This window comes from Lascolabacillus massiliensis (genome assembly GCF_001282625.1).
GTDB lineage: Bacteria > Bacteroidota > Bacteroidia > Bacteroidales > Dysgonomonadaceae > Proteiniphilum > Proteiniphilum massiliensis.
Genome location: NZ_CTEJ01000002.1, coordinates 117,844 through 175,514, shown reverse-complemented (window position 1 = coordinate 175,514; position 57,671 = coordinate 117,844). Strand labels below are relative to the sequence as shown.

Below are 57,671 nucleotides of genomic sequence, written 5' to 3'. Positions count from 1 at the left end.
CAACTGTCGGAGCCGTTATCATTAAGTCTGACAATGCCATAATTATTCTTGTTGCTAAGAGTATCACTATTTAGTTTTATCCATAGATCAGCACTGTTATGTAGAGGTACCGGATTGTTATGCAGTGAATGAATGTCAGAATAGTAGCTGCTGTTTTTCTCTTTTTCGTAATTGAAACATAAATCAGAATAGAGGTTACCTGATGGGATATAAATGCTGGATCCCATTTCCAGATAGGAGTTATCTGTATTCCACAACATCCTGTTTTTACATTCAGTTGTTTTTTGAATAGGTTGTTGCATTCCGTTAACCTTAAATCTGTAACTCAGTGTGTTACCATAATGATCTTCAAGTTCGTAATGAAAGTCATACTCCCTTTCTTCATCTATTTCAACATACCCATTATTTATAGAGTTGTAGAAGGGTAGGGAGTTACCAGGTTCAATAAACGACTTCATAAAGTAGGATCTGTTCTTCTTGAAGTCAACAAAGTCGATAAAAGAGTTCAACATTCTTGTATCAGAGAAAGAAAATCGGTTGATTGTGCTGCTGAAGACAGGGTTACCATCAACAAACAATCTGATATACTTTACCCCATAAATGTTATTCTGACCATTCATTCTATCATATGCCTTAACTCCTATACCAATAAGACCCCATGCATTAATTGTTCTGCCAAGTCGCACCGGATTACCATTGGCATCCTTACTGATATTAATTCTGATTGGGTCTATTGAACCATTAATAATCCCCCTGTCTTTAACAGGATAAAAAGCAATTCCTCTCAAGTCGGGCTTTTGAGTATCAGCTATTGCAGGTAAAAATTCAAGAGCATCTAAAGGATCTTCAGACTTGGAATCACGTATCTCGAAATGGAGATGCGGACCACCTGAACTGCCCGTATTGCCACTCAAAGCAATCTGCTGTCCACGTTTTACAGGAAATAATTCTGCTTCAGGATAAAGATTAATACTGTAGCTTTCAAGCTCATATTGTTTTGATTTCACATAATCGGCAATCTCTTTCGAAAAACTGTTCAGGTGAGCATAAACACTCGTGTGTCCGGTTGACGGGTGATCAAGATACAGAGCAAGTCCATATCCTCCCGGAGATACACTTATTCTTGAAACATAACCATCTTCAATAGCCAAAATGGGCTTGTTAACAGCCTGTTGAGTTTTGAAATCGATTCCGGAATGAAAATGGTTACTTCTAAGCTCCCCAAAACCTCCACTTAATGCAGGAGGTATGTTTACAGGATATCTGTAAATCTGAGAATATGCTGATAATGTAGACAGTAGTACTAGTAAAACAGATATATATCGAGAAGTTCTAAAAATCATTATTAGTGGTTTTTACACATTAAAATGTTATGCCTTATTATGAGAGGCAATAGATGTACTGTAGTTTGCTTATAAATAAAAAGAATTGAACTAAAGTACAAAAAATAAAAGACTTATTTATGAAAATTTGAGAATAAAACAGTGTTAATAATATCAACTGCAACCTCTTTCTTAGATTTTAATCCGAATGCCACCTTTTCACCTTTTCGGGAAATTATTGTCACCTTATTTGTATCCTTTCCAAAACCAGCTCCCTCATCCTGCAAAGAGTTGAGTACTATATAGTCGAAATTCTTCTTCTCCAGCTTTTTTATAGCATTAGCCTCTTCATCATTGGTTTCCAATGCAAAACCGATAAGAAGTTGGTCAGACCTTTTAATTTTCCCAAGTGAGGCGGCAATATCCGGATTAGGAGTAAGATCAATTGTAATTTTCTCACTCTCTTTTCTCTTAATCTTTTTGTCTTTTGAATGAGATGGCTTGTAGTCGGCAACAGCAGCAGATAAAATAGCTATATCCATCTGAGGAAATATATTCATAGATTCTTGGAACATCTCCTCAGCCGATTCTACATTAATAGTTTTGATATTTTTATTTGTTGCTGTGAGATTAACAGGTCCGGTAATAAGAGTTACCTCGGCACCTCGTGAGGCACACTCTTCCGCTATGGCATAACCCATTTTGCCTGAAGAGAAATTGCCTATAAATCTGACAGGGTCAATACGCTCATAAGTGGGTCCCGCTGTTATCAGAATTTTTTTTTTATTTAAATCGTCTGCTTTAGAAGTTACACTATCTGAACTGAAAAATTTATCCAGTATTGCAACAATATTCTCAGGTTCCTCCATTCTGCCTTTACCTTCGAGATGACTGGCAAGCTCTCCTATACCAGGCTCAATTATATGCACACCATCATCAATAAGTCTCTGAATATTTCGTTGAGTAGATACATGCTTAAACATATCCAGGTCCATTGCCGGAGCAGCAAATACAGGTGCTTTCATTGAGAGGTAAGTAGTTATCAGCATATTATCAGCAATTCCATTAGCCATTTTACCCAGTGTAGAAGCTGTGGCAGGTGCAATAATCATCAAATCAGCCCATAAGCCCAGGTCAACATGACTGTGCCACGTACCATCACCGGTAGCAAAGAACTCGCTAATCACAGCTCTTCCTGATAAAGCTGATAAAGTAACAGGAGTGATAAATTCTTTTCCTGCTGGCGTGATTACAATCTGCACTTCAGCACCTTGCTTTACAAGTAATCTGGTAAGTACTGCTGATTTATAGGCTGCAATACTGCCTGTTATACCTAAAACTATATGTTTTCCTTTTAGCGACATAACTTCTAAATTAGTATTACAAATATAGATTAAATATTTTGCTGCAACAAATAAAGTGTTAGAATAGCTAAATAATAATTGTTTTTAATATCTTTGTTGCTAAATAACGTTAAATTAGTAAAATCATTTGGTACTTTGTATTGCATAATACCTTGCTTAAAGTATATTTGTATAAAAAAAAATCGGGCACAGGTATATTTTAAGATAAATAAATAAGATCATGAATATAGAGAATACACAAAGTCAAATGCGAAAGGGAGTTTTGGAGTATTGTATTCTTTCAATAATAAAAAGAGGAGAAGCTTACCCGGGAGATATCATTGAGGAGATGAAAAATGCCGGTCTACAACTTCTGGAGGGAACGCTTTATCCATTACTCAACAGGCTTAAGAATGCCGAAGTATTAAGCTATCAATGGGTAGAAAGTACATCTGGCCCCCCAAGAAAATATTTTAGTCTGACCGAAAAAGGGTGTGCTTTTTACTCGCTCCTTGAGACTACATGGAATGAGCTTGCTACAGGAGTAGAGACATTGACTCGTCAGAAATCTGATGACATATGTGCTGATTTAGAGGCTTCATCAGAAGCAGATGAAGAGGAAAAGAGTGAAGATAGGGTAGAGAGTGTAACTGATAATAATGGCGACGAATAAATCCGAATACTTGCAAAAAATATATTTAATCGTATGAAAAAGGTAATCAATATTAATTTCCAGGGACAAGTTATTGCAATTGAAGAAACTGCTTACGAAATATTGAAGCAATATATCGAAAGCCTGAAAAAGTATTTTTCCCAAGAGGATGGTGGTGATGAAATTGTTAACGACATTGAGAACCGTATTGCTGAGTTATTCGGAAATAGGTTGAAATTAGGAATCAATTGTATTACTGATGATGACGTTGAATCAATAATTAACAGTATTGGTAGACCTGAAGATTTTGATACTGAGTATAAAGTAGATTCAGAATCTGAATCTAAGAAAATAGATGAAGAGGTTTCAGAAGAATCTGAACTTAAGTCTGAAGAAGAACCACGAACTCTTAACAGAAACTCAAAAGATCAAATCATTGGTGGTGTATGTAGTGGAGTTGCACATTATTTTAAAATTGATCCAACATGGATTAGACTGTTGTTTGTGATTTTCTTCGGGATTTTATTCTGGGTATATATAATTCTTTGGATTGTACTTAAAGCTAAACCGCTTGAATCTAATGTGACTAAGAGACTTTACAGAAATCCAAATGATAAGTATATAGCAGGTATTTGTGGTGGTATAGCAGCTTATTTTAAGATTGAGTCATGGATACCCCGTCTGATTTTTATATTGCCTCTTTTTATAAATATATTTGGAATCATATCATTTTTTCCACTGAGTCACCTTTTTAAGGATGTTGATTTTAACTGGAATATAAATGGCAGTGTATTATTGTTATATTTAGTGCTTTGGGCTATTGTGCCTGAGGCTAAGACAGTGAAACAGAAGCTCGAGATGATGGGCGAAGATGACTATATAAAAAATATCAGAAACAGGGTTAATGATAATGTTGCAAGCACTAAATCCAAAAATGCAGCTGATAATACTGGTTCTGAGAACAGTTTCAAGAACAATAATACACAAATGCCTCCTGAACCTCCGAAAAGTGAGAGGAAATATTCAGATTCGGCTAGTTCAGAAAGATCTGGATGTATGAATGTCTTTATGGTTCTCTTAAAAATAGTGTTTTTTACATTTGCCGGAATATTTGCACTGACACTACTTGCAGTTTTTGGAGGTCTGTTTTTTGCAGGCACACAGCTAATATCGCTTAAGTCGCTTTTTATTGATCCGGGATATGAAAATAACCTTCTGATAGCTTCTTTAATAGCTCTTACAGTTGTACCTATTATTTCAATTATAATATGGATTATACGCCGTGTTATGAAAGCTAAATCACGCCCGTTTATTGGTGTTGTTGTCTCAATATTGTGGTTCTCGGGTCTTGTTATGTCAGGTATACTTGCATCTGAAGTGGCTGATAAATTCAAAGCACAAGCTTCTGATGAAGAGACTTTGGTCTTGAATCCTACCACTTCTGGAAAATTATATATAGAGATGGAGCCATATCGTAATGATTATGCAGAATATAGATTCGGTTTTGGATATAATCCTGGAATAGATGAACTTCCATATAAAAATGTAAACGAAGATTCATTACTCTTTAACTCCATAAATCTGCAGATAAGACAAAGCACTGATTCACTTTTTCATGTGAGGAAGATTGCAGCATCATACGGAAATGATCTACGTCAGGCAAAGAGCGATGCTGAGCAATTCAGCTATAATATTGTTCAAAAAGATTCAGTCATATTATTGCCGGAGTTTTTCTCTGTACCAGCTGAACAAGGGTATCGCAAACAGAGTATTACAGTAGAAATTGCAGTACCTGCAGGTAAGTCGGTTGAGGTGAGCGATGTGTTGGAAGAGTACAGGGAAAATGAACCTCCTGCTGTTGCAAGAAAAAGGATAAGAAGCTATAGAAGTTCTTATACACCAGTTACTTTATAAGATTCATTATTTTTATTATACATTCATTATAACATTCATTGTGGACGAAGAGAGCTGTCTGTGAAAGATAGCTCTCTTTTTTTTAAATAAAATCCTGAAAATGTTGGTAACAGTTTGAAAAATCCTCTATCTTTGCATCCGCAAAATAGAATATTAATTAAAACGTTCTTTTAATTGTAAATTTGACGCCCGGATGGCGGAATTGGCAGACGCGCTAGTTTCAGGGACTAGTGTTGGCAACAACGTGCAGGTTCGACCCCTGTTCCGGGCACCTTATCAAGCGCAGGTGGTGAAATTGGTATACACGCTACTTTGAGGGGGTAGTGCCGGTTACGGCGTGTGAGTTCGAGTCTCATCCTGCGCACTCTTCATGGTAAGATCTATCTATGAAAATACTCACTTCACAACAGATTCGGTATGTAGATGCCGAGACCATCAAAAGAGAAGCTATTTCTTCGCTTGAGTTAATGAAGCGGGCTTCTACTGCATTCTACAACTGGTTCATCGAGAAATATTCTAATAAAAGCACTTCTGTACTTATTTTTTCCGGAGTAGGGAATAATGGTGGAGATGGGTTGTTTATTGCCCGTTTACTACATAAATCGGGTTACAGTGTAAAGGTGTGTATTGTTGAGTATAAGAATCAATATAGCGAAGATTGTGCTCATAATTTCCGCCGTGCTAAAGCAGAGAATATTTCAATAATTAAAATTTATAATGAAGATCAAATACCAGATATATGTAAATATGATGTGGTTATTGATGGGATTTTCGGGACCGGACTTTCGAGAGATGTCACCGGAATTGCTGAATCTGTAATTGGGAAAATAAATGAGAGTGGCGCAAAAGTTATCAGTATAGATGTGCCTAGCGGTCTCTTTCTTGAAAGAAAAACAACTTTTGCTGTTAAAGCCACAGAAACAGTAACATTTCAAATACCAAAGCTGGCTCTGTTTTTACCGGAAAATAACTTGTTTACTGGTAATGTTACTATAATTGATATTGGATTGAATGAACAAGCAATTTCCGAATCTGATAGTAATATTTACTTTACTGAGAAAAGTGAGATATCGAAACTTATTAAGCCCCTGAATTTATTTGCACATAAAGGTACTGTAGGTCATGCTCTCATAGTGGGTGGAAGTCTTGGAAAGTGTGGTTCAGTTTGTTTAGCTTCGAGGGCTGCTTTGAAAACAGGGTGTGGATTAGTTACCGCGTATATGCCAAAGTGTGGTGTACAGGTTATTCAGATCAATTTTCCCGAAGCGATGGCAATAGAGGATAGAGGTGAAAGATATATCTCCAATATTGATTTCGAAATTAAGCCTGATGCAATTGGTATTGGAGTGGGAATGGGACAAAATGAAGAGACAAAAAAAGCACTCCACGATTTTTTAATTAATAATAAAGTACCATTGGTTATAGATGCAGATGGAATAAATATTCTTTCCTCGAACCACAATTGGATAGAACTACTGAAACCTGATACTATATTAACTCCACATCCGGGTGAACTTTCAAGATTGGTTGGTGGATGGAGCGACGACTATGATAAAATTCAGAAAACAAGGTTATTCGCACAAAAGTATAACTTGATAATTGTTGTGAAAGGTGCATATACTTTAATCATAGATTCTGAAAATATTTATATGAACAGTACAGGTACTCCTGCACTTGCAACAGCCGGAAGCGGTGATGTTTTAACCGGAATTATAACAAGTCTGCTTGCTCAGGGATATAATCCTATTGATTCCGCAAAAGTAGGGGTTTACATTCATGGTATGACTGCAGATTTTACAACCAAATCAATTAATCCCAGATCATTTGTTGCTTCCGATATAATTGAAAATATTGGAAATGCATATAATAATCTCGAAAAAATCAGATGATTAGTTTGTGATTTACAATTAAATTATCTAATTTTGCACCTCATTTTGCCAATAGGCTCTATAAGAAGTCGCACTAAGTGGCTCGCCTCAGGCATATAACGTCAAGTTATTTTATATATGTACGTAATAGTAGATATTCAGGGTCAACAATTTAAAGTTGAACAAAATCAAAGATTATTCGTCCACAGAATAAATGCTGAGCAAGGTAGCGAAGTGGAGTTTGAAAAGGTGATGCTCATTGATAAAGATGGTGAAGTCACAGTTGGAACTCCAGTAGTGGATGGAGCAAAAGTAGTTTTAGAAGTTCTTTCTCACGTAAAAGGTGACAAAGTACTCGTTTTCAAAAAGAAAAGAAGAAAAGGTTACAGGAAACTAAACGGACATCGTCAACAGTTTTCAGAAGTGAGAGTTAAAGAAATTATTGCTTAATCAGTTAAAATCAGAAGAAAATGGCACATAAAAAAGGAGTTGGTAGCTCGAAGAACGGCCGCGAATCGGAAAGTAAACGATTGGGCGTTAAATTGTATGGTGGAGAAATAGCTAAAGCAGGAAATATTCTTGTTCGTCAACGTGGTACTTCTCATCACCCGGGTGAAAATGTAGGTATTGGAAAAGATCACACACTGTTTGCTTTAGTAGACGGAGTTGTGGTATTTCGCAAGAGAAAAAATAATCGCTCGTACGTATCAGTACAGCCTATGGTAGAAGCAGAAGCTTAATATGTTTCTGACCTTGTCCAGTTAAACGAAACTAGGACCATAATATAATATTTTTTAGTTGATAATTAAAAGGGTGATTTCACTATGTGATATCACCCTTTTTTTACATTATCTTCCTGGCGTACAGATTTATCAAACTAGCTTTTATCCAAAAGCTAAAGTTTGACTATTTGTGCCTATCGGATAAAACCTCTTCGATATCTTCCAGACGCAGATTCTTTGTTTTAAGTAATATCAGGAAGTGGTACATTAAATCAGCTGCTTCATTTTTAAACAATTCAAGATTATCATCCTTTGATTCAATAACTAACTCTACAGCTTCTTCACCAACCTTCTGTGCTACTTTATTAATTCCTTTACTGAATAGTTGTGCCGTATATGACCCTTCTGTATTATCTGTGATTCTTTGCTCTATAACTTTCTCTAGTTCGTATAAAAAACCTCTTGAAGTAGTTTTATCACCATCAAAACATGAGGTTTTACCTGTGTGACAAGTAGGTCCGATTGGTTTTGCCTTTATAAGAATTGTATCATTATCACAATCTGTCCTAATATCTTCAACCATAAGGTAATTACCAGAAGTTTCACCTTTTGTCCATAGTCTACCTTTGCTTCTGCTGAAAAAGGTCACCTTACCTTCTGTCTCTGTTTTTTCTAACGCTTCTTTATTCATATAGCCCAGCATTAGGACCTGTAATGTATTGGTATGTTGTACAATAACTGGTACCAGACCATCACTCTTTTCAAAGTCTATTTTCATCGTATTTCTATATTTTGTTCTTTTAAATATTTCTTTAATTCAGGTATGGGGATTTCTCCAAAATGGAATACAGATGCACCTAATGCTGCACTGGCCTTGGTTTTCTTAAAGACTTCTGCAAAATGCTCTTTAGTGCCTGCTCCACCTGAAGCAATTACAGGAATGTTTACAGCTTCACAAACTTTACCGGTTATCTCTATGTCGAATCCGGCTTTAGTTCCATCGTAATTCATTGAAGTCAATAGTATTTCACCTGCACCCATTCTTTCTCCCTCTTTTGCCCATGTGGTTGTTAATAAAGGGGTAGGGGTTCTGCCTCCATGAACATAAACCTTCCACTCACCATTATCTTCTTTTTTAGTATCTATGGCTAGAACCACGCATTGACTACCAAACTGATCGGCAATTTCTGTTATAAGTTGTGGTCTTTCTACTGCGGAGGAGTTGATACTTACTTTATCGGCACCTGCTTTTATTATTAGCCTGGCATCTTCTACTGATCTTATTCCACCACCCACAGTAAATGGTATATTAATCTCACGTGCAACCTTTTCAACAAGTTCTGTAAGTGTTTTCCTATTTTCTACTGTTGCTGTTATATCCAGGAAAACAAGTTCATCAGCTCCTTCAGATACATAACGTTTAGAAAGTTCAACTGCATCACCTGCATCGCGAAGTCCAACAAAATTAACTCCTTTTACTGTGCGACCATTTTTGATGTCTAAGCAGGGTATTATTCTCTTTTTTAGCATTATATTTTTATTAATTTGACTACTTTATAATCCTTTTGCCAACAATAAAAATGTTGGTGGTTTTCTTAATCTGGATTAAAATCTCTGAGTTCATTCATACTGATGTTGCCTTCATATATAGCTTTACCTATTATTGCCCCTTCACAGCCTATCTGTTGAAGTAAATGTATGTCGGCAATAGATGTTACACCTCCGCTCGCAATTAATGAAATATGGCTCTTTGAAAGTATTTCTCTGTACAACTCCACAGAAGGGCCTTGTAACATACCATCCTTTGATATATCTGTGCAAATCACCATTTCAATACCTTTTTTCTGGTAATCGGTAATAAAGTCTACTACATCGACTTGTGATTCTTTCTGCCATCCGTGGGTTGCTATTTTCCTGTTGTAGCTGTCGGCTCCCAGAATAATTTTATCGGCTCCATATTTTGACAGCCATTCAGTGAACAGTTCAGGATTAATTATGGCTATACTGCCTCCTGTAATTTGTTTTGCGCCATTTTCAAATGCTATCCTTACATCATTATCGGATTTGATGCCTCCTCCAAAATCAATACTCAACGATGTTTTAGAGGCAATTTCATTTAATATATGATGATTTACAATATGATTTGATTTGGCTCCATCAAGATCTACAAGGTGAAGAAATTTAATGCCGTTAGCTTCGAACTCTTTAGCAACCTCCAGCGGATTCTCGTTGTATGTTTTTTGTGTGCTGTAGTCTCCTTTTGTTAATCTGACACACTTTCCGTCAATAATATCAATAGCAGGTATAATTCTCATCTTAACATTATAATTCAAGAAAATTCTTTAAAATAAGTTCACCCACATCTCCCGATTTTTCAGGATGAAACTGGGTGGCATAGAAATTATCTTTTCTCATTGCTGCACTAAAAGGTAAAATATAATTACAGGTTGCAATAGTTTGTTCACAAATTCCTGCATAGTAACTGTGAAGAAAATAAACAGCATCATCTTTATTTAATCCTTTAAATAGCGGTTCTGTGTTTATTGAGATGTTGTTCCAACCCATGTGAGGAACGATATCATCTGCAGGGAATTTTTTTACTGAAGTTTCGAAAATCTTAAGACATTCTGTATCTCCCTCTTCTGAGTACTGACACAGTAGCTGAAGTCCTAAACATATACCGAGTGTTGGTTGAAGTAAAGATTTAATACAGCCACTTAATCCGTTATTAGTTAGATGGTTCATCGCAGATTTAGCTTCTCCAACACCTGGGAATATCACTTTGTTTGCATTCTGAATTTTATTTATATCATCAGTGATTACACAATCAAAACCAAGTCTCTCAACAGCATTTTTTACTGAAGCAATATTACCTGCATTGTATTTAATAATTGCAACCATTACGTTTGTATGTTATTAACTGTATTAAAACAATTATAATGTTCCTTTAGTGCTGGGTATGCCTGTACCTTCACCTTTTTTGACAGCCATCTTAATAGCTCGTGCAAAGGCTTTAAATATAGCTTCTATTTTATGGTGCTCATTTACGCCCTCCGCCTTGATGTTAAGATTGCATTTAGCATTGTCGCTGAAAGATTTAAAAAAGTGCATGAACATTTCAGTAGGCATGTCACCAATATATTCTCGCTTGAAATCAACTTCCCACATCAACCAGGGTCGGCCTCCAAAATCTATCGCAACCTGTGCCAGGCAATCGTCCATTGGCAACATAAAACCATACCTCTCAACTCCTTTCTTTTTTCCAAGTGCTTGAAGGAAAGCGTCACCTAATGCAATTCCCACATCTTCTATTGTATGATGTTCATCTATATGCAGATCTCCTTTTACGATTATTGACAGATCTGCATTTGCATGACGGGCAATCTGTTCGAGCATATGATCAAAAAAGCCTAAGCCTGTTGAGATTTCACTTTTACCTTTACCATCAATATTTATTTTAATTGAGATATCGGTCTCGGATGTCTTTCGTGTAACACTTCCTATTCTAGGCTGAGATTTTAAAAAACGGTAGATTTCTTCCCATTCTGTTGTTGTAAGTGTAGCTTTTTCACTTAAAGTGCTACTTATTAAAATGGATTTACAGCCCATATTATCAGCTAGTTGAACATCTGTTAGTCTGTCTCCAATGACATATGAATTTTCTAAATCATAATCTCCTTTAAGATAGTGGGTAAGCATAGCCGTACCTGGTTTCCTTGTAGGTAGATTATCTTCCGGGAAAGATCTGTCTAACAGAATATCACTAAATCTAACACCCTCATTTTCGAATGTTTTCAAAATCATATTCTGTACTGGCCAAAATGTCTCTTCAGGAAAAGATGATGTGCCCAGACCATCCTGATTGCTTACCATTACTAGCTCATAATCTAGTTCACCTGCAATGCGTGACAGATATTGAAATACACCTGGATAAAACTCTAATTTCTCAAAGCTATCAATTTGTTCATCTTCTGGTTCAATAATAAGAGTGCCGTCACGATCAATAAATAGTACTTTCTTCATATTTAATTTAATGATTTTTCAACCTTCGGTATAATTTTTGAGAGCTTCAATAAGAGCCTCATTCTCTTTTGGTGTGCCAACTGTTATACGAATACAACCTGAAATAACAGAATTTCTATTTCTTACAATTAGTTTATTTGATACAAGGTAATTGTATAACTTATCCGCATCGCTAACTTTTATGAGTATGAAGTTTGCATCTGTAGGAAAAACTTTCTTGATTACAGATATTTTAGTAAACTCTTTAAGAAGATTATCCCGTTGCTCTAATATAACTTTCAGACGCCTCTCGAACTTCTTTGGTTTTGACAAGGCTTTTAGTGCCACTTCCTGATTAAATCTACTTACGTTATATGGGGGTTTAGTTTTATCCATTAACTTAATAATATTTGAATCAGCATATGCAATACCAACACGTGCACTGGCTAATGCCCAGGCTTTGCTAAATGTCTGCATAATGATCAAATTGGGAAACTCAGAGAGACGACCAATAAAACTTGGCTTATCGCTGAAATCAATGTATGCTTCATCTACAATAATAATTCCATTAAACTCATTCATCAGTACTTCGATATTCTTTAAACTGTTTCCTGTGGGATTATTGGGGGAGCATAAAAAAAGACATTTTGCGTTTTGTGAGAGAATCTCATCAACATTTAATTCGAAATTACTGTCGAGTGGTATTTTAATAATATTTACGTTGTTTATATTAGCAGATACTTCGTACATACCATATGTTGGGGGACAAATGATTACACTATCTTTTTGCGGTTCACAGAAAATTCTGAAAACCAAATCAATGATCTCATCACTCCCATTTCCGATACAGATATTATCAACTGATATACCTTTTATTTTAGAAAGAGATTTCTTAAGAGTACGTTGGTGCGGATCTGGATATCTGTTTTTATTTCCAAACGGATTTTCATTGGCATCAAGGAATATACCTTCATCACCCCAGAATTCATCACGTGCACTTGAATAAGGTTTCAGTTCCCAGATATTTGAGCGCACCAATGAGCGTAAATCAAACTTCCTCATCACTATTTTCAATATTTGTTATAAGTTTTTCTGCTAATAATCCTTGACGAAGAGTCATTGCATTTTTGTGTGCATAAAGCTTCTCAGCTTCTGCCATAGTTTCTACAGCATTACCAATGCTTCTTATACCCTCTTCACTAATTTGCTGAAATGTTATTTTTTTAATAAAACTGTCAAGTGATACACCGCTAAATGATTTTGCAAAACCACTTGTTGGCAAAGTATGATTTGTTCCACTTGCATAATCACCAGCACTTTCACAACTCCAGTTTCCAAGAAATACAGAGCCGGCATTAATGACTTCACGACTGACCAAAGATGGGTTTTCTACAGCCAGAATAAGATGCTCGGGTGCATACAGGTTGCTGAATGCAATACAATCTTCAATATCTTTAAACAGGATTGCTTTGCTGTTTTTTAATGCTTGGATAGCAATATCCTGACGTGGCAATGCTACAAGGTGATTGTCAATCTCCTTGTTTACTTCTTTGATCACTTTCTTATTACAAGAAAGCAGGATAACTTGACTGTCTGGTCCGTGTTCTGCCTGCGAAAGAAGGTCTGCAGCCACAAATGAGGGGTTGCAAGTTTGATCAGCTATAATTAGTACTTCACTTGGACCTGCAGGCATATCTATTGCTACTCCGTAGTATTGTGAAGAGCGTTTAGCTGCCATGACATATTGATTACCGGGGCCAAATATCTTATAGACTTTAGGTACAGTTTCAGTACCGAATGTCATTGCTCCAATTGCCTGGATACCACCTAAAGCAAAGACTTTTGTTACACCTGCGAGTTTTGCAGTATAGAGAATTGCAGGATCAATCTTCCCCTCTTTATCAGGTGGAGTACACAGTACTATCTCACTACAGCCGGCAATCATGGCAGGTACTGCAAGCATTAAGACGGTAGAAAAGAGTGGGGCAGTACCACCAGGTACATATATTCCAACCCTCTCTATTGGTCGGGATTCCCGCCAGCAAACCACTCCAGGAGCGGTTTCTACCTTAACAGCCTCTTCAATTTGAGATCTGTGGAACACCTCTATATTTTTTCTTGCAAGTTCAATAGACTGTTTCAAACGCTCTGATACTAATTTAGCAGCTTCGTCAATTGTTTCACTACTGACTATAAAGGACTCCTGATCAGGAAAGTCGTATCTCCTGCTATATGAAAGTACAGCTTTATCTCCTTTCCTATGGATATCATAGAATACTTTATCAACCGTTTTCATAAGCTTTTGTTGCTTAATCATAGGTCTTTCGGAAAGTTTCTCCCATTTTGAGGGAGAGGGATTTGAAATAATCTTCATTTTAATAAATCTGAATTGTGGTCTATAATATCATTTTCTCAATAGGAATAACGAGTATACCTTCAGCTCCATGCCGTTTAAGTTCATCAATTATCTCCCAGAAATCATCGTCATTTATCACCGAGTGAACGCTGCTCCATCCTTCATCTGCTAATGGTAAAATACTTGGAGATCTCATACCGGGCAATATCCTTACAATATCTGGAATAACTTCATTAGGAGCATTCAATAAAACATATTTTTTCCCTTTACCGTTTTTATATGCTTTAATTCGAAATAACATCTCATCCAGGAGTTGTTTCTTTATCGGTGACAGGTTTTTATTGCTAATTAAGACTGCCTGACTTCTAACAACTGTTTCAACTTCTTTTAATCCATTCATGATTAAAGTACTGCCTGTACTCACAATATCAAAAATACCATCAGCCAGCCCAATACTGGTAGCGATTTCAACACTGCCTCCTAATGCTTCAATATCTACTTTAATTCCTTTGGCATCGAAGAATTTACTAAGAATTTTGGGATAACTTGTTGCTATACGTTTATTGTTAAAATAGTCAACTCCATTATAATCATCGTCTTTAGGTATGGCTAGAGATAGACGACATCCTCCAAATCCAAGTTGTTCAACAATCTGTACATTTTTATCCTGTTCCCATACTTCATTTTCACCTAATATTCCAATGTCAGCCACACCTTGTTCAACATACTGTGGAATATCATCATCCCTGAGAAAAAGAACTTCCATTGGAAAATTTGATGCTACTGTCTTCAATTTTCGATCTCCGTTTGTGACTTTTATTCCACACTCTTTAAGCAATTCAATTGAATTTTCACTGAGTCTGCCACTTTTCTGTATTGCTATTTTAATCTTTTCCACTTCTTTTAAATTAATGGTTCTGCTTATTAGCTAATTAACAAAAAACCCGCCTGAATTGATTCAGACGGGTGTATAAATATTTTCAATAGGGTTTGTACATATCTATTTCATCTCGCCTGAATGCAAGTTAGAAAATGATGATGATGCAGCCCTTTTACTTTCATTTTGATGTTTTATTTCCGCAAAGTTAATGTAATTATTTTATTAAGCGCATAAAAAGTGAGAATTTTTACAGAATTACTCTATTTCCTATTTTTAAATATAATACTTTATGACACCATAGACATACTAAATTTTATCAAAAACTTTAGAAAAACGAATCTGACTAACTAAGCTTCACGTTTTTTTATGTAAGTTTGCATCCGATGAAACAAAAGCTGTTAATATCTGTTTTTATTTGGTCTTTAAGTATAGTATTTCTATACTCTCAAGCCCGTATAATTATACCTGAATCTGCTGAAAGTCAGGTGATGGCTGATTCACTACAACCTCCACAGGAAACCCAGCTCCCTATTGGTCAAACTTCACAATTAAATCATCTCTTACACGACCATGGAGCTGAGGCAGACTCTTTGCAAAAACTTTCGAGAATGACAATCTGGACGATTGATGCTAGGACCGGTAGTCGTCTACCAGCAGAATCAGATACAATACTTCATAATTATCAGCATACAACTCTACCGGATGGTGAATCAGTAGCCATGGGTTTTTTAGGTCCATTAGGATCTCCCTCTTTTTCTAAAATATTCAATGATAGACAAGAAACAGAACATTTTGTTTTTAATAATGCATATTATCCATATATAAAAAGAGCAGAAGAACTTTTGTTTGTTAATACACGTGTCCCTTATTCAAAGCTCGATTATCATCGAAGCGGAAATAAGCAGACAAGAGAGGAGCGATTCGGTGCAAGACTAACATCTAATTTTGGAAAAAGTCTTAATCTGGGGCTAGATGTTGATTTAATAAATTCAAAAGGATTTTATAATTCGCAATCTGTTAAAAATAATAATTTCTCGTTATTTGGAAGTTATTTATCTGATAGATTCGAAGGACATGCATTTATGAATCTTGGAAAGATTAGTAATTTTGAAAACGGAGGTATTACAGATGAAACTTTTATCACTGATCCTGAATCAATACAACAAAGCTTTACTCCAAGAGACATACCCATTAAATTTACAAATACATGGAATACAGTTGGGAACAATCGTTATTTCATTTCCGGGAGATATAACCTGGGTTATAAAGATGCCCCTAAGGACAGTTTAACTCGCGTTTCAGGAGAGTTTATTCCTGTAGCCAGTTTGGGGTTCTCATCTCAATACACACAGCAATTTCGTCGTTTCTTATCTCATGATACAACATTTGTAAATGTAGATGGAATACAGATGCATAACATTGATCGTTTTTATGCAAACCGTTATTATAGTGAAGCTGTAGATGACAGCATTCATTACACATCTTTTAAAAATACAGTTTCTTTAAGTTTACGTGAGGGATTTAAAGAGTGGGTGAAATTTGGACTAACTGCCTTTTTGGAATATGACCTGAGGAATTATTCAATGAGAGATACTGTCGGGACTAATAGAACTCGGCATAGAGAAAACTCTGTTACTATCGGTGGAGTACTAAATAAACAACAGGGAGAGAATTTACTCTTCAATATCAGAGCTGATCTAGGTGTTCTTGGTGTTAACATTGGAGAATTCAGAGTACTGGGGGATATCGAGACAGGGTTTGATATAGCAGGTAAACGTGTAGGTTTGTCAGCTGAGGCATATATGAAAAATATTAGACCAAGATATCTGCAGAATAATTATTTCTCAAAATATTTCATGTGGAACAATGATTTTGGAGACACTCGAAGAGTCTATTTAGGAGGAAAACTATTTATTCCTTTTACTAATACCACATTTAGCGCGGGAGTGGAAAATCTTCAGAATTGGATATATTTTGACCAAAATAAAAACATAGCACAAGAAAGTGAAAATATTCAGATTCTTACAGCACGTATAGATCAGAATATAAAACTGGGAATATTCAACTGGGATAACCAAGTTGTTTATCAAACATCGAGTAATCAAAATGTTATACCATTGCCTACTTTCAGTATATATTCTAATATGTACTTAAGAACAAAAATAGTTAATGAACTGACGCTACAGTTTGGTGTAGACGCCCATTATCATACCAAATATTTTGTACAAGGTTATGAACCAGCTTTGCTTCAATTTTATAATCAGCAGGAAAAAGAGATAGGAAATTATCCGATTTCAACTGTATATATGAATATGCATTTGAAACAGACTCGATTCTTCGTGATGTTTTATAATGTTGCATCTAAAGTTATAAAACCTCAAGAGTACTTCTCTTTACCAGGCTATCCGGTAAACCCTTTTATCTTTAAAATGGGACTTTCAGTAAACTTACACAACTAATTTTTTCTGCAGTTGCATAAGTCAATTTACATACACATAAGAAAGCACATCCTAATCTATTTATTATTACTGTTATTACTTATTATTATAATTATAGTAACAGTGATAAGTAATAATACAGATAAGGAGAATAAAATCCGTGATTATAGTGAAATAATTGATTCGGGTGTATTGAATGTAGTCACAGACTATAATACTATTGGTTATTATATATCTGCTGATTCAGTTGCCGGTTTTCAGTATGAAATGCTGAAAGCAATTGAAAATGATTGGGATATAAAAGTTAATATTGTCCTTGAAAATAGTCTGGAAGACAACCTAAATGGGCTTAAACAGCAGAAATATGATCTTATTGCCCGCAATATTGCTGTTAACTCAGAACTTAGAGAATTGTTCTATTTTACAGAGCCCATCACATTAAATAAGCTTGTATTAATTCAACGCAAAGCAGAATATAATGATAGTATTGAACCTATCAGACAACATCTAGATCTTGCAAAAAAGAGCATATATGTTCCTGAAGATTCTCCCTCAATATTGAGACTCAACAATCTGGCACATGAAATTGGAGATACAATTTTCATAATTAAAGATTCAACATATGAGACAGAGCAACTTATCATGATGGTTGCCTCCGGTAATATTGATTTCACAGTGAGTGATGAAAGAACAGCCTTAAGACTCTCTGACGCATTCCCTGAGATAGATATTGAGACTGATATAAGTTTCACTCAATTAGAATCATGGGTAATTAGAAGAGAATCACCAGTTTTATTAGATAGCCTGAACAACTGGTTAATCAGATTTAAAGAGAGTAATAGCTTCAAGGATATTTACAAAAAGTACTATTTGAAATAAAAAAGCTGCTCTCAATTGTGCAGCTTTTTTTACTTTTTTTAATAAGTAATCATTTTCAACGTCTTCTTCCTGATTCACGTCTGAAAGTTCGATTCTCATCTCTATACTTTTTCCATTGATCTACTTTTTCTTTACCTATAATTTTCTCCAGTTCTGCTTCATTAGCTTTAATTGCCTGCTCTCTAAGTTCTTGCATTTCAGCTCTTCTTGCATCACGTTCTTTTTTCAAATTCTCTCTTTTAGCTCTTTGCTCTATTACTTGAGCCAATCTTTCCTTTTCATTTTTTTCAAGTAATGCTTTTACCTGAGCTTTTTCTGTTTCAGACAGTTTTAATTGTTCTGCCATAATCTCAGCTCGCTTTTCAGGAGTCCATCTGTTTTCAACTCTTTGACGCCTCTCAACTCTCTTAGTAGAATCATTATTGTTCTGAGCAAAAATATTACTGCTCAATATGAATATTCCCACAAATAGTATTAATGCAACTTTTTTCATATTACTTATATTTTAAAAATGATTAATTAAATAAATTCGAAACTATGACACCCATAAGTGATCAAATGTTTAATCAGGATAAATCCATTTAACTTGTTTTTAATGCCTTAAATAGCATATTTACAAATATATAAAGATAGAAACCTTTATTTGGTAGACAAAATCTCCTATTTCGTCTATAAAAAATCTGGGTTTGTCTATTATGACATTATTCAATTAATTTAACAGCTTTTCAGGAAATAATTATATCTTTGTTCTACTTGTCTCACTTATGTAATGAAAAATACTGAATAAAAGTGGATAAAAAATTTAAAGCACATAATGGAATAGAAAACCTATTTTGGACAGCACTTGCTATAGTATTATTGATAGCCATTGTTTTAAAACTTAATGATAGCTCAAATATTTGGGCAAATATTCTATATTTTACTTTCACTATCCTATTTATTTTATCAACTACGATAAAAGAGTATGTTATTACAGACCTCAATTTCATTGAGATTCGTTTTGTTTTGAGATTATTCTCAAAAAATAAAAGAATTCCAATTGGAGATATTTTAGGAATAAAGAAACAGAAAAAGAACCAGATCAGAATTGACCTGGTAAGAGGATTTGAAATCTTAAGAGTTAGTCCATCAGATATAGACGCAATGATTACTGAGCTTACTGATCGTAATCCCAGAATTAAAGTAATAAAAGAGGTTGAATAAACTACTTAAAAGATTTCCTCTCTTGGATACTTCTCCTCAACTTTACTAAACTGATATGAAAGCAGTGTTCCTAAAATGAAAAGTATCAGGCAAAAGAGTAAAGAACTACCAAAGCTTAATCCAGTTATAGTCAATTGCTCGGTAGTAAAAGCCGGAAACACAACAGTTGGGAATATTGCGAGAGATGAACCCACCACCATACCAAGAATAAAATGATACATTCCTGAGTAATACTTTTTGAAAAGCCATGCAGCTATTTTAGCGAATAACAATATGCAAATCACAAACCCTATAATTAATGGGATGATTACCATAAAATCAAAATCTTTTATTCCAGTTGCCATCTTATCATATAATCCAAAATAGATTAGAAAATTGGAAGGACTCATACCTGGAACAATCAAACCAAGTCCCATCAACAGACCAGAACCAAGCCATACCATAATATTGGGAGTCACCTCTGTCAATTGCTGTCCACCTGCCATCATAAGGGCGAATATGGCAATAGTAGAGATAATCAATATAAACAGATCCGAAGATTTTCTGCCCTGTTTACCTGCAGTTTTATATAGTGAAGGGAATGTACCTGCAACAAATCCAACAAAAAGGCAAACGAATTGTGCTGCATAAATACCGAATGCTTTTTCTACTACAATTGCAAAAAGTACTATTCCTATTGCAGCACCAATAGCAACAGGTAGAAAAAACATAACATTTTTCACAAATTTATTTCTAATATTGGCCAAGAACCTAATAAGCGGATCATATATACCAAAGATAACCGCTAATACACCCCCTGAGAGCCCCGGTAATATAAAACCAATGCCCACTAAAGCACCTTTTAAAAGCCGAATAAACCAGTCAGAGATAGGATTAATATGTTTTACTTCAGTACTATCTACTGATTTCATCTCAATTATCTCTTCGTTCTTTTGCTCAATCATTATTATATTTTAAATTTATCAGTATATGACTATTATTTGAAAAATGTGTGTACTATATCTATCACCGGAAGTTTGGCCATATCCGCAGGATTTGTACCTGGCATTCCTTCAGGTATATCAACATTCAATTTTTTAAAATGTGACTCCCAGAATGGATCCGGTTTTCCAGTTTCCTTATTCTTAAACGACATTTTTAGTGGCTCAATTATATAATTACCCGACGAATCCTTAAATGAGAATCTAACTAGCTCACTACAGTAAAACAGATCATTAGCCTCATCATAATAGTAATCATACTTCTTTCCTAAATGAGCCGATGCATTTTCTATAGCATCAGGTATAGAATATTGCAATTCAGGAATCAGTCTGCCCACAGCTATTAATTTCTTTCCATCAATCTCTGCTGCTTCAGCAAAGAACTCCTTCAGAGTACTTTTTCTTACTCCACCCCTTGTGGTTGCTTCAATTATAAAGATATCATCACCCTCTATAGAAACTATTCCAACATGTGAGTATGGTATTTCATCTTTCATTGAAGTACTCTCCTTAATAGCAGAAGTGAAATCTGAATTACCGGAACCAACAGAAAAGAGTAAATCCCCATTTTTATAATTAAATGATTTATCAGGATTAATGCATCCCCCCAAAATTAAAAACAGAAAGAAAAAAGAGATTATTAAAGTATCTTTTATTATATAGTTTCTGGAAAAATTCAATATCATACAAACATTTTATTTTCTTATCTCTTACCAAACAGTCCTCCAAGCAATCCACGGGTAATGGTTTTACCAATCTCGTAACTTATCTGACGAGTTGTACTTTTGCCTACCTGTTGTAAAAGATCTCCCAAAATACCCTGTTCTTCCTTTCTTTTTCGAGCAGCTGCACGCTGAGCCTTTTCGGCTTCTCTCGCAGCCTTCTCCTGTTCCTTTTGAATACGGATACGCTCTTTTTCTTCAGCAGCTAAACGTCGCTCTTCAGCCAGAAGATCCTGTTTCTTTGAAAGTATTTCATAAGCAGATTCTCTATCTATCAACTGTTCATAAACACCATAAATAAGAGAACTTTTTAATATCTGATCTCTCTCACCCAGAGTGATTGGTCCTATTTGTCCTTGCGGAGGCAGAATATTAGCCCTTTCAACTACTTGAGGTGCACCCTTCTCATCAAGAAAAGATACCAAAGCCTCACCAGTATTAAGTTGAGTAATAACCTCCTCTGTGTTAAAGCCTGGATTAGCCCTGAATGTGTTTGCAGCCACCTTAACAGCCTTCTGATCATTAGGAGTATAAGCCCTTAATGCATGCTGTACCCTGTTACCTAGCTGACCCAGAATTGATTGTGGAATATCTGCGGGATTCTGAGTACAAAAATAAACACCTACACCTTTCGAACGAATTAATCTCACTATCTGTTCCACTTTCTCAAGTAATGAATTAGGCATATCATTAAACAGCAGGTGAGCTTCATCAAAAAAGAAAACAAGTTTAGGTTTCTCAAGATCACCCACTTCCGGAAGTGTTTCGTATAAATCATCAAGTAACCACAATAGAAAAGTGGTGTATACTCTAGGTGATTTCATCAGCTTATCAGCAGCAAGAATATTAATAACACCTTTACCTTGCTCAGTTTGTATAAAGTCAGTTATCTCAAGATCAGGTTCCCCGAAAAACTTATCAGCACCCTCACTCTCAAGTCTCATTAAACCACGCTGAATAGCACCAATACTCGCAGGTGAAATATTGCCATATTTAGTAGTAAATTCGCTTCTGTTATCACCAATGAACTGCAGCATCTTTTGCAGATCCTTAAGATCCAGGATCAAAAGATTATTATCATCAGCAATTTTGAATGCCATTGTAAGTATAGCGCCCTGTGTTTCGTTCAATCCCAATAGTCGTTCCAGCAACAATGGTCCCATCGACGTAACAGTAGTTCTTACCGGATGGCCCTGTTCTCCAAAAACATCCCAGAAACGAACAGGATAAGCCTTATACTCAAAACCTTTTTCTTTTAGATTATAACCATCAACTCTTTTATTAACACTCTCTTTATTACCACCAATTTTAGCTACACCTGAAAGATCGCCTTTCATATCAGCTGCAAAAACAGGTACACCCATCTCACTAAATGTCTCAGACAAAGTCTGTAAAGTGACTGTTTTTCCCGTGCCTGTTGCACCAGTAATTAATCCATGTCGATTTGCCATTTTTGGTATCAGACACACTTCAGCTTTATCATTAATGGCTATGAAAGCGCGTTTGTTGTTGTCAAACATAATGAAAAGAATTTTGGTTTGTTAATGGAACAAAGTTAATTAAATAATTTAAATCATCACCCTGGTTTTTACAGCATGTTAATTCTTTTATTTTTACAAAATTATAGTTTATCTTTACGTAATTTACATATTAGCCCCTAGAGTTACAGGGTAATAATTATGATGTTTTGTAAGTTAACTTTTTACCGATATGAAGCGATCAACCTTATTATTAACACTTGTATTAGTCACTGCATTTTCTGCATACTCACAGAAAGAGATATCCCACTATCTATTTTCTGAATTCATACCAGGAGTAGTTCTTATGAAAGGTGGAACAGAAAACCATGCTTTGTTAAACTATAACCTGGTTACTGAAGAGATGATATTTGATCAGGGAGGACAGCTGTTAGCATTTGCTGATATAACATTAGACAATCTAGACACAGTGTTTATTGATAACAGGAAGTTTATTCTAAACAACAAGAAAAAATTTGTAGAAGTTGTTGAGGAAAGTAACTATAAACTATATATAGAACATAAATGCAGACTGCTTGCACCGGGGAAACCTGCTGGTTATGGTGGTACTACACATACTTCTGCTGTAGATTCCTATTCAAGTTTATATGATGGTGGCATGTGGCATCAATTGAAACTACCTGATGACTATAAGGTAAAACTCTTTAATTTATATTCAATTGATAATGGTTCAGGAATAAAGGAGATTAAGTCGGTCCGTCAATTGAAACGTTTCTATAACAAGTATAAAGATCTATACAACGATTACATAAAAGAAAACAAGTTCGATTTTGACGACTATGAAACCGTCAAAGGGTTAGTTCATTATATTGAGAATAATTCAAAATAAATTAAAACCTATGAAACACTTTATTTCCATACTAATGATGATATACTTAGTATATTCAGGAGCATTAGCTCAAGAGAACTACATACCCACAGCAGAAAATTTAAAAAACAGAGAAGAATTTCAAGATATGAAATTTGGTGTATTTATTCACTGGGGTATCTATAGTATGATGGCAGATGGCGAATGGATAATGAATAATAAAAACCTTAACTACAAAGAGTATGCACTCTTAGCTCAAGGATTTTATCCATCAGCATTCGACGCCGCCAAATGGGTATCAGATGTAAAAGCATCCGGTGCTAAATATATATGCATCACCTCCCGACACCACGATGGCTTTTCAATGTTTGGCACCAAGCAGTCTCCATATAATATTGTAGATGCTACACCATTTAAACGAGATATAATAAAAGAGCTTGCTGAAGAGTGCCATAAACAGGGCATTAAGCTTCACTTTTACTACTCCATACTCGATTGGAGTAGAGATGATTACTTCCCAATAGGCAGATCAGGAAGAGGAGTGGGGCGCATTAATAAAGGTGAGTGGAAAACCTATCACAACTTTATGCTGAATCAATTAACTGAGTTGTTAACAAATTACGGTGAAATAGGAGCAATATGGTTTGATGGCATGTGGGATCAACCAGAAGATTTCGATTGGAAACTGAGAGAGATCTATGATCATATACATTCAATACAGCCAGGGTGTCTTATTATCAACAACCACCACCTGGCACCTATTGAAGGAGAGGATGGCCAGACATTTGAGAAAGATCTCCCAGGTCAGAATCAGTCGGGATATTCATCCACTGCAACTGTTGGCAAACTCCCTCTTGAAACATGTGAAACAATGAATCATACATGGGGATATAGCATAACAGATAAAGATTATAAGTCCGAGAAAGAGCTTATCCATTATTTGGTAAAAGCAGCAGGCAATAACGCCAACCTACTTATGAATGTGGGTCCACGCCCCAATGGTGAATTCCCTGACATCGCAATAGAAAGATATTTAGCAATAGGCCGATGGTTGAATGAGTATGGTGAATCTATCTATGGGACCCGTGGTGGAATTATTGAACCACGTGACTGGGGAGTTACAACGCAAAAAGGGAATAAGATTTATGTTCATATACTAAACCTGGAGGATGATGCACTATATCTGCCAATTCAGGGTAAAATGATAGCCTCAGTTAAACAGTTTATTGATGGCAAGCCAATAAAATTCACCACTTCAGAAAAGGGCATATTGCTTAATCTGAACAGTAAACCTGATGCAATTGACTATGTTCTGGAAATAGATATGAAATGAAAATCTAAAGATTGATACAAATCGAAAATACTACAGCAATTATAAAACCGGAGAGAGCAGTAGGTTTTAAATAAGGGTCAAGTTCTGACCCTTTTTTTCTCTGTATCCCGATCAGAATTTTGAAAAGTGTAAGAAAGAAAATTAAATAAATATATCTATACCATGGAGATGGTTCATATATATTGTTAAAACTCAGGAAACAGAAGAAAGATGCCATAGTTAAAATGGTGTGATACATTTTTGATTTAGGTAATCCCAGTTTTACTGCAACTGTATGTTTGCCTGACGACCTGTCGTTATCCATATCCCTCATATTGTTGATATTAAGTATCATAGTGCTTATGATTCCAATACCTACTGCAGGCAGCACAGGTATGTGGGTAAAATCATGAGTGTGCAGAAAATATGTGCCAATTACAGGTACAGGGCCAAAAAAGAAAAAAGCAAACAGATCGCCCCAACCTTTGTAACCGTATGCATTTTTCCCCATAGTGTAGAAAAGTGCAGCAAGTATACACAACAGACCTGTTACAAGGAGAATTAATGCATTAGTTCCGTTAATATAGGGGTAGGCAAGTGAAACCAACACTATCCCAGAAAAAAGACAAATTACAATAAAGATGATTACGGCATATTTCATCTCTCTCACAGAGATTGCTCCACCCTGCAGAGCACGAGTCGGTCCCTCTCTTTTACCTGTTGTATCAGTTCCTTTAAGATAGTCACCCAAATCGTTAGCAAGATTAGCAAGTATCTGAATCGAAACAGCTAATAATAGGGCAAAGATAAAAACAGATATGTTGAACTTATCTTCGTAAATAGATAATCCGCTTCCCAGTATAACAGTTGCAACTGCCAGAAAAAGTGTACGAAGTCTGAAAGCGGATATCCATTGTTTAAAAGTAGCCATGAAATCACCTAAAGATTTAGTATGATCTTGCAAAAATTACCCTTTGCTTAGAAGGTTTACCTGTTACCATACATTTACCAGGTGTTTTGTCTCCTTCCAGAGGTATGCATCTGATAGTTGCCTTTGTTTCGTTTTTAATCAACTCTTCTGTCTCCGGAGTGCCATCCCAGTGACACAACAGGAATCCACCTTTTTCGATTTCTACTTTAAATTCATCGTAACTATCTACTTCACGTGTTTGTGAATTTCTGAAATCAAGTGCTTTTTTGTAAATATTTTCCTGAATTTCCTCCAGCAGCTCCTTGATGTAATTTTCAATACCATCACATGACAGAGTTTCTTTAGTTAAAGTATCCCTTCTTGCCACTTCAATAGTATTATTTTCTAGATCACGTGCACCAATAGCTAAGCGTACAGGCACACCCTTCAATTCATATTCCGAAAACTTCCAACCCGGTTTCTTATTATCTGCATTATCATATTTAACACTTATTCCAAGTGCTTTTAATCTTTGCACGATACCGGCAACCTTTTCATTTACCTGTTGCAGCTGCTCTGCATTTCTGTAGATAGGAACAATAACCACCTGATAAGGTGCAAGCTTAGGAGGCAACACTAATCCGTTATCATCAGAGTGCGACATAATCAAAGCACCAATCAATCTGGTTGAAACTCCCCAAGAAGTTGCCCAGACATACTCAAGCTTTCCTGTTTGATCAGCAAACTGAACATCAAATGCTTTAGCAAAGTTTTGTCCCAGAAAATGTGAAGTACCCGATTGAAGAGCTTTTCCATCCTGCATTAAAGCTTCAATGGTATATGTGTCCAATGCACCGGCAAATCTTTCAGATTCAGACTTAAAGCCTTTTATTACAGGCATTGCCATATATTTCTCAGCAAATTCTGAATAGACATTTATCATACGCTCTGTCTCTTCAACAGCCTCTTCTCTTGTGGCATGTGCAGTGTGTCCTTCTTGCCAGAGAAACTCAGCAGTTCTGAGAAATAATCTAGTCCTCATCTCCCAACGAACAACATTTGCCCATTGATTAATAAGCAGAGGGAGGTCTCGATATGATTGAATCCAGTTTTTATAAGTGCTCCATATAATAGTTTCAGAAGTTGGTCTTACCACTAACTCCTCTTCAAGCTTAGCCTCAGGATCTACGATTACACCATTGCCATTTGGATCATTTTTTAAACGATAATGTGTTACCACCGCACACTCTTTAGCAAAACCTTCCACATGGTCGGCTTCCCTGCTAAGATATGATTTAGGAATAAACAGCGGGAAATATGCGTTAACGTGACCTGTTTCCTTGAACATATCATCCAGTTGACGCTGCATTTTTTCCCATATAGCATAACCATATGGTTTAATTACCATACATCCTCTTACTGCAGAATTTTCTGCCAGATCAGCTTTTATAACTAAATCCAGATACCACTGTGAAAAATCTTTACTTCTGGGAGTAAGCTCCTTCAATTCTTTTGCCATTACTTCTTAATACTATTTGTAAATGTGGGTGCAAAGATAACACCAAATGAGTAATTTTACTATGAGATTTTATGAATAAATATGAAAAACCTATTTTGTATTATACCCCCTTCTTTACATTTCCCCTGAAATGCGAAAAATATATGCCTGGGACTCCAATAACTGTGAAAATTATAAAGCCCCATCGCATTGCTTTAAGGAATAATTGATCTGATACTGCATCAATAGATTGATCGCCTAAATTAAAAGATATCAGTAATGTAATAATACTCATGCTTATAATCTGACCAAATACTCTCATTGAAGCAGCAAGACCTGATGCCTGTCCATACTGATTACGTTCCACTGAACTCATTATCGTATTCATATTAGGAGATGAGAAAAGAGCAAAACCTAACCCAACCCAAATCAGAATTGTAACAATCAGCCATATAGGAGTAGATGCATTCAAAAAAGCCAGCATGCTCAGTCCCATAGTACACATTGCCATTCCAGTTGTTGCCAGATAGCGAGGTTGAATTTTATCTGATGCTTTGCCAACTAGAGGTGAAAAGATTGCCATCATCAGTGGTTGCGCAAGTATTACAGCACCTGCTTCTTTTGGAGAAAGACTCAATGTTTTCTGTAAATAAAGACTGATAAAAAAACCAATTGCAAATGTCGAAGTATAGTTAATCAGTGCAGCCATGCTTGAGAATGTAAACAACCTGTTATGGGTAAATAATGATGTGTCAAGCATTGGATATTTTAATTTGCTCTCTGCCCTCCAGAAAATTACCAGTAGTATCAGCGATAACGCCATAAGCACCCAACCTCTGGTTGAGGGAATCTGAGATGAACCATAAACCAAAGCAACTAGTCCCGACATAAACAGGAGTGTACCAGCTATATCTCCCTTTTTGGAATCAGGTATAAAACTCTTATCACTCTTAAGAAAAATAATTGAAACAATTAATGTGATGATACCTAATATGGCAGCAATACTAAATAGTATACGCCACCCAAACTGTTCCGTTAAGACTCCACCTACAGCAGGTCCCAGTGCCAATCCGATATATACAGCAGAAACTGAAATACCGAGCACCTGACCTCTTTTATTGGCCGGAAAAGAAGAGACTAGTATTGCCTGACCTGTTGTTCCTGAAAAAGCAGCACCTATACCTTGAATAAAACGAGCTGCAATCAACCAGATACCGCTTGGGGCAAAATAACAGGCAGTGGAAGCAATAATGAATAGTACAAGACCAAATTTAAAAATTTTCCTGTTGTCTGACTTATCACCCCAGCTTCCTGCAGGTATCATAAATAAAGCCATACCAAGTATAAAGGATGTTATAATCCAGCTTAGCTCAATTGCCGAAAGTGACAAGCTGCTGCCAATACTGGGTAGTGCAATATTCACTGCAGATACCAGGAATGTACCCATAAATGATGTTATAGCAACAACAGATAATATAGAGAGGTTTGTTTTTTTATCAGCCATAAATAATGAATATTCATACGACATAAACTATATATCGTATGAATATGTTTTCAAATTAATAAGTTTCTCTGACATGCCTGAATGTAACCGGAGTTTTATCTGCACCTTTTAGTTCAGGAGATGTAATTACAATTGTTCTTTCTTCACCCGGCAGCAGATCAATAAAATTGTCACTGAACTGTGCTCCTAAAACGGGGATCTCCACGAAAACATCTTTAGCCAGTTTTTTACTGGATAGTGTAACAACATATTCTCCATCCTTATAAGAAACACTGCTTTCTATTTCGGTCTCAGGCAGATCAAGCTTGTTTGGCCAATAGAAGAAATAATCTTTTGTTGAAATAATGTTTCCTTCACTATCTCTAAGGTAAGCGTGAATCATAGTGTGTGATTTTTCTGATTCACCCACAATATCAGATATTTTGACTGTTTTCACTATTTTACTACTATTTGCTTCTGCATCAACAATATCCTTGAACTCTTGCTTAACACCGTCTGAAAAATCCACTATCTGAACTGTAAGTATCAGATCACTGCGATTTTCAAGATAGTCTGACATGGTATAAAAATTCAGATTACCATCTTTATTCTCTATACCCAAAGCAAGAGGAGCAAAAACATCTCTCATGCGGTAATGTTGCGCCTTCCAATTGTTGTAGTAGTCGATGCTCGACCATGACACAACGGGCCAGCTATCATTTATTTGCCAGTATAATGCACCCATACAGTATGGTCTTCCTCTTCGCATTGCCTCAACTGACTCCTCCATTCCATTTCCCTGCATTACCAATCCTATATAAACAAAATCCTCAAAATTTTTAGGTTCATGATAATACATGTCCATGTACTTCTTTATTAAAGAGTTTCCTGTAGATGCTTTCTGGTGAATAGTCATTACTTCACTCTCCAGAGACCACTGGTCAGGTTTCGCAAATGTCTTAATTGTTTTCATTTCAGGGAATGACTGAAATCCAAATTCACTTGCAAAACGAGGTAAACGGTCAGCCATTGCTTCAAAAGGAAGTTCACCATACCACAATCCCCAGTCATGCACATCACCCGTATTGAAAAGATCTGGTCTTCCCCAGTTTGCAACGTCTGGTGAGCCATGAACGTAATCACGTGTGCCGTCATACTCACTCACAAGTGATGGTAATAGTTCACGGAATGTAAGGTCATATCCTTTAAACCATCCATCCATAATCTCTTTTGGAACAGTTTTTCCCCATCCCCAGAAATTCAGTCCTTCCCACACTTCATTGTTTCCACACCAATATGCCAGTGAAGGGTGATTTCTCAGTCTTTTTATATTATATATGGCCTCCTCTCTCACATTAGCAAGGAAGTTATCATCAGAAGGGTAGGCTACACATCCAAAAATGAAATCCTGCCATACCAGAATACCTCTTTCGTCTGCCTGACGATAAAACTCTTCATTCTCATAAATACCACCTCCCCAAACGCGTACAAAGTTCATATTTGCACCTGCAAGGTTATCAAAAAATCTCTCATAATACTCCTCATCCTGTTGAGTAGTAAGTATCTCTCCCGGGATGTAATTTGAGCCCTTAGCGAATATGGGTATACCGTTTACTTCAAAGTAGTAAGATTTACCATGCTCATCCTCTTCAAAGATATGCCTGATAGATCTCAATCCTGTTCTTACAGTCTTTTCAGCAATAACCTCATTGTCGACAGTCAGTTTAACTTTGAAATCATACATATTTTGATCACCCCAGTTAACAGGCATCCAGAGTTTAGGGTTATTAATCTTCAAAGGAATTGAGAAATTGTTCCATCCCGGCATTAATCCTACCTGTTCCTCGATAAAATTAATGTTGTCGTCAACACTGTATTCTATTGATAATGTTGCCTCTATCTGTTTTTCATTATATGAGAAAAGCTCAACCTGATGCTCTGTTTCAGCCAATTCACTATCAATAGATACCTGTTTTACATAATAATCCTCGATACTTGCACTGTTATATAAATGTAGAGAAACAGGCTTCCATATACCCATTTGCACAATTCTGATTCCCCAGTCCCATCCAAAATGATAAGGTGCTTTGCGATTATACACACTAAGCTTCTCATCTCTGTGGTCGTTACCTGCCGGATATTCATAACCAAATGACTCACGTGCGGGCATCATACGTTCAATCGGAGAATAGAACCTGATATATAGTTTATTTTCTCCTTCGCGTAACATGTTTTTAACAGATACTTTATGGCCAATAAACATATTTTCAGTTTGAAGTATTCTGGAACCATTTAAAAAAACATCAGCGTGAGTATCTAATCCTTCAAAAAATATTACAGCATCGTCATACTGTAACTGCTCTGCAGTAACTACGAAAGTTTTTCTGAAATCCCAGTTTTTATCCTCAACCCATTGTATCAGCTTCTCATTTGTGCCATAATAAGGATCGGGCAAAACGCCAAGACGTATCAAGTCACGTTGCACAGACCCAGGTACTTCCGCATCGTTCCACGAAACATTTTCTTTGTTTTGGTTTGTATCTGCAACCTGAGAAAATTGCCAGCCCTCATTTAACTGTAGCACTTCACTTTGCTGTGCCATTAACAGTGTAGGGATAGTAAATAGTAGTAGAATAATTATTTTACGCATGCTTTAATATGTTTAATTCGTTTATGATCTATTTTTTATTTTTCCATTTCTGCTAATAAGATGATTTTAAGTATAGTATCATTTGTACTTTATAGGTGTTTCGCTCTTACCCGGTTCTTACCTTCCTAATATTTTAATGAGGAGGGTAAGAACCGGGTAAGGAGAAGGTAAGAGCTATATATGTACTAAGTATGGACTCTGTTTGCCCAATAACTTATCTAAAATCATATTAATTACCGCTTTTATAAATATTAAATCATTAAATTTGCTATGCAGTATTTATTTATATTTTAAAGTTAATTCATTTTTCGGATAGAATAAAGTAAGTAGAGATTATTTTTAGGAAATGGGGTATGACCGAAATTCAGGAAAAAGATAAAATTGAGTTTTTAGTTCATTACAAAAAGATATATTCAGTACTTCGTGATGAATGGAGCATTGAGAGAATCGGACTGCTCAAACAGATACTATTGAACTATTTGCAGACATGTGATGATACAACTCAGGATAATGTCAAGAATGAACTTTGGGCTGATATCAGAACTACAATAGTGGCAATTGATGAGATCGGTCTGAAGCAATCCTCTGTATGTGCCATTTTACTTATTCATCCTGTTTCAAATGGGAGTTACTCTGTTGAGAGAGCTAGATCAGATTTTGGTGAAGATACCTCTGTAATACTTAATGGACTTCTTAAAATCAGTGAGTTTAGTGACAAGAAATCTGCCGTTGAGTCAGAAAATTATATTAAACTGCTGCTTTCTATAGCAGAAGATATAAGGGTGGTATTTATAATGATTGCTCAGCACCTAAGAATGATGAGGGAGGCAAAATCGGCCACAAGTTCTGAGAGGCTGGATCTGTCTGTAGAATCAACTTATCTCTATGCACCGCTTGCCCACAGGTTGGGTTTTTATACCATTAAGTCTGAACTTGAGGATCTATCATTGAAATATACCGACAGGGAAACTTACGATTTTATAGCCGGTAAACTAAATGAAACAAAGCGTTCCAGAGAAAAATATATTGCAGAGTTTATTGAGCCGGTGAAGCAGCGACTAAACAACACTGGTTTTAAGTATGATATTAAGGGGCGTACAAAGTCTATCAACTCGATATATAACAAACTTAAAAAGCAGAAGATTGAATTCGAAAATATTTATGACCTTTTTGCAATTCGTGTAATTCTGGATGCACCTTTAGAGCAGGAAAAAGCGCAATGCTGGCAGGTTTACTCCATAATTACTGATATGTATCAACCCAATCCGAAGAGATTAAAAGATTGGTTGTCAATACCTAAAAGCAATGGTTATGAGTCACTGCATATAACTGTAATGGGCCCGGGTTCGAAATGGGTTGAGGTGCAGATACGAACAAAAAGAATGGATGAGATTGCTGAACGAGGTTTAGCAGCTCACTGGAAATATAAAGGATTAAAGAGTGAATCAGGTCTTGATGAATGGCTCAAGTCTCTTAGAGAGTCGCTGGATGACAAGGAAACCAACCTGACACAGAAGTTGTCTGATTTTAAGCTTGACCTTTATGATGAAGAGATTTTTGTATTCACACCAAAAGGTGATCTTTTTAAATTGCCTAAAGGTGCAACAGTTCTTGATTTTGCATTCTCAATACATTCAAAATTAGGTGCTACCTGCATGTCGGGTAGAGTTAACGGTAAAAATGTTCCTATTAAACATGTTCTAAAAAGTGGTGATCAGGTTGAGATCAACACCTCCTCGCATCAAACCCCTAAACAGGATTGGCTTAATAGTGTTGTAACATCCAAAGCCAAGACAAAAATTCGCCAGTTACTAAAAGAGGAGGCTGGTAAACAGGTTGATATTGCAAAGGAGACCCTTTTGCGAAGGATGAAAAACCGCAAGATTGATCTGGATGATTCTCATCTAATGCAATTGATTAAAAAGCTTAAATACAAGACTGTTACAGATTTTTATGTTGATATTGCAAATGGAAAGAATGATATAAACTGGGTAATTGACCGTTATCTTGAGATAGAAAGCAGGAGTAATGAAATCAGAGAATCACACTCAACAGTAAGTGCTGAAGAGTTTACATTAAAAACCCCGGGTATTGAGAATACAAGTGCAGATGAACTGATAATAGATCAGAATCTTACGGGGATCGATTATAAACTTGCTAAATGTTGTAATCCTATTTATGGTGATGAGATATTTGGTTTTGTTTCATCACAGGGGATAAAAATACATAGATTCAGTTGTCCTAATGCGCAAGATCTTTTCTCACGCTATGGATACAGAATATTAAAAGCCCGCTGGTCAGGCAAAACAGGCTCTTCCAATTACACTATTATACTTAGAGTAATCGGAAACGACCAGATTAATATTGTAGCTAACCTAATGTCTATAATATCAAAAGAGGAAGGCATCCAGATGAGGTCAATTTCAATTGACTCAAATGATGGTCTATTCCAGGGTAACATCGCTGTTATGCTTGCCAATACCTCGATGTTGGAACAACTGATTAAAAAACTAAAAGCAGTAAAAGGTGTTAAATCAATTACCAGGCTAAATTAATAAATTCTATATATCAGATTCTTCCAATGAATCAAGTTCATCAGGCGATGTTGTTTGGTTAGTCGGCTCAGGTATCACAAAAATGGCCAATAGTTGCTGAATATACTCCTTCTCAAAATCCTGTGGTCTTAGTATCTCTTCACCATACTTCAGAAGATCGATATCTATAACTACCTTGCCCTGATATTTATCTTTAGGGGTACGTCCAACAGCTCTTTCTGTCTGCTTAATCTTTTCTATTATCTCTTCCTGTGAGAGATCTGTTTCAAAACTTGCCAGAATATTTCGGAACAGATATTTAAAACTATCATCTTCAGGTTCAGATAAAATTGGTTCACTGAAAATGATTCCTGGAAATAGATAAGAAAGCATTCGTTTAGCTTTATCTATATTTGTTTTCGCAAATGTGTTGGAACCTATACTAAGTAAAATTGTGCTCATACTGATAAATTGAAACACAAACATACAAAAAAAAAGGTATTTATTAAAGTCGCAATGGGAAATCAGTTGTCTGTTAGTCCTAATAAACATTAATGACTAAATGCATTTTCGTAAGATTTCTCTTGCAACATCACCTGTAACATTACGGTTTTCACCATATGCTACTCCACGATCATTAAAGCGACGAGCTATTGTTTCAATAGTATCTTCGCCTACGTTTTCCTCTGAGAGCCTTGTTGTTAGACCAAGCGAACGGTAAAACTCTTCAGTCTTCTCAATTGCTTTATTCACTCTATCCTCTTCAGTGCCTTCAGTGATATTGAATATACGCTCACCATACTGAAGAAGTTTATCATGTTTCTGCACTTTCAGTTCTCTCAATGTACCGGGCATAACTATTGCTAATGAATGCCCATGTGTGATTCCATGCAATGCGGTTAATTCGTGGCCAATCTGATGAGTAGCCCAATCCTGTGAAATGCCCATTCTTATGAAATCGTTAAGAGCGAGAGTGGCCGATAGCATATAGTCAGCCATCAGTTCATAATCATTAGGAGATTCTTTTATTTTTGGAGCAATTTCAATAATTGACAAAAGTAAGCCTTCGGCCCACCTGTCCATGATTCTTGATTGACCTGTGGTTGTCATATACTGTTCAAGTACATGTGTATAAGCATCAGCAAGTCCACAAGCTATCTGATGGTCTGATAATGAATAGGTTACTTCAGGATCAAGAATAGAGAATTGGGGATAATCACCACCAAAAGAAAATTTTTCATGTGTCTCTTCTCTTGTGATTACAGCCCCTCCATTCATCTCAGATCCGGTAGCCGGCACAGTCATTACCGAAGCGAATGGAATCTGATTCTCTGCTACTCCACTTAATACAATCTCCCATGCATCTTTATCAGAAACTATTCCGGCAGCAATCAGTTTAGTTCCATCCAAAACTGAACCTCCACCTACTGCAAGTATATAATTTATCTCTTTTACTTTTCCAAGTGCAATAGCTCTTCTGAGCGTTTCTACTCGAGGGTTGGGCTCAATACCCCAGAATTCTGTATAACTTCTTCCTTTTAGAGCTTTTTTTACTTGATCATAAACTCCATTCTTGGTAACACTACCACCACCGTATGTTATTAAAAGATTTACATCAAGTGGTATCAGCTCTGAAAGCTTTTCTATCTGCCCCTTTCCAAAAACCAGTTTTGTAGGGTTCTGAAAAATAAAGTTTTTCATAAAATTCAAATTGTTTTTGGCATCAGTAAATTTCTATTAGATAAACGATTTTACGTCATTCTTGTTCGATATATCTAAATAATAGATTAAACAGGATTAAAATACGCATCAATTTTTATATAAACGTAGCAAATAATTTTGTAATTTTATGAGTGTGAAACATTTGTTTGTTTATTATAACTAAACTTTAACAGTTTGGTTTTTGTTTAAAATAATATATCATTTTTAAAAAATTAAATCTATGGGTACATTACTTCTTGTGTTACTTATTCTTGTAATAATTGTTATAATGTATGGAGTATCAATCTATAACAAGCTTGTTAAACTTCGTACTATGGTTCAGGAAGCTTGGAGTGGCATAAATGTTCAGTTGAAAAAACGTCACGATCTGATACCGAACCTTGTTGAAACAGTAAAGGGATATGCTTCTCACGAAAGAGAAACATTTGAAAATGTTACCCAGGCAAGAGCCGGTGCTATGCAGGCACAAGATATTAAATCACAGGAGGCTGCTGAAAATAATTTAAATGCAGCACTTATAAGACTTCTGGCTGTAGCAGAACAGTATCCTGAACTTAAGGCAAACCAAAACTTTTTGCAGTTGCAGAACCAGCTTAGTTTGATAGAATCTGATATTGAGAAGTCGAGACGATATTATAATGGTACTGTACGTGAAAATAATATTCTTGTTGATACTTTTCCAAGCAATGTCATTGCAGGAATGTTCAAATTTACAAAATCACTTTTCTTTGAGTTGGAAAACGAGGCTGAGAAAGCTGTTCCTCAAGTTCAATTCTAATGCGATATATTTATCTATCAATAATTCTGCTTTTATCCTCTGTGTCAATAATAGCTCAGGAGGAGAAGATATACACTTTTTATTCTGATGTCACGATAGAAGAGTCTGGAATGATCCGGGTAAAGGAGGAGATAAGGATATTTTCAAAAGGTGATGTATTCAAAAGAGGTATAACAAGATCACTCCCTTTGACAAGAAGAGATATCCAGAATAACAGGATAAGTATAGATTATTCGGTGAGTGAGGTACTTATGAATGGAAGTCCTGTTAATTACTTCACGGAGAGAGAGGGTGGTGATTTGATTATTTACGTTGGAGACAGGAATATATTTCTTGATCCCGGTTTCTATATTTATGAAATATATTATGAAACAGCCGGTCAGATAGGTTTTTATGAAGATTATGATGAACTAAGCTGGAACGTAAATGGTATATCCGGAAAAATGATAGATAGTGTTAGTTCTGTTGTAAGACTACCAACGGGTGCAAATATAATTAGTTCACACTGTTATACAGGAAGATTTGGTGATAAAGAGAGTGATTGCATCTCTGAAATTAATGAAGATGGTTCATTGACAACTGTTGTAAACAATTTGCCATCAAACGAGATGCTTACTGTATCAGTAGGTTTTACAAAAGGTGTTGTTAATCAACCTGCCGGCTTTGAGACAAATGTATTTTCATGGTTTGATAAAAACGGGATGGCTGTAGTTAGTGCTGTTTTTATTCTATTATTATCAGTTTATTATCGAATAACATGGAAAAAGTATGGAGTGGATCCTCCTAAACCGGTAGCCATCCCTCAGTTTTCTCCACCAGACGGACTCTCTCCTGCTGCGGTGGGAATACTTCATAAGGGTTATTTTATTGATGATCTTATTACTGCTTCAATTGTTAATCTGTCTGTAAAAGGGTATCTATCTATTGAAGAGATTATTGAGAAGAAAGGACTGTTCGGAATCCGTAAGGATAGGGTGTTTTCATTGACTCGCCTTAATAATGATTATAGTAAACTGCCTGCTGAAGAGGCTGTTGTTTTACGCGAACTTTTTTATTCAGACGACAATATACGTCTGGATGGTAAATATGATAGAGATGTAGCTAAAATGATGCAGAATTACAAGAAGAGCTTGAACAAACAGTTCAGACCTGTCTTGGATGAGGGAATAAATATTAAATTTCATGTAGTACCCTGGCTTGGATTTGTGCTGTATATTATAATTCTATTTTACTTTATCAACAATAGTTTAATGCATTTCGAAGTAAACAGAACAGCTCTGTTTATTACAATTCCATTACTTTCTATTCTATATATAATATATGCAATACAAATTGTTCGCCCGGGTGAAAGGAAGCTTCATTATAGATCTAATATTAAAGGACTAAAGATGTATCTGGATGTTGCTGAGGAGAAACGAATGCAGTTTTTTAATCCCCCATCGGTTACTCCGGAGAAATTTGAGGAGTTGCTTCCTTATGCCATAGCTCTTGAAATGGAAGAGGTTTGGGGTGAGAAATTTGAAAAGGCTCTTCTCTCCTCTGCAGTCCAGCCCGAGGCGTATCAGCCAGCTTGGTACAGGGGTACATATGTTAATGCAGCTCTGTTTGGTCATGCTCTGAATAGTACATTATCTAATACAGTTAGTCATGCTGCAACCCAGCCATCATCAGGTGGTGGCAACTGGAGCAGTGGATCATTTGGCGGAGGCTTCTCAGGAATGGGAGGTGGAGGTGGAAGCGTTGGTGGATGGTGAACATACCATGCGCATGATTGTTGAATAGTAAAATCGAGTATGGAGGATTCTAATTTTAAATTCAGAATTTTAAGTCTTGATCGATTCAATTACCCAATGCTTAAAAGCAGATTGATTGATCTGTACCTGACTGCCTTTACTCAGGGCGAATATGCACAATATATAGATAAGGCAGATGCAGAGGAGACCGTTGAGTTTTTAATTGAGAATGGTTTTGGGTATATAGCTATATATAATGAAGAGATTGTTGCCTTTACACTTGCAACTACTTTAAGTTTCGATAAAGAGTTTCCCATAGGTGTATTAGATAATGTAAAGCATGATAATATCGTTTATATTGCTGAAGTAATTGTGGATAGTGATTTCAGACGAAACGGTCTTGCTACAGCTTTGATTGACAGGCTTATAGGATTGGAAAAATATAAATATTCAGGTGCAGTAATTCGTGTTTGGGAAAAAAACAGACCTGCTCTGTCATTATATCAAAAACTGGGGTTTAGCCGGGTCGCCGAAATATCACAAACTAAGATGAGCTCTCCTACGGAAGAGTTCCAAATGAGAAAAATATATTTATATAAAAATTTTAATGTTTAACATGACTGATTTGATTACTAAAACCATTGATTTACGTTCTGGATCTTCAGAAGCTAAAAGAGAAGAAATACGTGATTACTTTCTGAAAACATGGGCGATAGATGAACTACTGTATACTCAGCTAAAGTCGGATGATATATTCTATAAGCGTGGAGACTCGTTAAGGCATATTATTCTGTTCTATCTGGGGCATACAGCAGTGTTTTACATTAATAAGCTTTTTCTTGCGAAAATTATAAGTAAAAGGATTAATCCCAGATTTGAATCTCTGTTTGCAATTGGTGTGGATGAGATGAGTTGGGATGATTTGGATAATAATAACTATGACTGGCCACCAGTGCATGAGGTACGTGCTTATCGTGATGAGGTTAAAAAAGTAATTCTTGAGGTAATTGATACTGCTCCTCTTGAATTACCAATCAACTGGGATAGTCCTTTCTGGATTATTATGATGGGTATAGAACATGAGAGGATTCATCTGGAGACTTCTTCCGTTCTGATTCGACAGCTACCTTTAGAGGATTTGACTCCGGGGCTCTTTGGGGTTCGTTGTCCAAGTTCAGGTGATGCACCGAAAAATGAACTTGTTCCGGTAAGTGGTGCAAAAATGAAATTAGGTAAGCCTATGGATTATCCGTTATATGGATGGGATAATGAGTATGGTAACTATGAAGAGGAAGTTTCTGACTTTGCGGCTGCCAAATATTTGACATCTAATGGAGAATTTCTAGAATTTATCGAGGATGGAGGTTATAATAATGAAAATTACTGGACAGAAGAGGGGTGGAACTGGAGAAATTTTAAGCAGGCTGAGATGCCTTTGTTTTGGCGTAAGTATGAAAAAGAATATTATCTACGACTTGTAGCAGAAGAGATTCCTATGCCATGGAACTGGCCTGTAGAAGTGAACTATCTCGAAGCGAAAGCTTTTTGTAACTGGAAAAGTATGAAGACTGGCAAGAACTTTCGTTTGCCTACTGAAGCTGAGTGGTATCGATTGCACGGTGTGGCTCAATTAAATGAGGTTACTGAGTGGGAGAAGGCTCCGGGTAATATTAATCTGGAATACTATTCATCACCTTGTCCTGTAAATATGTTTGTACAAGGGCAGTTTTTTGATGTTGTTGGAAATGTATGGCAATGGACTGAAACTCCTATAACCGGATTCCCTGGATTTAAGGTGCATCCAATGTATGATGATTTTTCAACTCCTACGTTTGACGGAAAGCATAATCTTATTAAAGGTGGTTCATGGATCTCAACAGGTAATGAAGCGACAATTCATTCACGCTATGCTTTCAGGAGGCATTTTTATCAGCATGCCGGATTCAGATATGTTGAGTCTGATGCTCCTCTGAAAATTCAACAGGCAGATTATGAGACAGATGAGGAGGTAACTCTTTCATGTGAAGAAAATTGGGGTGATGCTTACTCTGATCAACCAAATCTTGCAAGGCAGCTTTCTGTGATTATAAATGATTTAATTAAGAATAATTCTGATTCTCGGATTTTAGATTTAAATGCTGATACGGGGCGACTGGCTTTTGAACTGGCGAGAAGTTTTAAAGATGTTACAGCTCTTGATTTTACAGCACGAATGATTCGTATTCCTATTCAATTGCAGGAGCAGGGATATGTTCGATATACAATGAGGGATGAGGGGGAACTTATGTTTTACCGTGATATTGTACTTAGCGATTTTGGGTTGAATGAAATAAAGGGTAGTCTTTTATTTATGCAGGCTGATGCTATGAACTTAAAGGATATCTATTCCGGTTATGACCTGATTGTAGTACCTTCTTTGTTAGAAGAGTTGAGCGATCCTAAAGCATTTCTATCAGATATCCATACTAGAGTTAATGATGGAGGATTACTTGTGATTGCTTCAGATTATCAATGGGATCAGAAGAAAACGCCTCGTGACAAATGGCCGGGAGGATTCAAACAGGATGGTGAACCTGTAACTTCATTTGATGGTATTAGTAGTCTGCTTAATAATAACTTCGTTCTTCATTCAGAGCCACAAGATTTAATACAGATCAGGAAAAAATCATCAAGACTTTCTGAGAAAAGAATTCTTCAGGTTACAGTCTGGAAGAAAAGGTAGGTTTAATTAAACCATCTGGTAAGCGAATTGAAAATGGTTTCATTCTCTTTGCGCTTTTTTTCATTAATCTCAGATGGAGTGGGAGTGAATACATTTAGTCCTTTAGGTATAACCCTGACTTCTATTTCGGAATCTGTTAGTACCGGCTCTCCATCCATATGCATTAACCCCGGGGAGGCACGTTTTATATGGAGTTTCTGTGTCAACAGTGATATCATCTTACTATTCTTTTCAATGTTCTTTGTGAATAGTTGTATAGTTGTTTGCGGGATCTCAAGAGCATTTAGAGGTTTAAGAATTGACACATTCATCATTCCATCATCCATACTCGCGTTTGGTGCAATATATGCTTCGTTGCCATATTGTGAAGCGTTGGCACAGGTGAGTATAAATGCCTTCTCTGTAAGTGATCCTTCATCATATGTGATTTCATATTCCTCAGCTCTGAAATCAACTACACTTTCCAGAACATTTCTTACATATCCTAATGGTCCTCGTTTCTTGTCTTCGGCAAATCTGCCACTTACAAATGCATCAAAACCAAATCCACAGGTGCAGAAAAAGATATGTCCGTTAGCAACTCCATAATCAATTTTTCTTGTATGTGCATTGATTATTATTTCAAGAGCCTTTTCAATATCAATAGGTATTCCTAAATCTCTAGCAAGTCCATTTCCTGACCCTAAGGGTAATATACCCAATATTGTGTCGGTATTGACCAGTTCTCTGGCAACCTCGTTAACTGTACCATCTCCACCGGCAGCAATAACATATTTGTATTTTTTCTTTGCGGCTTGTCTGGCTATCTCTGTTGCATGTTCAGGATAACCTGTTACACGAATTATAAGGTCCTGTTTTTTCTGATCTATAGCTGATGCTACATCTTCAGGTATGTTCTTCTTGGAATCTGTACCGGAAGCCGGGTTAATAATCAGACATACTTTGTCTTTGGCCATATATTATAAAGTCTGTTTTTATTTTAGAGAGCATTCGTATTTGAATTTAAAACAAACATAATACTATTTTGTTTTTTAGACCTATTTATTTGCCCCTTAATGCTTAGTTGAGTATTTTTGCTGACAAAAAAAATGACAGAAGTGGTAAAACCGGATAGTTTAATTTTAGATATGGATGGCACTCTTTGGGATAATGTAAATACGTATGCTAAAGCATGGACTGCAGGATTCGAAAAGTGTGGATATAAAAAAACGGTTACAAGAGATGATATAATAGGCTTGATGGGTAAAGAGGCCAGAGTTATGCTAAATACTATTATTCCTGAATGGACTGAGGATATGCATAACAAATTATTTGATGCCGTAATTGATGCTTACCAGGATTTGGTACCGGTAATGGAACCACTTGTTTATGATGGTGTACTGGAAGGTCTGGAGCAGCTTTCAAAGGAATATAAACTGTTTCTCTTGAGTAACTGTGAAAAAGATGGTTTGGTGAATTTTATGAATCACACTAATACTGGTCATCTTATTACTGATTACATGGAGCATGGAATGAATCTGAAACCTAAACATCACAATATGCAACTGCTTGTTGATAAACACGATCTTAAATCACCAGTTTATGTTGGTGATACTGACTCAGATAGTGTTGAATCATCTAAAGCAGGAGTACCTTTTGTTTACATGACATATGGGTTTGGTAAGACAGATAATTACTCAATAAAATTTGATACATTCAATGAGCTGGTAGAATATTATTATAACCTTGCTAATAATCATAAATAAACCACATGAAGTCAGCATATATTTTAATAGTCATTGTAGTATATTTTGGGGTACTGATGTTGATATCATATCTCACAAGTCGTAAAGGCTCTGGAAATGATGAGTTTTTTCGCGCAAACAAATCTTCAAAATGGTATGTTGTAGCCATAGCAATGATAGGGACATCAATCTCAGGAGTTACATTCGTTTCAGTCCCCGGGATGGTGCGAAATCTTGATATGACATATATGCAGATGGTATTGGGCTTTTTCTTTGGGTACCTTGTAATTGCATATGTTCTGTTACCTCTATACTACAGGTTGAATCTGACTACAATATATGGATATCTTGATCAAAGATATGGACCCAAGTCATACAAGACAGGGGCCTGGTTCTTTCTTATTTCTAAAATTGTAGGTGCAGCTGCAAGGCTGTATTTAGTTGCGTTTATTTTGCAGCGACTTGTTTTTGATGCATGGGGAGTACCGTTTGTAGTTACGGTTATTGGTATAATAATGATTATTTGGTTATATAGTCATAAGAGTGGAATAAAGACAATTATTTGGACTGACTGGTTGCAGACTATTCTTTTTATTACTGCACTGATACTTATCGTATGGCAGGTGAATAAGAGTATGAATATTGATTTTAGAGGAATGGTAACAATTATCAGCGGAAGTCCTCATTCAAGGATATTTGTATTTGATGACTGGACAAGTACTCAGAATTTCTTTAAACAGTTTTTTAGCGGAATGTTTATTACTATTGTGATGACAGGACTTGATCAGGATCAGATGCAGAAGAACCTTACAATACGTACATTGAAGGATGCTCAAAAGAATGTTGTTTCATATGGATTCGCTTTTGCACCAATCAACTTCCTTTTCCTAAGTCTTGGTGTATTATTACTGATTTATGCTGAGCAAAATGGTATTGTTTTGCCAGCAATCTCTGATGAAATTCTACCAGTAATCTCAAGTCAGTATTTAGGACCTGTAGTACTTGGAATATTTGTGGTAGGTATAGTTGCAGCAGCTTTCTCAAGTGCAGACTCAGCACTTACTGCTCTTACAACCTCTTTTTGCGTTGATATTTTAAATATGAATGCAGTTTCACTAAATAAAGAGCAGGAGAAAAAAGATGTAAGAACACGCCGAATTGCACATGTAACAATAAGTGCTGTTTTTGTATTAATTATTCTACTGATAGAAGCTATTGGTTCTGATAGTATTATTAATGCAATATATAAGCTGGCATCATATACGTATGGACCATTACTTGGTTTATATTTCTTTGGACTTTATACAAAAGTAAAACCTACTGATAAATTTGTTCCATATGTTGCAATTTCAGCACCTGTACTCTGTTTTATAATAGAAGTAGTTATATTGAAGATTTTCAACTATCGTGTTGGATATGAGCTTTTACTTCTAAATGGATTGATAACTGGTGTCGGTCTTTATGCTGTATCTTTAAGAAATAATAAACGATTAGTTTAATTTTAATTGGCTATTTAGGGAAACAAGTTTATATAGTCAGATATTTTATATAATTCAGAACTGTTTATTTAAACAATTATGTGTTTTTTTGACTGTAGACTTTAAAATGTAATTGATTAAAAAATATAAGTAGAATGATTATTAAGTCAGCTGAATTTATTATTAGTAATAGTGATTATAAAAAGTGTCCTCAAGATGGTAAACCTGAATATGCTTTTATAGGTAGATCAAATGTGGGGAAGTCCTCTTTAATCAATATGTTAACCAATCGCAAAGGGTTGGCAATGACCTCTTCTAAACCTGGTAAGACAATGCTGATAAATCATTTTCTTATTAATGAACAATGGTATCTTGTGGATTTACCCGGATATGGTTATGCCAGAAGAGGGAAAGAGGGACGCGAAAAAATAAGAGAAATAATAGAGGATTATATTATGGAACGTGATCAGTTATTGAATCTGTTTGTATTGGTAGACTCACGTCACGAACCCCAAATAATTGATCTTGAGTTTATGGAATGGCTTGGTGAAAATGGTATACCTTTTTCTATAGTATTTACAAAAGCGGATAAGCAGGGACCTGTCCGCTTGCAGCAAAACATAGATGCCTACAAAGAAAAATTACTGGAAACATGGGAGGAGCTGCCACCTGTTTTTATTACTTCTTCAGAGAAAAAACAGGGTAGGGAAGAGCTTTTGAATTATATTGAGTCAATTAATAAGAGTCTCTGATTAATTTTAGTATTTTCCTAAAGAACCGCCTATTAAATCAAGAAGTTCATTTGTAATCGACTCCTGACGCAATTTATTATATTCTCTTGTTAACTCTTCAATTAAGTTGTCAGCATTATCATTAGCAATCTGCATGGCAGTCATACGTGCAGCATGTTCAGATGTGACAGAGTCTACATGGCTTGTGAAAAGCTTTACCTTTAAAACTTTGGGTAAAAGTTTCTCCATTATGGTCAATCTGTCTGGCTCTATTATGTAATCAGGCATTAATTGTTTGTCATAACTTTTTTCAATTACACCTTCCAAATTTGATTTAATACCACTATGTAGCTCAATTGGGAGAAATGTCTCTTGTAGAATAACCTGTGAACCTTTACTTATGAAGTGGTGATATATTAATTCCACACGGTCTATCTCTTCATTTAAAAATTGATCCATCAAATCGTTTGCAATATTCTGCATAAATTCATAAGATGGATTTGCACTTTCTTCAGAATAATCTTTTGAAACATGCATATCCATCTTAGCTACAGCCTTGGCAATTTTAGCTCCAAACGTATAAATCAGTATGTTTTCTTTTCCCAGATGGAGATATGAATCAATTACCGACTCAAGTTTAGTCGCAATATTGTCGTTAAATCTTCCTGCGAGACCTGTATTTGAAGAAAAAGCTACAATAGCAACTCGCTCAACAGGGCGTTTTTTAGTAAAGGGAGTACTAAAACCCTCTTCCTGATTAAGAAACATATTCAGAATTTGACTAAGTTTCTCTTCATAAGGATACAGGTGCTGGATGATGTTCTGTGTCTTACGCAATTTGGCGGAAGCGACCATCATCATAGCCGTAGTAATCTTTTGAGTTGATTTAACGGATTGAAGTCTGCTTTTTATCTCTTTAAGTTGTGCCATAATATTTACAAAATAGATTGAATCACTTTAGAGGCTACACTCTCTATTATTCTACCTATTTCATCAGTCATAGTCCCTTCACTTAATGGTTTAAGAACATCATCTTTATGGGTCATTTCTAGGGTTGTAAGGAATTCCTTCTCAAATTCGTGTATTCTTTCCTGAGGTAGATTCTTTAATAAACCATGTGTGCCACAATAAAGAACTGCAATCTGTTTTTCCACACTCATTGGGCTGTGAACAGGTTGTATTAAAAGTTGCTCATTCTTCTGTCCTTTATCAATTGTCATTGCTGTCACTGGATCCATATCACCACCAAATTTTGAAAATGCAGCCAATTCCTGATATTGAGCCTGGTCTATTTTTAATGATCCCGCAACTTTCTTCATCGCTTTTATCTGTGCATTTCCCCCAACTCGGGAAACAGATATTCCAACATTAATTGCAGGTCGAATTCCTTTATTATAAAGATCAGTTTCTAAAAATATCTGACCATCTGTAATAGAAATAACATTAGTAGGGATATAAGCTGACACGTCACCTGCCTGTGTTTCAATAATGGGTAGTGCAGTCAATGAACCTCCTCCTTTTACTTTTTCTGATAAACTTTCAGGCAAATCATTCATATTTACTGCTACATCCTCCTGATCAATAATATTAGCTGCTCTTTCTAGTAATCTTGAGTGCAGATAAAAAATATCACCAGGATATGCTTCACGCCCTGAAGGACGCCTAAGAATCAGAGAAACCTCTCTATATGCAACTGCCTGTTTTGATAAATCGTCATATACAACAAGTGCATTTCTACCTGTATCACGAAAAAACTCACCTATTGCAGCACCTGCAAATGGTGCTATATATCTCATAGCTGCAGGATCAGATCCACTTGTTGATATTATAGTAGTGTAATCCATTGCCCCATGATCTGTTAATGTCTTTAGTATTGATGCAACAGATGACCCTTTTTGACCTATGGCAACATAGATACAATATACCGGATCTCCCTCTTCGTAATTTTTTCTTTGGTTAAGTATAGTGTCTATTGCTATACTGGTTTTTCCTGTTTGCCTGTCGCCAATAATAAGTTCTCTTTGTCCACGCCCAATTGGAATCATTGCATCAACAGCCTTTATACCTGTCTGTAATGGCGTATCAACAGGCTGACGAAATACCACACCAGGTGCTCTTCTTTCAAGTGGCATTTCAAACAACTCACCTTTAACTGGCCCTTTGCCATCAAGAGGTTCTCCTAATGGTGAGATGACACGTCCGAGCATACCCTCACCCACGAATATAGAAGCAACTCGACCAGTTCTCTTAACAGTAAAGCCCTCTTTAATATCACTTGAAGTTCCAAGCAGAATTGCACCTACATTATCCTCTTCCAGATTCATGACGATGGCATTCATACCATTATCGAATTCAAGCAACTCGTTTGATTCAGCATTGCGAAGTCCAAAAATTCGAACAACACCATCACTTACACTGATAACAGTCCCTGTTTCATCGAACTTTACATCAGTATCAAATCCTTCAAGCTGCATTCTGAGTATTTCAGAAACTTCACTAACCTTTATTGAATTATTTGCCATTATTTCTCCTTTTCACTAATACTATCTAAGCATTTTCAGCTTCCTGTCTTCTAATCTTATTCTTAAAACGTGTCAGTTCACCCGCTACACTTGCATCCCACCTTAAATCATTTAAATGTAAAACAAATCCTCCAATTAAATCAGGATCAACGACAGGTTCTATTTCCAGATTTTCTCCTACTATATTACTTATACGAGATATAATCTTCTCTTCATTTTCTTTGTTTATTGGAACAGCTGTGATAAGTTTGCCATATTGTATTCCAAATCTTTCCCTATAAAGCTCTATATATCTAAGTGCAATAAATAAAATAACCTCTACTCTTTCATTCTTTAAAATGAGATCTATCATTTTATCCAAAGATGATGGAACGCTACCACCAATTGAAGTGAAAATAATTTGTTTCTTATTCTTGTTTGAAATTGCAGTGTTTGCTAGAGCTGTTCGTAGCTGTGGTACAAGCAAGTAAACTTCAGACAGGGTTTTCATTCTACCGTATACCTCTTTCTCCTGACCTGATGCAATAGAATAATCCAGTAAAGCAGTAGCATAACGGGTTGAAATTAGTCCTGTATTCATATTACTTAAGATTTAGATATTTCAATTTCATCAAGCAGGCGATCAATCATTTTCAATTGTTCTTTATCCTTACCAAGTTTCTCTCTCAGGATCTTTTCAGCAAGAGTCACAGACATTAGTGAGACTTCACCTCTTATTGACCTAAGAATCTGCTCTTTTTCAACTTGAAGCTGTTTACGTGCCTCTGCTATCATTCTTTCAGTTTCCTGACTAGCCTTTGCGTGCGCTTCTTGTAATATTTCCTCTTTAATTCTGGCTGTCTCTTTTAGTATAGCATTCTGTTCTTTGTATGCTTTAGCCAGAATCCTGGCGCCAGTCTCTTTTATCTTTGACAGTTCTTCATTTGCTTCTCTAGCAGACTTTACTGAATTTTCGATAAAAAGTGTTCTTTTATCTACTGCTTTAATTATAACAGGGAAAGCAAATCTTGCCAGAATAAGAACTACTATTCCGAAAGATAATGACATCCAAAAGACTAGTCCTGGATCGGGTGTTAAAAGCGACATATTTTAATTTTTAAAGTATAAAACCGCAGACTACAATTGCAAAAAGTGCAACACCTTCAATAAGTGCAGCTGAGATAATCATTGTTGTACGAATATCGGAACCAGCTTCAGGCTGACGGGCAATACCCTCCACAGCTGCTTTACCAATTTGTCCAATACCTATTGCGGCACCTATAACTGCTATTGCAACACCTATTGCGGTACCCATTGTCTCCAGTCCTCCTGCAGACTGTAGTAATACTGATAGTAATTCCATAATTTAGTTTTTATTTTAATACTGATTTTATATAAGTTTTTTATAATTCTAAATGGCTTGTTGGCTCTGATAATTTCTCAACAGCCAGTTCTTTTCTGTCTTTTTCTTTTTCTTTTTCCCTAGCTAACCCAATAAATACTGAAGATAATAGAGTAAATACATATGCCTGGATAAAGGCTACTAAAAGCTCAACAAATTCAATAAAAATGGTAAAAATAACTGATACAACTGACATTGATGTATTTATTGCAGTTCCCAGACTTACAGTGACAAAGATCAAAGATGTTAATCCCAATACTATTGCATGACCCGCCATTATGTTTGCGAAAAGACGAATCATTAATGCAAAGGGTTTGGTTAATGTTCCCACAATCTCAATTATCTGCATAAGTGGGAAAGGCACTTTCAACCAAACCGGAGTGTCAGGCCAGAATAACTCTTTGTAATATTTCTTAGTACCAGTTAAATTGACAACGAGAAAAGTACCTATTGCTAACACAACAGTAACAGAAATGTTCCCTGTCACGTTTGCTCCACCCGGGAAAAGTGGAAACAATCCCAGCAGATTATTGAAGAAAATAAAGAAAAATATTGTCAGCAAATATGGGGAGTATCGTTTGTAATCTTCTCCTATTGCAGGTTTAATAACCTCATTATTAATCATTAAAATAAACATCTCCATCGTTCCAGCAAAACCTTTTTGAGGTTTCAGAGGATCTCTTTTAATTGAATTTGCTACACTCAATATGATTATTATAAGTAAGAAAGAACTTAATAACAAAGATGCTGCATTTTTAGTAATTGATAGGTCAAGTGGACGTGTTTCCTCACCTGACGTAACTCTTTCAACTATCTTTCCCTTATATTTTCCATTTGTAGCAATACCGAAACCTTTGTAGTTATTATCAATATTATGAAGTTTAGAGGAAAGGAAAAAATGCCACCCTGTTTCATTACTATAGAGTATTACAGGAAGATGAACTGTTATATCTCTTTTTTCAGTACTAAAAATGTGCCACTCATAGGAGTCAGACAAATGTTCAAGTATGAGCTTTTTTACATTTAACTCCTCCTCATATTTTGTACTGCTTGTTGAAATGTTATTAGTTTCTGCTCCCACCGTCCAATTGACCGTAGAAAAAGAAAATAAAACAATCAAGTATAATATATGTTTCATAAATCTATACGCTCGTGATCGTTTGGATGCTTGTTCTGTTCACCAATATATTTGATAAACTTCTCCATCTTTAAGTAAATAAAGGTTTCCCAAATAAGAGAAATGAGATAGAATATAATAAATGTCAAAGCGTAGCTCTTTATACCCGGTTGGTGAATAATCCAGTAAAGTAATATAACTGCGAATGAAGTGAAAATTTTAATTACCCTAATTAATATATATAGATTCACTAAATGAGCAGGATTATCAAGAGGTGTCCTTCTGAATCTTAGGATGAAAATTATTTCCATCAGATAGAAATATAAAGGAATTGTAATGAAACCTCTAACTATCATATCAGGGAAAAGTAGTTTTAGTGCAAACCATACAATTACCCCTGCGGCGAAAATCATGACAGTATGAAATATCAAGAAATATTTCGTTAGCTTATTCATCCAGTTTTACTTTTTTCTTTATTGGGTCTATACAAACTGTAATATTATTATTACTTACCTCTACAAAACCGTCGGATATTTTCATCTCTTTTATATGACCATTTGTAGAGAATTCAATCAGACCTTTGGTTAATAATGATATAAGCGGAGCATGGTTGTTTAGTATCTGGAAAGGCCCCAAAATGCCAGGTAAGGTTACAGAATCAACATCACCTTTAAAATATGTCTTTTCGGGACTTATTATCTCCAGTTTCATAATTAATCTAATATTAAATACTTATTTATTATTACTCTGCTCAATCAGTTTATTGCCCTTTTCAATTGCCTCTTCAATAGTTCCAACACTCATAAATGCAGCTTCTGGATATTTATCCATTTCACCATCAAGTATCATTTGGAATCCTTTAACAGTATCCTGAATAGATACCATAACTCCAGGTTGCCCGGTATATTGTTCAGCCATAAAGAATGGTTGTGACAGAAAGCGTTGCACTTTACGGGCACGGTTAACCGTCATCCTGTCTTCATCAGACAACTCTTCCATCCCAAGGATTGAAATTATATCCTGTAATTCTTTATAACGCTGTAAAATCTGTTTCACACGCATTGCTGTATTGTAATGATCTTCACCAACAATTGATGGTTCTAATATACGTGATGATGACTCTAAAGGATCAACTGCAGGATATATACCAAGTGATGCAATTTTTCTGCTAAGTACAGTTGATGCATCCAGATAACTAAAAGTAGTTGCGGGAGCAGGGTCTGTGAGGTCATCCGCAGGTACATATACAGCCTGAACAGAAGTAATAGAACCAAACTTTGTTGAAGCAATTCTTTCCTGAAGTGTACCCATCTCTGATGCCAGTGTGGGCTGATAACCAACTGCCGATGGCATTCTTCCAAGAAGGGCAGATACCTCAGAACCTGCCTGAACAAATCTGAATATATTATCAATGAACAATAAAGTATCACTACCTTCACCCCCTAAGTCACGAAATGATTCGGCAACGGCTAAACCAGTCAGTGCAACCGAAGCACGAGCTCCGGGCGGTTCATTCATCTGACCAAACACAAGGGTTGTCTGAGATTCTTTGAGCTTTTCGTAATCAATCTTACTCAAGTCCCATTTGCCCTCATCCATGCTTTTTTTGAACTCCTTGCCATATTTTATCACCCCAGATTCAATCATCTCGCGAAGCAGGTCATTACCCTCGCGTGTACGTTCACCTACTCCTGCAAAAACTGAATACCCTTTGTGTCCTTTAGCAATATTGTTGATGAGCTCCATTATGATAACTGTCTTCCCAACACCGGCTCCGCCAAAAAGACCAATTTTACCACCTTTTAGATATGGTTGAAGTAAGTCGATAACTTTTATACCTGTGTGAAGAATTTCCTCTGTTGTTATTAAGTCCTCAAACTTGGGAGCCTCACGATGTATAGGATACTGTTTATCTCTGCTAAGTTTTGAGAGACCATCAATAGGTCTACCAACAACATTCAGTAGTCGACCCTTAATTTGTTCACCAACTGGCACACTTATAGGTCTTCCTAAAGCCTTAACCTGAAGTCCACGTCTCAATCCGTCTGTCGACTCCATAGCTACAGTGCGAACAATATTTTCTCCTATGTGCTGTTGAACCTCAAGGAATACTTCTTGCCCGTCATTACGATTTACATAAAGTGCGTCATTAATCGCGGGTAATTTTATTTCTTCTGAATCTGATAACTCAAAACGTACATCAACAACAGGACCAATTATTTGGGAGATTTTCCCCATTAATACCTGCATAGTAAATAGATATGAAATTTGATATCAGCTAGTGCTGACATACACAAAGATAATAAAATTCCTAATAATAAAAAAGGGTAAACAAATGAGCCACAAGCGAGGATCGAACTCGCGACCTACGCGTTACGAATGCGTTACTCTACCAACTGAGCTATTGTGGCAAATAATAGGGCAGCCATATAGCTGCCCTATAAATTATTTTTAATAGAAAGTTAAGTTGTTGTATTATTATGCTGCAACAATCTCTTTCTTATTTTTCTTCAACATAATTTTGTATGCAACAGGGGCAGCAATAAATAAACTGGTGATAGTACCTACAACCACACCAATCAACATTGCAAATACGAAGCTTCTTACAGCATCTCCACCAAGGAATAGTATAACTATTATCACAAGTATCGTACTCAAACCTGTATTAATAGTACGTGCAAGAGTGGCATTCATTGAATCATTGAAAAGCTCTCTTAATCCACGTTTAGGATAAAGAGTCATATACTCTCTCACACGGTCAAATACTACCACCTTATCGTTAATAGAGTAACCCACAATTGTAAGAATTGCTGCAACAAAAGTTTGATCCATTTCCATTGAGAATGGCATCACTCTCCAAAGCAGAGAATATAAACCTATCACAGAGAATGCATCAATAGCAAGAGCAGCAACAGTTCCCATAGAGAATCCCCAATTATTAAAACGGAACATTATATATAATCCCATACATATAAGAGCTATCAGCAATGATAAGAAAGCATTGTTAAGCATATCTTCTGCAATACTTGGCCCCACTTTCTGAGAACTCATTATATGATCATCAATACTCATACCAGGTGTCATAAATTCAGCCATACCTTGACCAAGCAGATCACGAAGTTCTTCTTCCACATTTGTACCATCTTCTTCTATCATATAGTTTGTAGATACCCTTACCTGATTACTTGAACCTATGGTAATAACACGTACTGATTCACCAAAGTATGGAACCAGAGCATCTTCAACATCTTGAGTATTTACTGGCTGATCAAAGCGAACGATATAGTTACGTCCACCTGTGAAGTCGATACCTGAATTCAGTCCAAGTGTAAACAGTGATGCAATACTTACAACTACAAATATTGCAATTCCAATAATTACATTCTTGCTGTTTTTAAGGAAATCAAAAGCATACTCTCTGTAAATTGCTCTTGAGAAATGTGTTTGGAATGTAAGATTCTGCCATTTTCCTCTTGATAACTGGTATTCATAAAACATACGTGTAATGAATACAGCTGTAAGGAATGATGCAGCAATACCAATAATAAGAGTTACTGCAAATCCTCTGATAGCTCCAACACCAAATATTACAAGAATGATACCAGTAATAATAGTTGTTAAGTTAGAGTCGAAAATTGCAGAGAATGCATTCTTGTATCCATCGTCCAAAGCACGACGTAATGATTTACCTGTAGCAAGTTCTTCTTTAATACGCTCATTAATAAGTACGTTAGCGTCAACTGCCATAGCAAGTGAAAGAATCATTCCCGCAATACCCGGAAGAGTAAGAACTGCCTGGAATGCAGCTAGAATTCCCAATGTAAAGAAGAAGTTAAGCAAAAGTGCCACGTTTATTACTGTGCCCGGAACAAATCCATAGAGCATCATAGTAAATATAAATAGAACAACCAATGCTATAATGAACGAAATAAATCCATCTTTAATAGCTTCTTGTCCTAAAGAAGGACCAACTACATCTTCCTGTACTATACGAATACCGGCTTGCATTTTACCCGATTTCAATACATTCTCCAAGTCCTGAGCTTCCTGAGATGAGAAATCACCTGAGATCGATGAGCGTCCTCCTTCAATACGGTCATTTACTCTCGGAGCAGAATAAACATATCCATCAAGTACTATTGCAATTGAATTGCCAATCTCTGCACCAGTAATAGTAGCCCAGCGACTTGCTCCAGCAGAGTTCATTGTCATGCTTACTTCCCAAGCAGTACCATTTTGTCCCTGGTCAGCCTTAGCATTAGTAACCACATCACCAGTCAATGCAGGTCCACGGCTACTGCCATCACCTTTAAGAGCAAATAGCTGGAAATATGTCTCATGCTGATCAATAGCTTTGAATCCCCATTTAAAATTCACATCAGCAGGGAATAGAGTTTTATATCGTTGCAGTAGGAAGTTTACTGAAGCAGTATCAAGTTTTGATACAGTTCCAAGTACAGGACCACCTATTCCGCTCATAGCGAAGTATGGTTCATTGAAGTATTCAATAAAACTCTTATCTATTATAACTTTTTTTTCTTCTTCAAGTTCGGTAAAATCTTCTGTAGCTAAACTATCTTCAGTTTCGATTAAGCCTTCTTCAGCAACAGAATCAGTAGGTTCAAGCATTGAACTGGTTCTCATAGCCAAAGCATACTCGCTTGATCTTGAGTTTAACTCATTTAGGTACATACCTAATTCGTTCACATTGTATGTTTTCCAAAACTCCAGATTTGCACTTCCCTGAAGAAGATTACGTACACGTTCTGGTTCTGTAATACCAGGTAGTTCCACGAGGATACGTTCAGCACGGTCGAGTCGCTGAATATTAGGTGCAACAACACCAAAGCGGTCGATACGTGTAGCCAATACGTTAAATGAGTTATCAGCAACACTTGACAATTCGGCTCTTAGAACTGCTATAACCTGATCATTTGTTGAGTTAGGTGTAACTCTGTCAGGCATAGTGATGCTGTAAATGTTTGCAAGTTTACCATCAGGGTTAATCTGCTCATAATTTTGCTGGAATAGTGAAATAAAGTCAGAAGAGCTACCACGGCGATTCTGGTTTACACTTTCTCTTAAAGCCTGATTAAATTGAGGGTCATCGGTATTAGCAAGTGATGCCAGAACTTCTGCTGCATTTATTTCCAGAATTACGTTCATACCACCTTTAAGGTCAAGGCCTAATCCGATTTCTTTCTCGCGAACTTGGTTTAGTGTGTAATTTAGATACACTTTCTCGGTTGACAGTGAATCAAGATAATGATTCTTCAGGGCTAAGTCTCCATTTGCATATTGATCCGCTTTTTTGTTGTATTGTCTCCCCACTACTGTAAATGAGAGATAAAACAAACAAATAGCTGTTAGGATAATACTGAAGACTCTAATGAATCCTTTGTTTTGCATTTCAATATTACTTTTGTTACGATTTGTTATTCTTTAAGCAATTAACTCGATTTAAATGTAAAAACAGAGGCATCATTAATGCCTCTTTCTTTTAAGCGTGCAAATATACGTTTTTTTTATCTTTTTAAGAACAAAATCACCGGATTATTTTATTTTAAACGATCCGGTGATTTAATAATATAAAGTTGATTATTTCTTAGTCAATAAAACCTCTGTTTTGTAATAGAAATTTTGGATTTGGTTCTGCACCACGGAATTTCTTATAAAGAGTCATTGGGTCATCTGAGTTACCCTTTGATAAAATATTATCACGGAACAATTTCGCTGTGTTTTTATCAAATACACCATTCTCAACAAAAGCCTGGAACGCATCAGCATCAAGTACTTCTGCCCACAGGTATGCATAATATCCTGAAGAATAACCTCCGCTGAATATATGAGAGAAATAGGTACTGCGGTAACGTGGAATAATCTCTTCGATAAGACCGATCTTACTCATAGCTGCCTTTTCAAACTCACGTACATTAATGTCAGTTTTTTTAGTAAGTGTATGATAGTCCATATCCAGCAACGCAGCCGCAACAAGCTCTGTAGTATTAAAGCCCATATTAAAATTTGCAGCAGTGTTAATTTTTTCTATCAGTTCATCAGGAATAACTTCACCCGTCTCATAATGTTTAGCATATAACTTTATTACTTCAGGGTGGAAAGCCCAATGCTCCATTATTTGTGAAGGAAGTTCTACAAAGTCGCGCGAAACACTTGTTCCCGAAACTCCTGCATAATTAACATTAGACATCATCCCATGAAGAGCATGACCAAATTCATGGAATAGAGTTTCCACCTCATCAAGAGTCAACAGAGAAGGAGTGTTATCGGTTGGACGTGTAAAGTTGCCAACGTTAAAAATTAAAGGACGAATATTTTCTCCGTTTAATACCTGCTGACCTCTGAAACTGCTCATCCAGGCACCAGCGTTTTTACTTTCGCGAGGGAAGTAGTCGGTATAAAACACTGCCAGATGCGATCCATCTTCATCCAGAACTTCATAAGCTTCAACTTCCGGATGATAAACATCCACGTTATCCAGTTTTCTGAAATTCAGTCCCCACAGTCTGTTAGCAACTTCAAAAACACCTTCGCGAACATTTTCCATTTTGAAATATGGCTTTGTTTCTTCCTCGTTCAGATTGTACTTCTTTTCACGTAGTTTTTCGGTATAATACCACCAATCCCACGACTGAAGTTTAAAATTGCCACCTTCAGCATCAATAAGTTTCTGTAGTTCAGCAGCCTCTTTCTTAGCCTGTGGCAGAGCATAGTCCCACAGTTCGTTAAGCAGTTTATATACATTCTCAGGTGTTTTTGCCATGTTCTCATCAAGTGTATAATGAGCATGTGAATCATAACCCAAAAGATTAGCCTTTTCAATTCTAAGGTTTACTATATCATTGATAACTGCCTTATTGTCATTTTCATTATCGTTATCACCACGCATATACATTGCCTTATACAACTTTTCACGCAGATCACGGTTGTCAGCATATTGCAAGAATGGCAACCAACTTGGTTTTTGCAATCCAAACACCCATTTACCCTCTTCACCGGCTGCTTTTGCTGCACTGGCAGCTGTTGCTTTAACAGCCTCAGGCAGTCCTGCAAGATCTTCTTCGTTATCAATAACTAATTTATAACTGTTAGTCTCATTAAGAAGGTTATTTCCAAATCTCAGGGTTAATCCTGAAAGCTCTTTATTAATCTCACGTAATCTAGATTTATCATCTTCACTTAGCATAATACCTGAGCGAACAAAACTCTTATAATATTCGTCAAGCAGACGATACTGTTCTGTTTTCAGGTTCATTGATGCTGTATCATCATGAATAGCCTTAATGCGGGCAAAAAGCTGTTCGTTAAGATAGATATTATCGTTGTGTTCCGAGAGAATTGGCGACAACTCCTCAGCAAGAGCTCTTATTGAGTCGTTTGTATTTGCACCTCTTATTCCATAGAATACTCGTGATACACGAGTTAGTATTGCTCCACTATTATCAAGTGCCTCGATAGTATTCTCGAAAGTAGGTTCTTCCGGGTTATTAATTATTGCGTTTACCTCTTCCGTCTGTTGTTTCATTCCTGCCATGAATGCAGGTTTGTAATCTTCAAAAGTGATTCTGTCAAACGGGGGAGTTCCATAAGGAGTGTCAAACTCTGTCAAGAAAATCGCTCCCTTTTCACCCGTTGCACCCTCTTTTTGCTGCGTATTGCAAGCTAATATTGCCATAGATGCGAATAAAATTAAAAATACTTTTTTCATTAAATTTATAAATTTGTTACGTA

General features: G+C 36.2%; 49 protein-coding genes, 3 tRNA genes and 1 pseudogene (1 of these 53 running past the window's edge). 20 read left to right on the top strand and 33 right to left on the bottom strand.

Annotated elements, in window-relative coordinates; all coding sequences use genetic code 11:
* Positions 1–1,343: the 5' portion of a M23 family metallopeptidase gene (locus BN1354_RS05505; RefSeq protein ID WP_053826482.1), read on the bottom strand. 349 nt of this gene lie to the left of the window's left edge; only the first 1,343 of its 1,692 coding nucleotides appear in the window; its start codon is at positions 1,341–1,343; the stop codon falls past the left edge of the window.
* 113 nt (positions 1,344–1,456) lie between these two features.
* Positions 1,457–2,686, bottom strand: coding sequence for a bifunctional phosphopantothenoylcysteine decarboxylase/phosphopantothenate--cysteine ligase CoaBC (gene coaBC / locus BN1354_RS05500; protein ID WP_045089384.1), 1,230 nt, complete (start codon positions 2,684–2,686; stop codon positions 1,457–1,459).
* Between the two features lie 220 nt (positions 2,687–2,906).
* Between coaBC and BN1354_RS05495 the strand changes: the two are divergent.
* The 7 genes and pseudogenes from BN1354_RS05495 to rpmA all read left to right on the top strand — a co-directional run.
* Positions 2,907–3,200, top strand: a pseudogene (locus BN1354_RS05495) (PadR family transcriptional regulator); the annotation flags it as partial.
* Between the two features lie 171 nt (positions 3,201–3,371).
* Positions 3,372–5,231: a PspC domain-containing protein gene (locus tag BN1354_RS05490; RefSeq protein ID WP_053826481.1), complete on the top strand. Its 1,860-nt coding sequence runs from the start codon at positions 3,372–3,374 to the stop codon at positions 5,229–5,231.
* 187 nt (positions 5,232–5,418) lie between these two features.
* Positions 5,419–5,502: transfer RNA gene (locus tag BN1354_RS05485), tRNA-Leu, on the top strand.
* A 9-nt stretch (positions 5,503–5,511) separates the two neighbouring features.
* Positions 5,512–5,595, top strand: a tRNA-Leu gene (locus tag BN1354_RS05480).
* A 22-nt stretch (positions 5,596–5,617) separates the two neighbouring features.
* A complete protein-coding gene (locus tag BN1354_RS05475) occupies positions 5,618–7,120 on the top strand; it encodes a bifunctional ADP-dependent NAD(P)H-hydrate dehydratase/NAD(P)H-hydrate epimerase (RefSeq protein WP_045089386.1) in 1,503 nt (500 codons plus the stop codon).
* Positions 7,121–7,237: 117 nt separating this feature from the next.
* Complete coding sequence (rplU, locus tag BN1354_RS05470) at positions 7,238–7,549, top strand: 50S ribosomal protein L21 (RefSeq protein ID WP_045089387.1); 312 nt, start codon at positions 7,238–7,240, stop codon at positions 7,547–7,549.
* A gap of 20 nt (positions 7,550–7,569) precedes the next feature.
* Complete coding sequence (gene rpmA, locus BN1354_RS05465; protein ID WP_045089388.1) at positions 7,570–7,839, top strand: 50S ribosomal protein L27; 270 nt, start codon at positions 7,570–7,572, stop codon at positions 7,837–7,839.
* Between the two features lie 166 nt (positions 7,840–8,005).
* Here rpmA and hisIE read toward each other — a convergent pair whose 3' ends face one another.
* The 8 genes from hisIE to hisG form a co-directional block, all read right to left on the bottom strand.
* The gene (hisIE, locus tag BN1354_RS05460; RefSeq protein WP_045089389.1) at positions 8,006–8,599 is read right to left on the bottom strand and encodes a bifunctional phosphoribosyl-AMP cyclohydrolase/phosphoribosyl-ATP diphosphatase HisIE; all 594 of its coding nucleotides are present in this window, start codon (positions 8,597–8,599) and stop codon (positions 8,006–8,008) included.
* Positions 8,596–9,351: an imidazole glycerol phosphate synthase subunit HisF gene (gene hisF, locus BN1354_RS05455; RefSeq protein WP_045089390.1), complete on the bottom strand. Its 756-nt coding sequence runs from the start codon at positions 9,349–9,351 to the stop codon at positions 8,596–8,598. The genes hisIE and hisF overlap by 4 nt, the downstream gene beginning before the upstream one ends.
* A 65-nt stretch (positions 9,352–9,416) precedes the next feature.
* A complete protein-coding gene (gene hisA, locus BN1354_RS05450) occupies positions 9,417–10,136 on the bottom strand; it encodes a 1-(5-phosphoribosyl)-5-[(5-phosphoribosylamino)methylideneamino]imidazole-4-carboxamide isomerase (RefSeq protein ID WP_045089391.1) in 720 nt (239 codons plus the stop codon).
* Between the two features lie 7 nt (positions 10,137–10,143).
* Complete coding sequence (gene hisH / locus BN1354_RS05445; protein WP_045089392.1) at positions 10,144–10,722, bottom strand: imidazole glycerol phosphate synthase subunit HisH; 579 nt, start codon at positions 10,720–10,722, stop codon at positions 10,144–10,146.
* A 33-nt stretch (positions 10,723–10,755) separates the two neighbouring features.
* Positions 10,756–11,844, bottom strand: a complete 1,089-nt coding sequence (gene hisB, locus BN1354_RS05440) for a bifunctional histidinol-phosphatase/imidazoleglycerol-phosphate dehydratase HisB (RefSeq protein WP_045089393.1) — start codon at positions 11,842–11,844, stop codon at positions 10,756–10,758.
* 18 nt (positions 11,845–11,862) lie between these two features.
* A complete protein-coding gene (gene hisC, locus BN1354_RS05435) occupies positions 11,863–12,885 on the bottom strand; it encodes a histidinol-phosphate transaminase (RefSeq protein WP_053826480.1) in 1,023 nt (340 codons plus the stop codon).
* On the bottom strand, positions 12,872–14,197 hold the full coding sequence (gene hisD / locus BN1354_RS05430; protein WP_045089395.1) for a histidinol dehydrogenase: 1,326 nt from the start codon (positions 14,195–14,197) through the stop codon (positions 12,872–12,874). The genes hisC and hisD overlap by 14 nt, the downstream gene beginning before the upstream one ends.
* Positions 14,198–14,219: 22 nt before the next feature.
* Positions 14,220–15,077, bottom strand: coding sequence for an ATP phosphoribosyltransferase (gene hisG / locus BN1354_RS05425; protein WP_045089396.1), 858 nt, complete (start codon positions 15,075–15,077; stop codon positions 14,220–14,222).
* 365 nt (positions 15,078–15,442) lie between these two features.
* On the opposite strand from hisG, the gene BN1354_RS05420 reads away from it, so the two are divergent.
* Both BN1354_RS05420 and BN1354_RS05415 read left to right on the top strand, forming a co-directional pair.
* Positions 15,443–17,518 carry a putative porin gene (locus BN1354_RS05420; protein ID WP_052673118.1) on the top strand — a complete coding sequence of 692 codons (2,076 nt, stop codon included), beginning with the start codon at positions 15,443–15,445 and terminating at the stop codon, positions 17,516–17,518.
* 102 nt (positions 17,519–17,620) lie between these two features.
* A complete protein-coding gene (locus BN1354_RS05415; RefSeq protein ID WP_231623080.1) occupies positions 17,621–18,376 on the top strand; it encodes a transporter substrate-binding domain-containing protein in 756 nt (251 codons plus the stop codon).
* Positions 18,377–18,431: 55 nt separating this feature from the next.
* Here BN1354_RS05415 and BN1354_RS05410 read toward each other — a convergent pair whose 3' ends face one another.
* The gene (locus BN1354_RS05410; RefSeq protein WP_053826479.1) at positions 18,432–18,869 is read right to left on the bottom strand and encodes a hypothetical protein; all 438 of its coding nucleotides are present in this window, start codon (positions 18,867–18,869) and stop codon (positions 18,432–18,434) included.
* 296 nt (positions 18,870–19,165) lie between these two features.
* On the opposite strand from BN1354_RS05410, the gene BN1354_RS05405 reads away from it, so the two are divergent.
* The gene (locus BN1354_RS05405; RefSeq protein ID WP_053826478.1) at positions 19,166–19,579 is read left to right on the top strand and encodes a hypothetical protein; all 414 of its coding nucleotides are present in this window, start codon (positions 19,166–19,168) and stop codon (positions 19,577–19,579) included.
* A 5-nt stretch (positions 19,580–19,584) separates the two neighbouring features.
* On the opposite strand, the gene BN1354_RS05400 is transcribed toward BN1354_RS05405, so the two are convergent.
* From BN1354_RS05400 to BN1354_RS05390, 3 genes are read right to left on the bottom strand one after another with little or no spacing between them, the layout of a single operon-like run.
* A complete protein-coding gene (locus BN1354_RS05400; protein ID WP_231623079.1) occupies positions 19,585–20,523 on the bottom strand; it encodes a DUF368 domain-containing protein in 939 nt (312 codons plus the stop codon).
* 32 nt (positions 20,524–20,555) lie between these two features.
* On the bottom strand, positions 20,556–21,245 hold the full coding sequence (locus BN1354_RS05395) for a YiiX/YebB-like N1pC/P60 family cysteine hydrolase (protein ID WP_052673119.1): 690 nt from the start codon (positions 21,243–21,245) through the stop codon (positions 20,556–20,558).
* Between the two features lie 17 nt (positions 21,246–21,262).
* Positions 21,263–22,801, bottom strand: coding sequence for a helicase HerA-like domain-containing protein (locus tag BN1354_RS05390; protein WP_045089399.1), 1,539 nt, complete (start codon positions 22,799–22,801; stop codon positions 21,263–21,265).
* Between the two features lie 190 nt (positions 22,802–22,991).
* On the opposite strand from BN1354_RS05390, the gene BN1354_RS05385 reads away from it, so the two are divergent.
* A complete protein-coding gene (locus BN1354_RS05385; protein ID WP_045089400.1) occupies positions 22,992–23,648 on the top strand; it encodes a hypothetical protein in 657 nt (218 codons plus the stop codon).
* Between the two features lie 10 nt (positions 23,649–23,658).
* Complete coding sequence (locus tag BN1354_RS05380; RefSeq protein ID WP_045090851.1) at positions 23,659–24,960, top strand: alpha-L-fucosidase; 1,302 nt, start codon at positions 23,659–23,661, stop codon at positions 24,958–24,960.
* A gap of 4 nt (positions 24,961–24,964) precedes the next feature.
* Here the strand turns inward: BN1354_RS05380 and menA are convergent, their stop codons facing one another.
* The 4 genes from menA to BN1354_RS05360 all read right to left on the bottom strand — a co-directional run bounded on the left by menA (position 24,965) and on the right by BN1354_RS05360 (position 31,480).
* Complete coding sequence (menA, locus tag BN1354_RS05375) at positions 24,965–25,870, bottom strand: 1,4-dihydroxy-2-naphthoate octaprenyltransferase (RefSeq protein ID WP_045090852.1); 906 nt, start codon at positions 25,868–25,870, stop codon at positions 24,965–24,967.
* Positions 25,871–25,886: 16 nt separating this feature from the next.
* A complete protein-coding gene (gene proS, locus BN1354_RS05370; protein ID WP_053826477.1) occupies positions 25,887–27,368 on the bottom strand; it encodes a proline--tRNA ligase in 1,482 nt (493 codons plus the stop codon).
* 100 nt (positions 27,369–27,468) lie between these two features.
* Positions 27,469–28,851 carry an MFS transporter gene (locus BN1354_RS05365; protein ID WP_053827217.1) on the bottom strand — a complete coding sequence of 461 codons (1,383 nt, stop codon included), beginning with the start codon at positions 28,849–28,851 and terminating at the stop codon, positions 27,469–27,471.
* Between the two features lie 55 nt (positions 28,852–28,906).
* A complete protein-coding gene (locus BN1354_RS05360) occupies positions 28,907–31,480 on the bottom strand; it encodes a beta-mannosidase (protein WP_053826476.1) in 2,574 nt (857 codons plus the stop codon).
* A gap of 353 nt (positions 31,481–31,833) precedes the next feature.
* Between BN1354_RS05360 and BN1354_RS05355 the strand changes: the two genes are divergently transcribed.
* Positions 31,834–34,035: a RelA/SpoT family protein gene (locus BN1354_RS05355; RefSeq protein ID WP_053826475.1), complete on the top strand. Its 2,202-nt coding sequence runs from the start codon at positions 31,834–31,836 to the stop codon at positions 34,033–34,035.
* Between the two features lie 6 nt (positions 34,036–34,041).
* On the opposite strand, the gene BN1354_RS05350 is transcribed toward BN1354_RS05355, so the two are convergent.
* Positions 34,042–34,476, bottom strand: coding sequence for a 2-amino-4-hydroxy-6-hydroxymethyldihydropteridine diphosphokinase (locus BN1354_RS05350; protein WP_197272016.1), 435 nt, complete (start codon positions 34,474–34,476; stop codon positions 34,042–34,044).
* A gap of 96 nt (positions 34,477–34,572) precedes the next feature.
* On the bottom strand, positions 34,573–35,715 hold the full coding sequence (locus BN1354_RS05345) for an iron-containing alcohol dehydrogenase (RefSeq protein ID WP_053826474.1): 1,143 nt from the start codon (positions 35,713–35,715) through the stop codon (positions 34,573–34,575).
* Between the two features lie 241 nt (positions 35,716–35,956).
* On the opposite strand from BN1354_RS05345, the gene BN1354_RS05340 reads away from it, so the two are divergent.
* From BN1354_RS05340 to ovoA, 4 genes are read left to right on the top strand one after another with little or no spacing between them, the layout of a single operon-like run.
* Positions 35,957–36,514, top strand: coding sequence for a LemA family protein (locus BN1354_RS05340; protein WP_045089405.1), 558 nt, complete (start codon positions 35,957–35,959; stop codon positions 36,512–36,514).
* Entirely contained in the window at positions 36,514–38,268 is a 1,755-nt protein-coding gene (locus tag BN1354_RS05335; protein ID WP_082331544.1) for a DUF2207 domain-containing protein, read from the top strand. The genes BN1354_RS05340 and BN1354_RS05335 overlap by 1 nt, the downstream gene beginning before the upstream one ends.
* 39 nt (positions 38,269–38,307) lie before the next feature.
* On the top strand, positions 38,308–38,862 hold the full coding sequence (locus BN1354_RS05330; RefSeq protein ID WP_045089407.1) for a GNAT family N-acetyltransferase: 555 nt from the start codon (positions 38,308–38,310) through the stop codon (positions 38,860–38,862).
* A gap of 1 nt (position 38,863) precedes the next feature.
* Positions 38,864–40,969 (top strand): 5-histidylcysteine sulfoxide synthase, encoded by a 2,106-nt coding sequence (gene ovoA, locus BN1354_RS05325; RefSeq protein ID WP_045090855.1) that lies wholly within the window; start codon positions 38,864–38,866, stop codon positions 40,967–40,969.
* Positions 40,970–40,971: 2 nt separating this feature from the next.
* Here ovoA and BN1354_RS05320 read toward each other — a convergent pair whose 3' ends face one another.
* A complete protein-coding gene (locus BN1354_RS05320) occupies positions 40,972–41,925 on the bottom strand; it encodes a diacylglycerol/lipid kinase family protein (protein WP_045089408.1) in 954 nt (317 codons plus the stop codon).
* Positions 41,926–42,057: 132 nt separating this feature from the next.
* Here BN1354_RS05320 and BN1354_RS05315 point away from each other — a divergent pair, with 132 nt between their 5' ends.
* The 3 genes from BN1354_RS05315 (at position 42,058) to yihA (ending at position 44,923) form a co-directional block, all read left to right on the top strand.
* Positions 42,058–42,714 carry an HAD family hydrolase gene (locus BN1354_RS05315; RefSeq protein ID WP_053826472.1) on the top strand — a complete coding sequence of 219 codons (657 nt, stop codon included), beginning with the start codon at positions 42,058–42,060 and terminating at the stop codon, positions 42,712–42,714.
* 5 nt (positions 42,715–42,719) lie between these two features.
* Positions 42,720–44,192: a sodium:solute symporter gene (locus BN1354_RS05310; protein WP_045089410.1), complete on the top strand. Its 1,473-nt coding sequence runs from the start codon at positions 42,720–42,722 to the stop codon at positions 44,190–44,192.
* 134 nt (positions 44,193–44,326) lie between these two features.
* Positions 44,327–44,923 carry a ribosome biogenesis GTP-binding protein YihA/YsxC gene (gene yihA / locus BN1354_RS05305; protein ID WP_045089411.1) on the top strand — a complete coding sequence of 199 codons (597 nt, stop codon included), beginning with the start codon at positions 44,327–44,329 and terminating at the stop codon, positions 44,921–44,923.
* A gap of 6 nt (positions 44,924–44,929) precedes the next feature.
* On the opposite strand, the gene atpG is transcribed toward yihA, so the two are convergent.
* From atpG to BN1354_RS05245, 12 genes are all read right to left on the bottom strand, one after another.
* Positions 44,930–45,832 (bottom strand): ATP synthase F1 subunit gamma, encoded by a 903-nt coding sequence (gene atpG / locus BN1354_RS05300; RefSeq protein ID WP_045089412.1) that lies wholly within the window; start codon positions 45,830–45,832, stop codon positions 44,930–44,932.
* Positions 45,833–45,837: 5 nt separating this feature from the next.
* Positions 45,838–47,424 (bottom strand): F0F1 ATP synthase subunit alpha, encoded by a 1,587-nt coding sequence (atpA, locus tag BN1354_RS05295; RefSeq protein ID WP_053826471.1) that lies wholly within the window; start codon positions 47,422–47,424, stop codon positions 45,838–45,840.
* 25 nt (positions 47,425–47,449) lie between these two features.
* The gene (locus tag BN1354_RS05290) at positions 47,450–48,004 is read right to left on the bottom strand and encodes a F0F1 ATP synthase subunit delta (protein WP_053826470.1); all 555 of its coding nucleotides are present in this window, start codon (positions 48,002–48,004) and stop codon (positions 47,450–47,452) included.
* Positions 48,005–48,009: 5 nt separating this feature from the next.
* Positions 48,010–48,510, bottom strand: coding sequence for a F0F1 ATP synthase subunit B (gene atpF / locus BN1354_RS05285; RefSeq protein ID WP_053826469.1), 501 nt, complete (start codon positions 48,508–48,510; stop codon positions 48,010–48,012).
* Positions 48,511–48,520: 10 nt separating this feature from the next.
* On the bottom strand, positions 48,521–48,766 hold the full coding sequence (atpE, locus tag BN1354_RS05280) for an ATP synthase F0 subunit C (protein ID WP_045089416.1): 246 nt from the start codon (positions 48,764–48,766) through the stop codon (positions 48,521–48,523).
* A gap of 40 nt (positions 48,767–48,806) precedes the next feature.
* Entirely contained in the window at positions 48,807–49,943 is a 1,137-nt protein-coding gene (gene atpB / locus BN1354_RS05275; protein WP_053826468.1) for a F0F1 ATP synthase subunit A, read from the bottom strand.
* On the bottom strand, positions 49,940–50,377 hold the full coding sequence (locus BN1354_RS05270) for a hypothetical protein (protein ID WP_045089418.1): 438 nt from the start codon (positions 50,375–50,377) through the stop codon (positions 49,940–49,942). The genes atpB and BN1354_RS05270 overlap by 4 nt, the downstream gene beginning before the upstream one ends.
* Positions 50,370–50,633, bottom strand: coding sequence for an ATP synthase F1 subunit epsilon (atpC, locus tag BN1354_RS05265; RefSeq protein WP_197272014.1), 264 nt, complete (start codon positions 50,631–50,633; stop codon positions 50,370–50,372). Before atpC ends, BN1354_RS05270 begins: the two co-directional genes overlap by 8 nt.
* A 21-nt stretch (positions 50,634–50,654) precedes the next feature.
* Entirely contained in the window at positions 50,655–52,172 is a 1,518-nt protein-coding gene (atpD, locus tag BN1354_RS05260) for a F0F1 ATP synthase subunit beta (protein ID WP_045089420.1), read from the bottom strand.
* 88 nt (positions 52,173–52,260) lie between these two features.
* Positions 52,261–52,333 (bottom strand) — tRNA-Thr (locus BN1354_RS05255).
* A gap of 67 nt (positions 52,334–52,400) precedes the next feature.
* Positions 52,401–55,331 (bottom strand): protein translocase subunit SecDF, encoded by a 2,931-nt coding sequence (gene secDF, locus BN1354_RS05250; RefSeq protein WP_053826467.1) that lies wholly within the window; start codon positions 55,329–55,331, stop codon positions 52,401–52,403.
* Positions 55,332–55,527: 196 nt separating this feature from the next.
* On the bottom strand, positions 55,528–57,648 hold the full coding sequence (locus BN1354_RS05245; protein WP_053826466.1) for a M3 family metallopeptidase: 2,121 nt from the start codon (positions 57,646–57,648) through the stop codon (positions 55,528–55,530).
* Positions 57,649–57,671: the final 23 nt, after the last annotated feature.

Excerpts from the sequence above, each read along its gene's own strand:
- coaBC (WP_045089384.1), bottom strand. The coding sequence starts at position 2,686 with ATGTCGCTAAAAGGAAAACATATAGTTTTAGGTATAACAGGCAGTATT.
- BN1354_RS05490 (WP_053826481.1), top strand. The coding sequence starts at position 3,372 with ATGAAAAAGGTAATCAATATTAATTTCCAGGGACAAGTTATTGCAATT.
- BN1354_RS05475 (WP_045089386.1), top strand. The coding sequence starts at position 5,618 with ATGAAAATACTCACTTCACAACAGATTCGGTATGTAGATGCCGAGACC.
- rplU (WP_045089387.1), top strand. The coding sequence starts at position 7,238 with ATGTACGTAATAGTAGATATTCAGGGTCAACAATTTAAAGTTGAACAA.
- rpmA (WP_045089388.1), top strand. The coding sequence starts at position 7,570 with ATGGCACATAAAAAAGGAGTTGGTAGCTCGAAGAACGGCCGCGAATCG.
- hisIE (WP_045089389.1), bottom strand. The coding sequence starts at position 8,599 with ATGAAAATAGACTTTGAAAAGAGTGATGGTCTGGTACCAGTTATTGTA.
- hisF (WP_045089390.1), bottom strand. The coding sequence starts at position 9,351 with ATGCTAAAAAAGAGAATAATACCCTGCTTAGACATCAAAAATGGTCGC.
- hisA (WP_045089391.1), bottom strand. The coding sequence starts at position 10,136 with ATGAGAATTATACCTGCTATTGATATTATTGACGGAAAGTGTGTCAGA.
- hisH (WP_045089392.1), bottom strand. The coding sequence starts at position 10,722 with ATGGTTGCAATTATTAAATACAATGCAGGTAATATTGCTTCAGTAAAA.
- hisB (WP_045089393.1), bottom strand. The coding sequence starts at position 11,844 with ATGAAGAAAGTACTATTTATTGATCGTGACGGCACTCTTATTATTGAA.
- hisC (WP_053826480.1), bottom strand. The coding sequence starts at position 12,885 with ATGAGGAAGTTTGATTTACGCTCATTGGTGCGCTCAAATATCTGGGAA.
- hisD (WP_045089395.1), bottom strand. The coding sequence starts at position 14,197 with ATGAAGATTATTTCAAATCCCTCTCCCTCAAAATGGGAGAAACTTTCC.
- BN1354_RS05420 (WP_052673118.1), top strand. The coding sequence starts at position 15,443 with ATGAAACAAAAGCTGTTAATATCTGTTTTTATTTGGTCTTTAAGTATA.
- BN1354_RS05410 (WP_053826479.1), bottom strand. The coding sequence starts at position 18,869 with ATGAAAAAAGTTGCATTAATACTATTTGTGGGAATATTCATATTGAGC.
- BN1354_RS05400 (WP_231623079.1), bottom strand. The coding sequence starts at position 20,523 with ATGATTGAGCAAAAGAACGAAGAGATAATTGAGATGAAATCAGTAGAT.
- BN1354_RS05395 (WP_052673119.1), bottom strand. The coding sequence starts at position 21,245 with ATGATATTGAATTTTTCCAGAAACTATATAATAAAAGATACTTTAATA.
- BN1354_RS05390 (WP_045089399.1), bottom strand. The coding sequence starts at position 22,801 with ATGTTTGACAACAACAAACGCGCTTTCATAGCCATTAATGATAAAGCT.
- BN1354_RS05385 (WP_045089400.1), top strand. The coding sequence starts at position 22,992 with ATGAAGCGATCAACCTTATTATTAACACTTGTATTAGTCACTGCATTT.
- BN1354_RS05380 (WP_045090851.1), top strand. The coding sequence starts at position 23,659 with ATGAAACACTTTATTTCCATACTAATGATGATATACTTAGTATATTCA.
- menA (WP_045090852.1), bottom strand. The coding sequence starts at position 25,870 with ATGGCTACTTTTAAACAATGGATATCCGCTTTCAGACTTCGTACACTT.
- proS (WP_053826477.1), bottom strand. The coding sequence starts at position 27,368 with ATGGCAAAAGAATTGAAGGAGCTTACTCCCAGAAGTAAAGATTTTTCA.
- BN1354_RS05365 (WP_053827217.1), bottom strand. The coding sequence starts at position 28,851 with ATGGCTGATAAAAAAACAAACCTCTCTATATTATCTGTTGTTGCTATA.
- BN1354_RS05360 (WP_053826476.1), bottom strand. The coding sequence starts at position 31,480 with ATGCGTAAAATAATTATTCTACTACTATTTACTATCCCTACACTGTTA.
- BN1354_RS05355 (WP_053826475.1), top strand. The coding sequence starts at position 31,834 with ATGACCGAAATTCAGGAAAAAGATAAAATTGAGTTTTTAGTTCATTAC.
- BN1354_RS05350 (WP_197272016.1), bottom strand. The coding sequence starts at position 34,476 with ATGAGCACAATTTTACTTAGTATAGGTTCCAACACATTTGCGAAAACA.
- BN1354_RS05345 (WP_053826474.1), bottom strand. The coding sequence starts at position 35,715 with ATGAAAAACTTTATTTTTCAGAACCCTACAAAACTGGTTTTTGGAAAG.
- BN1354_RS05340 (WP_045089405.1), top strand. The coding sequence starts at position 35,957 with ATGGGTACATTACTTCTTGTGTTACTTATTCTTGTAATAATTGTTATA.
- BN1354_RS05335 (WP_082331544.1), top strand. The coding sequence starts at position 36,514 with ATGCGATATATTTATCTATCAATAATTCTGCTTTTATCCTCTGTGTCA.
- BN1354_RS05330 (WP_045089407.1), top strand. The coding sequence starts at position 38,308 with ATGGAGGATTCTAATTTTAAATTCAGAATTTTAAGTCTTGATCGATTC.
- ovoA (WP_045090855.1), top strand. The coding sequence starts at position 38,864 with ATGACTGATTTGATTACTAAAACCATTGATTTACGTTCTGGATCTTCA.
- BN1354_RS05320 (WP_045089408.1), bottom strand. The coding sequence starts at position 41,925 with ATGGCCAAAGACAAAGTATGTCTGATTATTAACCCGGCTTCCGGTACA.
- BN1354_RS05315 (WP_053826472.1), top strand. The coding sequence starts at position 42,058 with ATGACAGAAGTGGTAAAACCGGATAGTTTAATTTTAGATATGGATGGC.
- BN1354_RS05310 (WP_045089410.1), top strand. The coding sequence starts at position 42,720 with ATGAAGTCAGCATATATTTTAATAGTCATTGTAGTATATTTTGGGGTA.
- yihA (WP_045089411.1), top strand. The coding sequence starts at position 44,327 with ATGATTATTAAGTCAGCTGAATTTATTATTAGTAATAGTGATTATAAA.
- atpG (WP_045089412.1), bottom strand. The coding sequence starts at position 45,832 with ATGGCACAACTTAAAGAGATAAAAAGCAGACTTCAATCCGTTAAATCA.
- atpA (WP_053826471.1), bottom strand. The coding sequence starts at position 47,424 with ATGGCAAATAATTCAATAAAGGTTAGTGAAGTTTCTGAAATACTCAGA.
- BN1354_RS05290 (WP_053826470.1), bottom strand. The coding sequence starts at position 48,004 with ATGAATACAGGACTAATTTCAACCCGTTATGCTACTGCTTTACTGGAT.
- atpF (WP_053826469.1), bottom strand. The coding sequence starts at position 48,510 with ATGTCGCTTTTAACACCCGATCCAGGACTAGTCTTTTGGATGTCATTA.
- atpE (WP_045089416.1), bottom strand. The coding sequence starts at position 48,766 with ATGGAATTACTATCAGTATTACTACAGTCTGCAGGAGGACTGGAGACA.
- atpB (WP_053826468.1), bottom strand. The coding sequence starts at position 49,943 with ATGAAACATATATTATACTTGATTGTTTTATTTTCTTTTTCTACGGTC.
- BN1354_RS05270 (WP_045089418.1), bottom strand. The coding sequence starts at position 50,377 with ATGAATAAGCTAACGAAATATTTCTTGATATTTCATACTGTCATGATT.
- atpC (WP_197272014.1), bottom strand. The coding sequence starts at position 50,633 with ATGAAACTGGAGATAATAAGTCCCGAAAAGACATATTTTAAAGGTGAT.
- atpD (WP_045089420.1), bottom strand. The coding sequence starts at position 52,172 with ATGCAGGTATTAATGGGGAAAATCTCCCAAATAATTGGTCCTGTTGTT.
- secDF (WP_053826467.1), bottom strand. The coding sequence starts at position 55,331 with ATGCAAAACAAAGGATTCATTAGAGTCTTCAGTATTATCCTAACAGCT.
- BN1354_RS05245 (WP_053826466.1), bottom strand. The coding sequence starts at position 57,648 with ATGAAAAAAGTATTTTTAATTTTATTCGCATCTATGGCAATATTAGCT.